This is a genomic window from Limnobacter humi, from assembly GCF_024518835.1.
In the GTDB taxonomy this organism is placed as follows: Bacteria; Pseudomonadota; Gammaproteobacteria; order Burkholderiales; family Burkholderiaceae_B; genus Limnobacter; species Limnobacter humi.
The window spans coordinates 178536-233518 of the sequence record NZ_JANIGO010000002.1 but is presented as its reverse complement, the minus strand read 5'-3'; the positions used below and the strand labels follow the sequence as shown (position 1 = coordinate 233518).

The 54983-nt window shown below is 58.9% G+C and carries 61 protein-coding genes and 4 pseudogenes (2 of these 65 cut by a window edge); 33 read left to right on the top strand and 32 right to left on the bottom strand.

The genetic code is table 11. The features are described 5' to 3' along the window. Positions 1–30, top strand: the final stretch of a protein-coding gene (locus tag NQT62_RS06145) for an NfeD family protein (RefSeq protein ID WP_256763761.1). The gene continues 393 nt to the left of window position 1, outside the view; the window shows 30 of its 423 coding nt (coding positions 394–423); its start codon lies off the left edge, out of view; it ends in the stop codon at positions 28–30. A 12-nt stretch (positions 31–42) separates the two neighbouring features. Next, positions 43–960 carry an SPFH domain-containing protein gene (locus tag NQT62_RS06140; RefSeq protein ID WP_256763760.1) on the top strand — a complete coding sequence of 306 codons (918 nt, stop codon included), beginning with the start codon at positions 43–45 and terminating at the stop codon, positions 958–960. Between the two features lie 14 nt (positions 961–974). On the opposite strand, the gene smpB is transcribed toward NQT62_RS06140, so the two are convergent. Continuing rightward, positions 975–1424 (bottom strand): SsrA-binding protein SmpB, encoded by a 450-nt coding sequence (smpB, locus tag NQT62_RS06135; RefSeq protein WP_256764417.1) that lies wholly within the window; start codon positions 1422–1424, stop codon positions 975–977. Between the two features lie 121 nt (positions 1425–1545). Between smpB and NQT62_RS06130 the strand changes: the two genes are divergently transcribed. The 15 genes from NQT62_RS06130 (at position 1546) to NQT62_RS06060 (ending at position 14424) form a co-directional block, all read left to right on the top strand. Further along, complete coding sequence (locus NQT62_RS06130) at positions 1546–1992, top strand: type II toxin-antitoxin system RatA family toxin (RefSeq protein ID WP_256763759.1); 447 nt, start codon at positions 1546–1548, stop codon at positions 1990–1992. Further along, positions 1989–2333 (top strand): RnfH family protein, encoded by a 345-nt coding sequence (locus tag NQT62_RS06125; protein ID WP_256763758.1) that lies wholly within the window; start codon positions 1989–1991, stop codon positions 2331–2333. Before NQT62_RS06130 ends, NQT62_RS06125 begins: the two co-directional genes overlap by 4 nt. Positions 2334–2359: 26 nt before the next feature. Next, a complete protein-coding gene (gene guaB, locus NQT62_RS06120; protein ID WP_256763756.1) occupies positions 2360–3820 on the top strand; it encodes an IMP dehydrogenase in 1461 nt (486 codons plus the stop codon). A gap of 23 nt (positions 3821–3843) precedes the next feature. Beyond that, entirely contained in the window at positions 3844–4839 is a 996-nt protein-coding gene (locus NQT62_RS06115; RefSeq protein WP_256763755.1) for a GAF domain-containing protein, read from the top strand. A 17-nt stretch (positions 4840–4856) separates the two neighbouring features. Continuing rightward, positions 4857–6479, top strand: coding sequence for a glutamine-hydrolyzing GMP synthase (gene guaA / locus NQT62_RS06110; protein WP_256764416.1), 1623 nt, complete (start codon positions 4857–4859; stop codon positions 6477–6479). Positions 6480–6783: 304 nt separating this feature from the next. After that, the gene (locus NQT62_RS06105; protein ID WP_000954590.1) at positions 6784–7986 is read left to right on the top strand and encodes a tyrosine-type recombinase/integrase; all 1203 of its coding nucleotides are present in this window, start codon (positions 6784–6786) and stop codon (positions 7984–7986) included. Positions 7987–8133: 147 nt separating this feature from the next. Next, a complete protein-coding gene (locus NQT62_RS06100) occupies positions 8134–8355 on the top strand; it encodes a helix-turn-helix transcriptional regulator (RefSeq protein WP_001179606.1) in 222 nt (73 codons plus the stop codon). Positions 8356–8359: 4 nt separating this feature from the next. After that, complete coding sequence (locus NQT62_RS06095; protein ID WP_001162384.1) at positions 8360–9187, top strand: helicase RepA family protein; 828 nt, start codon at positions 8360–8362, stop codon at positions 9185–9187. Then, positions 9174–10055: a replication protein C, IncQ-type gene (repC, locus tag NQT62_RS06090; protein ID WP_000743064.1), complete on the top strand. Its 882-nt coding sequence runs from the start codon at positions 9174–9176 to the stop codon at positions 10053–10055. The genes NQT62_RS06095 and repC overlap by 14 nt, the downstream gene beginning before the upstream one ends. 1032 nt (positions 10056–11087) lie before the next feature. Further along, positions 11088–11276, top strand: coding sequence for a FitA-like ribbon-helix-helix domain-containing protein (locus NQT62_RS06085; protein WP_000024442.1), 189 nt, complete (start codon positions 11088–11090; stop codon positions 11274–11276). 140 nt (positions 11277–11416) lie between these two features. Beyond that, entirely contained in the window at positions 11417–12196 is a 780-nt protein-coding gene (trbJ, locus tag NQT62_RS06080) for a P-type conjugative transfer protein TrbJ (protein ID WP_000836966.1), read from the top strand. Positions 12197–12208: 12 nt separating this feature from the next. Next, positions 12209–12445, top strand: coding sequence for an entry exclusion lipoprotein TrbK (gene trbK, locus NQT62_RS06075; RefSeq protein ID WP_000718002.1), 237 nt, complete (start codon positions 12209–12211; stop codon positions 12443–12445). Between the two features lie 10 nt (positions 12446–12455). After that, positions 12456–13883, top strand: a complete 1428-nt coding sequence (gene trbL, locus NQT62_RS06070) for a P-type conjugative transfer protein TrbL (RefSeq protein ID WP_001405816.1) — start codon at positions 12456–12458, stop codon at positions 13881–13883. A gap of 4 nt (positions 13884–13887) precedes the next feature. After that, positions 13888–14136 carry a hypothetical protein gene (locus NQT62_RS06065; RefSeq protein ID WP_000213809.1) on the top strand — a complete coding sequence of 83 codons (249 nt, stop codon included), beginning with the start codon at positions 13888–13890 and terminating at the stop codon, positions 14134–14136. A gap of 63 nt (positions 14137–14199) precedes the next feature. Further along, the gene (locus NQT62_RS06060) at positions 14200–14424 is read left to right on the top strand and encodes a type I toxin-antitoxin system ptaRNA1 family toxin (RefSeq protein ID WP_000211355.1); all 225 of its coding nucleotides are present in this window, start codon (positions 14200–14202) and stop codon (positions 14422–14424) included. A 36-nt stretch (positions 14425–14460) separates the two neighbouring features. Here the strand turns inward: NQT62_RS06060 and NQT62_RS06055 are convergent, their stop codons facing one another. The 5 genes from NQT62_RS06055 to NQT62_RS06035 all read right to left on the bottom strand — a co-directional run bounded on the left by NQT62_RS06055 (position 14461) and on the right by NQT62_RS06035 (position 17442). Continuing rightward, complete coding sequence (locus NQT62_RS06055) at positions 14461–14664, bottom strand: hypothetical protein (RefSeq protein WP_000131871.1); 204 nt, start codon at positions 14662–14664, stop codon at positions 14461–14463. A gap of 114 nt (positions 14665–14778) precedes the next feature. Continuing rightward, complete coding sequence (arsB, locus tag NQT62_RS06050; protein ID WP_001272375.1) at positions 14779–15846, bottom strand: ACR3 family arsenite efflux transporter; 1068 nt, start codon at positions 15844–15846, stop codon at positions 14779–14781. Then, positions 15843–16349 carry an arsenate reductase ArsC gene (locus NQT62_RS06045; protein WP_000140066.1) on the bottom strand — a complete coding sequence of 169 codons (507 nt, stop codon included), beginning with the start codon at positions 16347–16349 and terminating at the stop codon, positions 15843–15845. The genes arsB and NQT62_RS06045 overlap by 4 nt, the downstream gene beginning before the upstream one ends. Further along, the gene (gene arsH / locus NQT62_RS06040; RefSeq protein ID WP_001239389.1) at positions 16346–17113 is read right to left on the bottom strand and encodes an arsenical resistance protein ArsH; all 768 of its coding nucleotides are present in this window, start codon (positions 17111–17113) and stop codon (positions 16346–16348) included. Before arsH ends, NQT62_RS06045 begins: the two co-directional genes overlap by 4 nt. After that, positions 17110–17442, bottom strand: a complete 333-nt coding sequence (locus tag NQT62_RS06035) for an ArsR/SmtB family transcription factor (protein WP_000447876.1) — start codon at positions 17440–17442, stop codon at positions 17110–17112. Before NQT62_RS06035 ends, arsH begins: the two co-directional genes overlap by 4 nt. A gap of 180 nt (positions 17443–17622) precedes the next feature. Between NQT62_RS06035 and NQT62_RS06030 the strand changes: the two genes are divergently transcribed. Genes NQT62_RS06030 through NQT62_RS06015 form a run of 4 tightly spaced genes read left to right on the top strand, consistent with a single transcriptional unit; the run spans position 17623 to position 22141 of the window. Beyond that, the gene (locus NQT62_RS06030) at positions 17623–19341 is read left to right on the top strand and encodes a TnsB C-terminal domain-containing protein (protein ID WP_013741669.1); all 1719 of its coding nucleotides are present in this window, start codon (positions 17623–17625) and stop codon (positions 19339–19341) included. Positions 19342–19343: 2 nt separating this feature from the next. Then, complete coding sequence (locus tag NQT62_RS06025; RefSeq protein WP_256763748.1) at positions 19344–20252, top strand: TniB family NTP-binding protein; 909 nt, start codon at positions 19344–19346, stop codon at positions 20250–20252. After that, positions 20249–21466: a TniQ family protein gene (locus tag NQT62_RS06020; protein WP_026187900.1), complete on the top strand. Its 1218-nt coding sequence runs from the start codon at positions 20249–20251 to the stop codon at positions 21464–21466. Before NQT62_RS06025 ends, NQT62_RS06020 begins: the two co-directional genes overlap by 4 nt. A gap of 60 nt (positions 21467–21526) precedes the next feature. Beyond that, on the top strand, positions 21527–22141 hold the full coding sequence (locus NQT62_RS06015; RefSeq protein WP_018228479.1) for a recombinase family protein: 615 nt from the start codon (positions 21527–21529) through the stop codon (positions 22139–22141). A gap of 38 nt (positions 22142–22179) precedes the next feature. Here NQT62_RS06015 and NQT62_RS06010 read toward each other — a convergent pair whose 3' ends face one another. The 7 genes from NQT62_RS06010 to merT form a co-directional block, all read right to left on the bottom strand. Then, positions 22180–22344: a DUF3330 domain-containing protein gene (locus NQT62_RS06010; protein ID WP_438362243.1), complete on the bottom strand. Its 165-nt coding sequence runs from the start codon at positions 22342–22344 to the stop codon at positions 22180–22182. A 172-nt stretch (positions 22345–22516) separates the two neighbouring features. After that, positions 22517–22753 (bottom strand): broad-spectrum mercury transporter MerE, encoded by a 237-nt coding sequence (merE, locus tag NQT62_RS06005; RefSeq protein WP_018228480.1) that lies wholly within the window; start codon positions 22751–22753, stop codon positions 22517–22519. After that, the gene (gene merD, locus NQT62_RS06000; protein WP_018228481.1) at positions 22750–23115 is read right to left on the bottom strand and encodes a mercury resistance co-regulator MerD; all 366 of its coding nucleotides are present in this window, start codon (positions 23113–23115) and stop codon (positions 22750–22752) included. The genes merE and merD overlap by 4 nt, the downstream gene beginning before the upstream one ends. Before the next feature lie 17 nt (positions 23116–23132). After that, positions 23133–24818, bottom strand: coding sequence for a mercury(II) reductase (merA, locus tag NQT62_RS05995; RefSeq protein WP_018228482.1), 1686 nt, complete (start codon positions 24816–24818; stop codon positions 23133–23135). A gap of 38 nt (positions 24819–24856) precedes the next feature. After that, the gene (gene merC, locus NQT62_RS05990) at positions 24857–25282 is read right to left on the bottom strand and encodes an organomercurial transporter MerC (RefSeq protein WP_018228483.1); all 426 of its coding nucleotides are present in this window, start codon (positions 25280–25282) and stop codon (positions 24857–24859) included. 28 nt (positions 25283–25310) lie between these two features. Further along, positions 25311–25586: a mercury resistance system periplasmic binding protein MerP gene (merP, locus tag NQT62_RS05985; RefSeq protein WP_018228484.1), complete on the bottom strand. Its 276-nt coding sequence runs from the start codon at positions 25584–25586 to the stop codon at positions 25311–25313. 13 nt (positions 25587–25599) lie between these two features. Next, positions 25600–25950, bottom strand: a complete 351-nt coding sequence (gene merT, locus NQT62_RS05980; protein ID WP_005798838.1) for a mercuric ion transporter MerT — start codon at positions 25948–25950, stop codon at positions 25600–25602. A gap of 71 nt (positions 25951–26021) precedes the next feature. Here merT and merR point away from each other — a divergent pair, with 71 nt between their 5' ends. Then, a complete protein-coding gene (merR, locus tag NQT62_RS05975) occupies positions 26022–26456 on the top strand; it encodes a mercury resistance transcriptional regulator MerR (protein ID WP_005798840.1) in 435 nt (144 codons plus the stop codon). Positions 26457–26567: 111 nt separating this feature from the next. Here the strand turns inward: merR and NQT62_RS05970 are convergent. Continuing rightward, positions 26568–26972, bottom strand: a pseudogene (locus tag NQT62_RS05970) (N-acetyl-gamma-glutamyl-phosphate reductase); the annotation flags it as partial. A 114-nt stretch (positions 26973–27086) separates the two neighbouring features. On the opposite strand from NQT62_RS05970, the gene NQT62_RS05965 reads away from it, so the two are divergent. After that, complete coding sequence (locus tag NQT62_RS05965) at positions 27087–27971, top strand: LysR family transcriptional regulator (RefSeq protein WP_003465017.1); 885 nt, start codon at positions 27087–27089, stop codon at positions 27969–27971. Positions 27972–28154: 183 nt separating this feature from the next. On the opposite strand, the pseudogene NQT62_RS05960 reads toward NQT62_RS05965, so the two are convergent. From NQT62_RS05960 to NQT62_RS05950, 3 genes and pseudogenes are all read right to left on the bottom strand, one after another. Beyond that, a pseudogene (locus NQT62_RS05960) lies at positions 28155–28800 on the bottom strand (uracil-DNA glycosylase family protein). Between the two features lie 28 nt (positions 28801–28828). Then, positions 28829–29377, bottom strand: a complete 549-nt coding sequence (locus NQT62_RS05955) for a cytochrome P460 family protein (RefSeq protein WP_003465000.1) — start codon at positions 29375–29377, stop codon at positions 28829–28831. A 27-nt stretch (positions 29378–29404) separates the two neighbouring features. Next, positions 29405–29938 carry a carboxymuconolactone decarboxylase family protein gene (locus NQT62_RS05950; protein WP_032437899.1) on the bottom strand — a complete coding sequence of 178 codons (534 nt, stop codon included), beginning with the start codon at positions 29936–29938 and terminating at the stop codon, positions 29405–29407. Positions 29939–30055: 117 nt separating this feature from the next. On the opposite strand from NQT62_RS05950, the gene NQT62_RS05945 reads away from it, so the two are divergent. Further along, positions 30056–30898 (top strand): helix-turn-helix transcriptional regulator, encoded by an 843-nt coding sequence (locus NQT62_RS05945; RefSeq protein WP_003830784.1) that lies wholly within the window; start codon positions 30056–30058, stop codon positions 30896–30898. Between the two features lie 248 nt (positions 30899–31146). Here the strand turns inward: NQT62_RS05945 and NQT62_RS05940 are convergent, their stop codons facing one another. The 6 genes and pseudogenes from NQT62_RS05940 to NQT62_RS05915 all read right to left on the bottom strand — a co-directional run bounded on the left by NQT62_RS05940 (position 31147) and on the right by NQT62_RS05915 (position 36749). Then, a complete protein-coding gene (locus NQT62_RS05940) occupies positions 31147–32148 on the bottom strand; it encodes a DNA cytosine methyltransferase (RefSeq protein ID WP_011347534.1) in 1002 nt (333 codons plus the stop codon). Beyond that, positions 32141–32353: a hypothetical protein gene (locus NQT62_RS05935; protein WP_041855125.1), complete on the bottom strand. Its 213-nt coding sequence runs from the start codon at positions 32351–32353 to the stop codon at positions 32141–32143. The genes NQT62_RS05940 and NQT62_RS05935 overlap by 8 nt, the downstream gene beginning before the upstream one ends. Before the next feature lie 242 nt (positions 32354–32595). After that, positions 32596–33576: pseudogene (locus tag NQT62_RS05930) on the bottom strand (DUF4158 domain-containing protein); the annotation flags it as partial. Positions 33577–33580: 4 nt separating this feature from the next. Then, positions 33581–34165: a recombinase family protein gene (locus NQT62_RS05925; protein ID WP_070427539.1), complete on the bottom strand. Its 585-nt coding sequence runs from the start codon at positions 34163–34165 to the stop codon at positions 33581–33583. A 258-nt stretch (positions 34166–34423) separates the two neighbouring features. Continuing rightward, positions 34424–35935, bottom strand: coding sequence for an alginate export family protein (locus NQT62_RS05920; RefSeq protein ID WP_256763746.1), 1512 nt, complete (start codon positions 35933–35935; stop codon positions 34424–34426). Between the two features lie 280 nt (positions 35936–36215). Then, complete coding sequence (locus NQT62_RS05915; protein ID WP_003830783.1) at positions 36216–36749, bottom strand: carboxymuconolactone decarboxylase family protein; 534 nt, start codon at positions 36747–36749, stop codon at positions 36216–36218. A 117-nt stretch (positions 36750–36866) separates the two neighbouring features. Between NQT62_RS05915 and NQT62_RS05910 the strand changes: the two genes are divergently transcribed. The 4 genes from NQT62_RS05910 (at position 36867) to NQT62_RS05895 (ending at position 40802) form a co-directional block, all read left to right on the top strand. Continuing rightward, complete coding sequence (locus NQT62_RS05910) at positions 36867–37709, top strand: helix-turn-helix transcriptional regulator (protein WP_003830784.1); 843 nt, start codon at positions 36867–36869, stop codon at positions 37707–37709. 430 nt (positions 37710–38139) lie between these two features. Further along, complete coding sequence (locus NQT62_RS05905) at positions 38140–38877, top strand: recombinase family protein (RefSeq protein WP_001366550.1); 738 nt, start codon at positions 38140–38142, stop codon at positions 38875–38877. After that, entirely contained in the window at positions 38874–39098 is a 225-nt protein-coding gene (locus NQT62_RS05900; RefSeq protein ID WP_000743213.1) for a hypothetical protein, read from the top strand. The genes NQT62_RS05905 and NQT62_RS05900 overlap by 4 nt, the downstream gene beginning before the upstream one ends. A gap of 219 nt (positions 39099–39317) precedes the next feature. Continuing rightward, positions 39318–40802, top strand: a complete 1485-nt coding sequence (locus NQT62_RS05895; RefSeq protein WP_256763745.1) for an IS91-like element ISCR2 family transposase — start codon at positions 39318–39320, stop codon at positions 40800–40802. A 235-nt stretch (positions 40803–41037) separates the two neighbouring features. On the opposite strand, the pseudogene glmM reads toward NQT62_RS05895, so the two are convergent. Beyond that, positions 41038–41280: pseudogene (gene glmM, locus NQT62_RS05890) on the bottom strand (phosphoglucosamine mutase); the annotation flags it as partial. Between the two features lie 86 nt (positions 41281–41366). Then, positions 41367–42182 (bottom strand): sulfonamide-resistant dihydropteroate synthase Sul2, encoded by an 816-nt coding sequence (gene sul2, locus NQT62_RS05885; protein ID WP_001043260.1) that lies wholly within the window; start codon positions 42180–42182, stop codon positions 41367–41369. 316 nt (positions 42183–42498) lie between these two features. Here sul2 and NQT62_RS05880 point away from each other — a divergent pair, with 316 nt between their 5' ends. The 3 genes from NQT62_RS05880 (at position 42499) to NQT62_RS05870 (ending at position 45894) form a co-directional block, all read left to right on the top strand. Beyond that, complete coding sequence (locus NQT62_RS05880; RefSeq protein WP_256763744.1) at positions 42499–43272, top strand: nucleoside deaminase; 774 nt, start codon at positions 42499–42501, stop codon at positions 43270–43272. Then, positions 43269–44231 (top strand): LD-carboxypeptidase, encoded by a 963-nt coding sequence (locus tag NQT62_RS05875; protein WP_256763742.1) that lies wholly within the window; start codon positions 43269–43271, stop codon positions 44229–44231. The genes NQT62_RS05880 and NQT62_RS05875 overlap by 4 nt, the downstream gene beginning before the upstream one ends. Positions 44232–44295: 64 nt before the next feature. Further along, positions 44296–45894, top strand: coding sequence for an ABC-F family ATPase (locus NQT62_RS05870; RefSeq protein ID WP_256763741.1), 1599 nt, complete (start codon positions 44296–44298; stop codon positions 45892–45894). A gap of 16 nt (positions 45895–45910) precedes the next feature. Here NQT62_RS05870 and purT read toward each other — a convergent pair whose 3' ends face one another. Further along, positions 45911–47164 (bottom strand): formate-dependent phosphoribosylglycinamide formyltransferase, encoded by a 1254-nt coding sequence (gene purT, locus NQT62_RS05865; RefSeq protein WP_306173573.1) that lies wholly within the window; start codon positions 47162–47164, stop codon positions 45911–45913. A 38-nt stretch (positions 47165–47202) separates the two neighbouring features. Then, positions 47203–48279 carry an AI-2E family transporter gene (locus NQT62_RS05860; protein WP_256763740.1) on the bottom strand — a complete coding sequence of 359 codons (1077 nt, stop codon included), beginning with the start codon at positions 48277–48279 and terminating at the stop codon, positions 47203–47205. 92 nt (positions 48280–48371) lie between these two features. Here NQT62_RS05860 and NQT62_RS05855 point away from each other — a divergent pair, with 92 nt between their 5' ends. Further along, positions 48372–49085: an SIMPL domain-containing protein gene (locus tag NQT62_RS05855; protein ID WP_256763739.1), complete on the top strand. Its 714-nt coding sequence runs from the start codon at positions 48372–48374 to the stop codon at positions 49083–49085. Here the strand turns inward: NQT62_RS05855 and NQT62_RS05850 are convergent. After that, positions 49057–49500, bottom strand: coding sequence for a DUF3135 domain-containing protein (locus NQT62_RS05850; protein ID WP_256763738.1), 444 nt, complete (start codon positions 49498–49500; stop codon positions 49057–49059). The genes NQT62_RS05855 and NQT62_RS05850 overlap by 29 nt on opposite strands. Further along, entirely contained in the window at positions 49500–49724 is a 225-nt protein-coding gene (locus NQT62_RS05845; RefSeq protein ID WP_256763737.1) for a hypothetical protein, read from the bottom strand. The genes NQT62_RS05850 and NQT62_RS05845 overlap by 1 nt, the downstream gene beginning before the upstream one ends. Before the next feature lie 98 nt (positions 49725–49822). Here NQT62_RS05845 and NQT62_RS05840 point away from each other — a divergent pair, with 98 nt between their 5' ends. Further along, positions 49823–50890, top strand: a complete 1068-nt coding sequence (locus tag NQT62_RS05840) for a tetratricopeptide repeat protein (RefSeq protein WP_256763736.1) — start codon at positions 49823–49825, stop codon at positions 50888–50890. 12 nt (positions 50891–50902) lie between these two features. Here the strand turns inward: NQT62_RS05840 and NQT62_RS05835 are convergent, their stop codons facing one another. The 3 genes from NQT62_RS05835 to NQT62_RS05825 form a co-directional block, all read right to left on the bottom strand. Then, positions 50903–51121, bottom strand: coding sequence for a hypothetical protein (locus NQT62_RS05835; protein ID WP_256763735.1), 219 nt, complete (start codon positions 51119–51121; stop codon positions 50903–50905). 130 nt (positions 51122–51251) lie between these two features. After that, entirely contained in the window at positions 51252–53216 is a 1965-nt protein-coding gene (locus tag NQT62_RS05830; protein WP_256763734.1) for a S8 family peptidase, read from the bottom strand. A 94-nt stretch (positions 53217–53310) separates the two neighbouring features. Beyond that, on the bottom strand, positions 53311–54983 hold the 3' portion of the coding sequence (locus NQT62_RS05825; RefSeq protein WP_256763733.1) for a bifunctional protein-serine/threonine kinase/phosphatase. 43 nt of this gene lie beyond the right edge of the window; the window shows 1673 of its 1716 coding nt (coding positions 44–1716); its start codon lies beyond the right edge, outside the window — the gene reads right to left on this strand; its stop codon occupies positions 53311–53313.

Below are 54983 nucleotides of genomic sequence, written 5' to 3'. Positions count from 1 at the left end.
CTCAAAATCAAAAAATCCCCTCCATTCTGAAAGGAAGTACCCATGGAAGTTTCTCTGGTTATTTTGGTGTTGGCGGTGGTGTTTATCAGTCAATCCATCCGGATTGTTCCCCAGCAAAGCGCTTGGGTGGTTGAACGGCTGGGTAAATTTGATCGCAATATGCAGGCTGGATTGAATTTTCTGGTTCCTTTTGTGGAGCGCGTGGCGTACAAGCATTCCCTGAAAGAAATTCCCCTGGATGTGCCTAGCCAGGTGTGTATCACCAAGGACAATACGCAACTTCAGGTCGATGGCATTCTGTATTTCCAGGTGACCGACCCGATGCGTGCCAGTTACGGATCCAGCGACTACATCAGCGCCGTGACGCAACTGGCGCAAACCACCTTGCGCTCGGTGATCGGTAAACTGGAGCTGGACAAGACCTTCGAAGAGCGAGAAATGATCAATGCGGCCATTGTGAACGCCCTGGATGAAGCCGCTTTGAACTGGGGGGTCAAGGTTCTTCGTTATGAAATCAAGGATTTAACGCCACCCAAGGAAATTTTGCTGGCGATGCAGGCGCAGATCACGGCTGAGCGGGAGAAACGGGCATTGATCGCTGCATCTGAAGGACGCAAGCAGGAGCAGATCAATATTGCCACGGGTGAACGGGAATCTTCAATTGCTCGGTCGGAGGGTGAGCGCATTGCGGCCATTAACAAGGCCCAGGGCAATGCAGTGGCCATTACTGAAATTGCAAATGCCACAGCCGACGCGCTGCGCAAGGTTGCTTCCGCCGTGAATGAACCTGGCGGACTGCAGGCTGTGAATTTGAAAGTGGCCGAGCAGTACATCGACGCATTTTCAAAGATCGCCAAGGAAGGTAACACCCTGATTTTACCGGGCGATCTGTCCAACATGGGCAGCATGGTGGCCACTGCCATGCAGGTGATCCAACACGGGAAGACCGAGTCGCGTTGAACCCAACACGGCCATCAGGTTCTGTGCACCTTCATCAGGCGTTCCTGTTCGCGCTTCCAATCCTTGTCTTTTAGGGAATCGCGTTTGTCGTGCAGCTTTTTGCCTTTGGCCAGGGCCATGCTGCATTTGATACGGCCATTTTTGAAGTGAAAGTCCAGCGGGATCAATGAATAACCGCGCTGTTCAACTTTGCCTATGAGGCGGTTGATTTCCATCTTTTTTAGCATCAGTTTGCGCGTGCGAACCGTGTCTGGCCGAACATGGGTGGACGCACTGTTCAGTGGGGTGATGTGACTGTTGAGCAACCACAGTTCCCCATTTCGAATAATGATATGGCCTTCCTTGATTTGAACCCGACCTGCGCGAATGGCTTTAACCTCCCAACCCTCCAATACAACCCCGGCTTCGTAGGTTTCTTCCAGGAAATAGTCAAATCCGGCTTTTTTGTTCTGAACAATGCTCATAAATCCAGTGGTCATGCACCGCAATGCACCATCGGGGGGCCGAAGGCAGGGTGTGGTACAGCAAAGACGTTAAAATGGGGAGTTTAATCCTTTTCCCATCGGGAAACGCCGCGTTTTATCCATGGCCACTGTTGAAAAGTCTGTTCTCGTCCTGTTTTCGGCGCACCAAATGTTTGAACTGGTTCGTGGGGTGGACAGTTATCCCGAGTTCTTGCCGTGGTGTAGTGCCGGGCACGCGGAGCGCCAAGCGCCAGATCTGGAAAAAGCCACGGTGGAAATCAACTTCAAGGGTGTGAAGCAAACCTTCTGCACGTTAAACCGGATTGAGCTCGATCAAGCCATCCACATGACGCTTGAGGAGGGCCCATTCACGGAATTGACGGGTGAATGGCGCTTTGTTGCGTTGGCTGCTGATGCTTGTAAAGTGATGTTTCGTCTGGATTATGAATTCTCCAGCAAGGTGTTGGAACAGCTCGTGGGGCCAGTATTCCATTCGATTGCCAATAGTTTTGTTGACAGTTTCATTCGCCGGGCAGAAGCCTTGCACGGTGTGGACGATGCACCATGAGGGTCACCTGGATTGAGCTGAAGCAAGACGATGGCGGCCTGTTGAACAGACCGCCTGAAGCCCTGAATGTACCAACAGGGTGCACGGTTTCGCAGGCTTTGCGGTTCTTGGGTATGGCCTCGGAAACCATCGAGACATTGCTTGGTGCGCGCGCAGTGTCGGTGTATGGCGTTTATGCGTCCAGCGACACCGTGCTTTACCCGGACGACCGCCTTGAAATACTGGATGCGCTGCGCTTTAACCCCATGGACAGCCGACGGCGTCGAGCCGAACACAAAGCGCGGCTGGGCGAGGCCAAACCTGGCCGACGCAGCAAAAAACAGGCTGGGTTTCCTGTATAATTCGATTTTGCGCCAGGAGAAATTAGATGCGTGTTACGCAAAAAGCGCTGACGTTTGACGATGTACTGCTTGTACCCGCGTTTTCTGACGTCCTTCCCAAAGACACCTCGCTGTCCACCCAACTCACCCGCAATATTCGTCTGAACATTCCGCTTGTGTCGGCTGCCATGGACACGGTGACCGAAGCGCGCCTGGCCATCGCCATGGCCCAGGAAGGCGGTATCGGGATTGTTCATAAAAACCTCACGGCCAGCCAGCAAGCTGCCGAGGTGGCCAAAGTCAAGCGCCATGAGTCAGGCGTTCTTCGAGACCCCATCACCATTGAGCCCAGCCTCACCGTGCGGGAAGTGATCGCGATCACCCAGCACCATAAAATTTCAGGTTTGCCTGTGGTGCAAAACGGCAAGGTGGTTGGCATTGTTACCAACCGTGATCTTCGTTTTGAAACCAAGCTGGATCAGCCCGTGGCTAACATCATGACGCCGCGCGATCGACTGGTCACGGTGTCAGATGACGATAATCTCGAGACAGCCAAACAGCTGATGCACCGCCATCGCCTGGAGCGAGTACTGGTGGTTGACAACGATCATCAGCTCAAAGGTTTGATCACCGTCAAAGATATTCAAAAAGCCACAGAGCACCCCAACGCCAGCAAGGATGTGCATGGCAAATTGCGCGTGGGTGCTGCAGTGGGCGTGGGTGACGGCACCGAAGACCGTGTTGAAAAGTTGGTGGCCGCCGGCGTTGATGTGATTGTCGTGGACACAGCCCATGGCCACAGCAAGGGTGTGCTGGACCGCGTGCAATGGGTAAAGAAAAACTTCCCGCAGGTTGATGTGATTGGCGGCAACATTGCCACTGCGTCGGCTGCGCAAGCATTGATGGATCATGGGGCGGATGGTGTCAAGGTCGGCATTGGCCCAGGGTCCATTTGTACCACCCGAATCGTCGCGGGTGTCGGTGTGCCGCAAATCAGCGCCATTGCCAATGTCGCCAAAGCGTTGGATGGCACCGGCGTTCCGGTTATTGCCGATGGGGGCATCCGATATTCTGGCGACATTTCCAAAGCCTTGGCAGCAGGTGCCAGCAGTGTGATGATGGGTGGTATGTTTGCCGGCACGGAGGAAGCGCCCGGTGAGGTCATTTTGTTCCAGGGCCGCAGCTATAAAGCATACCGAGGCATGGGCTCGCTGGGTGCCATGACCCAGGGCTCGGCCGACCGCTATTTCCAGGACCCAGCCAACAATGCGGACAAACTGGTGCCAGAAGGCATTGAGGGCCGCGTGCCTTACAAAGGCTCGGTGCTGGCCATTTTGTATCAATTGGTGGGTGGCGTGCGTTCCTCCATGGGGTATGTGGGTTGCCGATCCATTGCTGAAATGCATGCTCGCGCTGAGTTTGTGGAAATTTCCTCGGCTGGCATGCGTGAGTCGCATGTGCACGATGTGCAGATCACCAAGGAAGCGCCTAATTACCACGTCGACTGACGGCTCTGGGTGGTGTTGAGAACATGAAAAGGCCCGGCATTCCTGATAACGAAGGTTCCCGAACATTGGCCCTGCAACAGCTGGGCATCATGTATACCCCATCGGAAGCCCGGTTTGACCGGATAACCCGGCTGGCCATGCGGCACTTCAATGTGCCAACGGCCTTGGTATCCATCGTGTACAAAGAACTTCAATGGTTCAAGTCGAACCAGGGGTTAAATGCCTGCACCACAGGGCGCGAGGTCTCATTTTGCGGTCACGCCATTTTGCAAGATGAACCCTTCATCGTCACCAACGCCCTCACGGATCCGCGGTTTGCGGACAACCCGTTGGTGACCAATGAACCCCGAATCCGGTTTTATGCGGGCCAAGCCATTCGTGATCCACACAATGTCGTTTTGGGTACCTTGTGCCTGATTGATTACGCGCCGCGAGAGTTTTCTGCTGCCAATGTTCAGGACCTGTGTGATTTCGCAAAGCTGGTGGAGGCCGAGCTGGCCATGGGACCCGGAAGTTCGGTGGTTCAGGCCTTGATTGAAGGATTGACCGAAGACCAACGAATTGCCTTGATCGATCCACAAATCGGTTCCTGGAACCTTCGGGGCATCGAGGCCGTGTTGAATCAGGAGTTTAAAGCGGCAGGTGAGGATGATCACCCGATCAGCTTGATCGCCATTCGGTTGTCAGACTTCGATAGCTTGTGTGCGCGGTTTGGTGCTGATCGATTGTTGGACTTCCGCAAACATGTGGCTGCCATGGTTCGTGATGAAATTCCTGCATCGGCAAGCCTGGCAGTACTGTCTCCGTCTTTGTTGTTGGCCGTCTGCCCACGGGTGCCGGAAACCGACGTTCGCAAGTTGATTGCCAAAATATCGGCCAAATGCAGAAGCCTCCCAGCTGAAAGCCTGGGTGTCAAAACCCTGATTGAATGTCGGCTGGCCGGGTTGACCGTGACAGGGGTTAGCGACCTCGCCAAGAAACCCACGTTCTGGATCGAATCTCTTCAGAAAGAAATTTAATATAATCTTCTAACATGATGAATCATCAAAAAATACTGGTATTGGATTTTGGCTCACAAGTGACTCAGCTGATTGCACGGCGAGTGCGGGAAGCCGGTGTTTTTTGTGAAATTCTGCCCTGCGATGTGGATCCTGCCCGTATTGAGGCCTATGGTGCAAACGGGATAGTATTGTCGGGCAGCCATCAATCGGCTTATGAAGAGTCCACGGACAAAGCGCCCGACTTGGTGTTCAAACTGGGTGTGCCCGTGTTGGGCATTTGCTATGGCATGCAGACGATGGCTCAACAACTGGGCGGCAAGGTTGAACCTGGCACTGTGCGTGAATTCGGTCATGCACAAATTCGGGCCCACGGTCATACCCGCCTGCTGGATGGGATTGCTGACCGCACCAATGAGCAAGGGCATGGCCTCCTGGACGTGTGGATGAGCCACGGCGACAAAGTGACCGAGATGCCGCCGGGTTTCAAATTGATGGCTTCTACGCCCTCATGCCCCATCGCCGGCATGGCCGATGAAGATCGCCGCTTTTATGCCGTACAGTTCCACCCGGAGGTGACTCACACCAAACAAGGCCAGGCCATGTTGACCCGCTTTGTTCGTGATATCTGCGGATGTTCAGGTGATTGGTCCATGCCCAGCTTTATTGATGAAGCCGTGGAAAACATCCGGGCCCAAGTGGGGTCGGATGAAGTCATCCTGGGCCTGTCCGGCGGTGTGGATTCCTCAGTGGCAGCCGCATTGATTCACAAAGCCATTGGCGACCAGCTCACCTGTGTGTTTGTAGACCATGGCTTGCTGCGTTACAAAGAAGGCGAACAGGTGATGGACACCTTCGCCAAACACCTGGGTGTGCGCGTGGTTCATGTGAATGCAACCGATGAATTCATGGGGCAGTTGACAGGCGTGAGCGACCCAGAGGCCAAGCGGAAAATTATCGGCAAGGCGTTTGTGGATGTGTTTCAGCGTGAAGCAGGCCAACGGCAAAATGCGAAGTGGCTGGCCCAAGGCACGATTTATCCCGATGTGATTGAATCGGCCGGCGCAAAAACCGGTAAGGCCACCAATATCAAAAGCCACCACAACGTGGGTGGCCTGCCAGACACCCTGAACTTGAAATTGCTCGAACCCCTTCGTGACCTGTTTAAGGATGAGGTGCGCAAGCTGGGTGTTGAGTTGGGCCTGGACCCCGAGATGGTGTACCGCCATCCGTTCCCTGGCCCTGGCCTGGGCGTGCGTATTCTCGGTGAAGTGAAGGCCGAATATGCCGACATTCTGCAACTGGCCGACGCGGTGTTTATTGAAGAGTTGCGCAACACCCGATCAACATCAGCCGATGCTGCCGCTGGCCTGTGCAAACCTGAGGAAGTGGGCAAAACCTGGTACGACCTCACCAGCCAGGCGTTTGCGGTGTTTCTGCCGGTGAAGTCTGTTGGTGTGATGGGCGATGGCCGCACCTATGAATACGTGGTGGCCATTCGCGCTGTACAAACCCAGGACTTCATGACTGCCCACTGGGCACACTTGCCGTATGCGCTGCTGGGCCGCGTGTCCAACCGCATCATCAATGAGGTGAAGGGCGTGAACCGAGTGGTCTACGACGTATCCGGCAAACCCCCCGCGACCATTGAGTGGGAATGATTCCGCGTCTGGCACAGCCAGGCACCTGATGGCATGAAATGCCGCTAAGCCCGCGTAATTGCGGGCTTTTTTTTGTTTGTGTTTGGCACGATCTGGCAACGGGAGGAAGCGCCAAGCACCGTTTGAGCATGGCATTAAAGCTGGTATTATGGTTTGGCGATGCCATGATTGATGCCGATACCATGCTGCGTTCTTTTGTGTGTTCATGGTATTAATATTCTATAAGTTACTGTTTCGTAAGAAAAAATACGATAAATTCGAGATTTTTTCAGCATGGTATCGGAGACGAAGAAGGACAAGGTACATGCTGACCGATACCAAGCTGCGCAATCTCAAGCCCAGGGACAAACTCTACAAAGTGAATGACCGGGAAGGTCTCTATGTGGCAGTGACTCCAGCCGGCTCCATCTCGTTCCGTTACAACTACTCAATCAACGGTCGGCAGGAGACCATCACCTTTGGGCGTTATGGTGTCGGTGGCATCACCCTGGCCGAAGCCCGCGAGCTGTTGGGTGACGCCAAGAAGATGGTTGCGGCGGGCAAGTCGCCGGCCAAGGAGAAAGCCCGAGACAAGGCGCGGGTGAAAGATGCAGAGACGTTCGGTGCCTGGGCGGAGAAGTGGCTGCGTGGCTACCAGATGGCCGACTCCACCCGCGATATGCGCCGCTCGGTTTATGAGCGTGAGCTGAAGCCGAAATTCAGCAATCAGAAGCTGGTGGAGATCACCCACGAAGACTTGCGGGCGCTGGCTGATGCCATTGTTGAGCGAGGCGCACCGGCCACCGCCGTTCATGTGCGTGAAATCGTGTTGCAGGTATTTCGCTGGGCCATCGAGCGTGGGCAGAAGGTCGAAAACCCGGCAGAACTGGTGCGCCCAACAAGCATCGCTCGATTCGAGCCACGTGACCGAGCGTTGACGCCAGAAGAAATTGGGCTGATGTACCAGTACATGGAGCGAGTGGGCACAAGCCCAACAAACCGTGCGGCGGCCAAGCTGTTATTGCTGACGATGGTGCGCAAGAGCGAGCTGACCAATGCGACCTGGAGCGAGATCAATTTCAGCGAAGCGTTGTGGACGATTCCAAAGGAGCGGATGAAACGCCGTAACCCGCACCTGGTATTTCTGTCCCAGCAGGCTCTGGATATTTTCATTGCCATGAAAACCTTTGCCGGTGGTTCCGACTTCGTTTTGCCATCACGGTACGACTCGGATGCGCCGATGAGCGCTGCCACACTTAACCAGGTGCTGACGCTGACTTACAAGGCGGCGCAGAAAGATGGGAAGTCACTTACCAAGTTCGGACCGCATGATTTGCGGCGCACAGCCAGCACGCTGTTGCATGAGGCCGGCTACAACACCGACTGGATCGAGAAGTGCCTGGCGCACGAGCAGAAGGGCGTGAGGGCTGTCTACAACAAGGCTGAGTACCGCGAGCAGCGGGCGGCGATGTTGCAGGATTGGGCCGATATGATTGATGAGTGGACTTCGGGAGGCAGTAAGGGTTGATGTTTTTGCTATCTTTGATAGCATTGAAGTTGATGCCGTGAATTTATAAATAAGGCCGCCATTGGCATCGGGCAGGTCAATTACCGATTAGCTGCTTCGCGCAGCTACTCGATGAATAGCAACTATTCATTTGAGAGGTATTGACCCATGCAAAATATAAAGACCCTCATCAACAGGAAGAAGCTCCTGGAGATGATCCCGCTTTCGACACGAACAATTTATAACCTGGAGCAGCGAGGGGATTTTCCACGCCGTATCGCGTTAACCAGTAGAAATGTCGCCTGGGATTTGTCAGAGGTCGAAGAGTGGATTGAGGCACGTAAATCATCGGGTGATCAAGCTGCGCGACCTGGCCCTATAGAGGGCTAGTTATATGGCTCTTGATCTTATGGCGGCTTTCACGGAATTGCCGCCACCCATTGATTATGTTCTGCCTAATATGGTTGCTGGCACTGTTGGTGCTCTTGTGTCGCCTGGTGGGGCTGGTAAATCCATGTTGGCCCTTCAATTGGCTGCACAGATTGCAGGCGGGCCTGATTTACTTGAAATAGGCGAGTTTCCCACCGGGCAAGTGGTCTATCTGCCTGCTGAAGATCCACCGGCCGCTATTCACCATCGTCTGCACGCCCTTGGGGCACACCTCAGCGCAGCGGAACGGCAAGCCGTGGCTGATGGTTTGCTCATTGAACCCTTGATCGGTAAATGCCCAAACATCATGGCTGCTAGCTGGTTCGATGCTCTCAAACGAGCCGCTGAAGGTCGTCGCTTGATGATCTTGGACACTTTGCGGCGCTTCCACATTGAGGAGGAGAACGCTAGCGGGCCGATGGCGCAGGTTGTTGGGCACATGGAGGCCATAGCCGCTGATACAGGCTGCTCCATTGTGTTTCTGCACCACGCGAGTAAAAGCGCAGCCATGATGGGGTCGGGCGATCAACAGCAGGCCAGTCGTGGATCGTCCGTACTGGTTGATAACATCCGTTGGCAATCGTACCTATCCGGCATGACGCAAGGCGAGGCCGAGATACTGGGGGTCGATGATTGTCAGCGTGGGTATTTTGTCCGCTTTGGCGTCAGCAAGGCCAACTATGGCGCACCTTTTCAAGAACTCTGGTTTAGACGGCACGACGGCGGCGTGTTGAAGCCTGCTGTACTGGAGCGGCAGTGCAAGGTGAAAAGGAGACAGCGTGAAGAAGCCTAAGCATGACCTGACCCACGTCCGACATGATCCCGCGCACTGTTTGGCACCTGGCCTGTTCCGCAGCCTCAAGCGTGGCGATCGCAAACGCTGCAAGCTGGACGTGACCTACACCTTTGGCGAGGACGAATCCATGCGTTTCGTCGGATTCGAACCTCTCGGGGCCGATGATATGCGTCTTTTGCAAGGCATCGTGGCCCTTGGCGGCCCGAACGGCATCTTGCTAACCCCGGAACCGACCAGTGAGACGGGGCGACAGCTACGGCTATTCCTTGAACCCCGTTTCGAAGCCATTGAGCAAGACGGCTTGGTGGTTCGTGAGAGCCTGACCAAACTGCTCTCAGAAACGGGCATGACGGATAGCGGCGACAACATCAAGGCGCTCAAAGCCAGCCTGCTGCGCATGTCGAACGTCACCATCCTTGTGACGAAGGGACGGCGGCAAGCCGCGTTCCACCTGATGAGTCATGCTTTTGACGAGACGGACGGCAGGCTATGGGTTGCCCTGAATCCGCGTATTGCCGAAGCGATCCTGGGGCATCGTCCATATGCCCGTATCGACATGGCGGAAGTGCGGGTGCTACAGACTGATCCGGCACGGCTGATGCACCAACGGCTATGCGGCTGGATCGACCCCGGCAAATCCGGGCGCGTGGAACTGGACACGCTTTGCGGCTATGTCTGGCCAGATGAAGCCAATGCCGAAGCTATGAAAAAACGCCGTCAGACTGCCCGGAAGGCACTGGCCGAACTTGCCGCCGTGGGTTGGGTAGTGAACGAATACGCCAAGGGAAAATGGGAGATCAAGAGGCCTGGCCCCACGGCAACTGCACCCGTTTACCGTCGTAACGTTCCCTTGTTACCGTCGTAACGCTCCCCTTCTGCCGTCGTAACGTTCCCCGTCCCAATTTGGAAAACCCAGACGGTGCGCTGCTTTGCGGGCAGTTTGGGAAATCCATCCAAGATTATCTAAAGATAATCCATCATGCGCGGTGCAGCTCGCGCCTTGAGGGCGCGTTCTGACCTTGCCAATAAAGCCCTGGCGGGCTTTATCAATCGGCCATAGGCCGATGGTTTAACGCCAAGAAGAGAAGGCGGCTTCAGTGGCCGCTGAAACGCCTTGTGAGAGGGGAAAACAACCCGGAGTCCCTTATTCCATGAGCTGAAGCAGAATCTGCGTCTAACGGTGCTGGAGGGCCGCTGTGTGCACTTGTAGTTATCTGTACTGAAACCTTGGCTCGAAACGTGAAATGGCTAAGCAGTGCCCATTCGTTCGGTAAGAATAATAAGAAGATTATTATTCTTATTATTACCAAGCAGGAATGAGCCGTGTGTGTTGGACGCCCATAACCAGTAACCTGCGTGAAGGTGTCAACATCAGGAAAGGTTGCCCCTCAAGTATCAATACGTCGCCTTAGTGGTATGACGGGAGGGGAGGCAAATTTCTTGTGTTCATTGACACTTGAGGGGCGGGTTATGCCCTTCTTTTTTGGCGTCCAACTCGCCCCATCGGGGCGAATGGTTTGTGTCGATTGTTGGCATTTTAGGTTCCGATTTAAAGCCGATTGAGCAGCGATTTTGAAGCGACTATGTCGATTGCAGGCCGATTTGGTGACGATTACGGTTATGTTGCCAAGAATCGGTGTTTGTTTGACGATAAAACGCTTTACGTTCGATATGCGCTAGATTTTCAATAGTGGGTGAAATGCGGGCAGGATGGGTGAAGTTAGCTAACCGGCAAGCCGGTTATCTATCTTCACTGTCCCTTATTCGCGCCGGGGGCACTCAACGGGAATCCTGCCCTGCGGGGCTGATCGGCTACCGCCGGTTGCAAGAGTATAGGTCTTGCTATTTTTAATATCTTTGATAGCATGGTTGTCGGGTACACCAAAAGGGTATTGATATGGCAAATGTGCTTATCAGGAATTTACCCGCCGAGGTGCACCGTGCGTTGAAAGTTCGAGCAGCGCTCAACGATAGGAGCACCGACGCGGAAATACGCGAAATACTGACGGCGGCAGTACAGCCGCTAGAGCTTGAAGAGATTGGCCGGGAAGTTGGCTTGTCCGAAAGCGATAAAAAAACAGAGTAGTTTTACGTTTGTAAGTCCGGGCCTCAGCGCCAAGGGCAATACCGATCAGCTAGTGGCGTAGCTCTTCGATGAAACGTTGCCGAGAACAAGCACAACGCTTGGTCAAGGCAATGCCTTCTTTTCATCGACGGAGTACGACCATGAAGTCCAAAATTTTAGCGGCTAAAAAAACCGCTCTAGCCGTTGCACTCGCAACCGGCTTTATCACCACTACCACCGCCCCTGTGCAAGCTGGTATCCCCGTCATCGACGGCGGCAACCTGGCCCAGAACATCATGACGGCCATCGAGTCGGTGGCGCAGACGCTCAAGCAGATTGAGCAGTACCAGACCCAGTTGCAGCAGTACGAAAATCAGCTCCAGAACACGATGGCCCCAGCCGCGTATATCTGGGATCAGGCGCAGACTACGATCAACCGGCTGATTGCCGCGCAAAACACGCTGGCCTATTACGAGAACCAGCTAGGCAGCCTGGATCGTTACCTGGCCAAGTTTCAGGACGTGGCCTATTACCGCAGCTCGCCATGCTTCAACGGCAGCGGCGGATGCACGCCGGCCGAAAAGGCAGCGATGGAAGAGAACCGCCGCCTGGCGTCAGAGTCGCAAAAGAAGGCCAACGATGCCCTGTTCCAGACCGTTGCCGACCAGCAAAAGGCTTTGAAGGATGACGCCCGTACCCTGGAGCGGCTGCAAGGCGCGGCCCAGGGTGCAACTGGCCAGCTACAGGCCATCGGCTACGCCAACCAGCTCGCCAGCCAGCAGGCCAATCAGCTCTTGCAGATTCGCACCATGTTGACCGCCCAACACAACGCGGAGGCAGCCCGGATTGCAGCAGAACTCGATGCCGAGGCGCGAGGTGATGCCAGGGCCGAGCAAATGCGTACCTGGACGTTTCGCCCGAGTCCGGCAGACAACTACTAGGGAGGCGGTGAGATGAAAAAAATCTTTTTTACTACCGCGGCTACGTTGCTGTTGTTGGCTGGATGTGAACAGGAAAGGATGCCCGAACCAAATGCGGCGACGTGTGCCCCCGATGCGTTCCAGGCAGCACTGAATGAAATGCGCAGCGAAGCGAACCGAGAGGCCTTTACCGAGGAATGCAGAGCATTCCAGAAGGCCAAGCAGATGCGTCAGTGGGAGTTCAAGCCCAGCCCTAAAGATGATTATTGAGGTGGTCGCCATGAGAAAGAAAATTGCTCTAGGTGGCTTGATGATGGTCGCCACAATGGTGCTGGCTGAACCTGCAATGGCGCAGGAGCTAAGTAGCAGCGGTGTTATGAATGATGTGCTCAAGCGTTTTCATGATGCTGCCGCAACATGGGGGCCAGCTATTGAGTCCGCTGCATCGCGTTTGTTCTGGACGCTGGTTGTGATTTCGATGGTCTGGACATTCGGCATGATGGCTTTGCGCAAGGCCGACATTGGCGAGTTCTTCGCGGAGTTCGTTCGCTTCACGATCTTCACCGGCTTTTTCTGGTGGTTGCTGACGAATGCGAACCAGGGCATGAATATCGCCGGTACGATTGTTCAGTCATTGCAAACTCTGGGCGCGCAGGCGGGGGGACTTTCCAATAGCAATCTTGGGCCCTCCAGCATCCTTGATCTTGGTTTCGAGTTATACAACCGCACAGTACAGGCCACCTCGGAGCTGGGATGGCGGCAGATGGCAACTGCTCTGGTCATGGAGCTAATGGCCCTGGCTGTTTTGTTTGTCCTGGCGTTGATTGCGGTCAACCTGTTGCTGTTGCTCGCATCAGCCTGGATTCTGTTGTATGCCGGTGTGTTCTTCCTTGGCTTTGGTGGAAGTCGTTGGACTTCCGACATGGCGATCAATTACTACAAGACCGTGCTGGGCCTGGCCGCACAGCTTATGGCAATGGTGCTTCTGGTTGCGATTGGCAAAGAGTTCATCAATCACTACTACACGCAAATCAGCGAGAACATGGCATCCCAGGAACTGGCCGTGATGTTGGTTATATCGGTCATCTTGCTTTTCTTGGTCAACAAAGTTCCGCCGATGATTTCTGGTCTTGTGTCTGGTGGTGGTATTGGCGCAGCCGGTGGAATTGGAAACTTCGGTGCGGGTGCGGCAGTTGGGGCGGCGGTGACGGCGGCCAGTATGGCAACTGGCGGCGCTGCCCTGGCAGGTAAAGCGGTTATGGGTGCCGCAGCCGGTGCAGCCGGAGGTGCAAGTGCACTCCAAGCGGCTTTTCAGAAAGCATCAGCGAGTATGGAAACCGGCGGTGACATGTCCAGCATGGGGTCAGTTGTCAGCAGTGGCGGAAACGGTGGTGGTGAAGCGGGTACTGCTGGCAGTAGCCCATTCGCCCAAGCGGCTGGCTTTGGTGACAGCGGCAGTAGCTCAAGCGGTGGCGGCTTTGCCAAGGCCGCGAAGCTGGCCACAGGCACGGCCTCCGAGTTAGCCAAGGGTGTCGGCTCTCAAGTGAAGCAGGGATTCCAGGAGCGAGTGAGCGAAACCACAGGCGGAAAACTGGCTGCTTCGATACGCGAAAGCATGGAGCCGAAAGAAGCAAGCCAATCTGGCCAGTTCGAGGGCAATAGCTTGGGCGCCGATTCTGGCCCAGATAGTAACGAAGTCAGGAGTTAGCACGATGACGACATCAACATACATGGCCGCATTGGCGGCCCTGGATGAAGCGCCAAGGGAAGAAGTCAGCCAGGTATTTATTTCGCCGCTGGGTGATCAATCGACCGAGGTCGATGCAGAGACAGAAACAGCCGCTTTTGTATCACGGCCAGACCCTATGAGAGAGAGCGAAACTAAGCCGATAAGTATTGAGGTTAATGGCGGCAGGAATGAGCGGTCAGCATTCGCGGAGGCGGCGGGGCTGTACCTGTAGGCGCACCGGGCTGGCCACAACCAGCCCGGCACTTTCAATCAACACCTACTGGAGAGGTGAATTATGACAACACAACATATTATCGAACCAGGGCAAGCAGTGCATCAAGCAGCGGCTATTCTTTCTTCTTTGGAGTACATCAACCAAGCGGAAGCGCGGAGCCTTGGGCCATTGGCCGAAGCCGTCGCTAATGCTTTTATGGTGGTGTACTACCAAGCTGAAACGGGCCGGGCGACACAGGCTGATTTTCAAGAAGCAATGAACGCCTTGCGCCAAGCGTGCAGCTAATGACGAAAGGGCGGCCACTCGAACTGGCCGCCTTTTTCAATCTTCACTGTTTGGCCATTCCCGACCCACAGACGGCGCATCCATCCATTCGCGTTCCTCCGGCGGCAGCGGGTAAGCCCCGGATGCTTCCGCGTCGGCCAGTAGTTCGGCCAGTGTGTAGCGCACCCGACCAGTGGAAACGGCGCGGGCCGGGTCGGCCTTCTCATGCAGCCTGTTCTCTAGGTTCTTTGGGTCTGTCATCGGGCGACCTCAGCAAGCATGGATACTAGGTGTTCCAGGTCAGTGATCGAATGCGCCAGGAAGCGGCCGGCGCGGCAATCTGCAATCATTTCCTCAGTTTTTTCCTACTCATGTTCAACCTCGTTCGTACCAGCTCTTCGAGCGATTCACCACGCGCACGACCAGCAGCATCACCGGCACTTCGACCAGGACGCCGACCACGGTTGCCAATGCAGCGCCGGAGTGCAGACCGAACAAGCTGATGGCGGCCGCCACGGCCAGCTCGAAGAAGTTGCTGGCACCGATCAGGGCCGAAGGACAGGCGACAGAGTGCTTTTCCCCCGCCCGCTTGTTCAGCCAGTAGGCTAACCCGGAATTGAAGAACACTTGAATCAAGATCGGCACGGCTAGCATGGCGATCACTAACGGCTGCCGGATGATGGCCTCGCCCTGGAAGGCGAACAGTAGAACCAACGTCAGCAGCAGCGCGGCCATCGACCACGGCCCGATCTTCTGCATGGCCCGTTCAAAGGCGGCCTGTCCTTGCTTGAGCAGATGCCGCCGCAAGAGCTGCGCCAGGATCACCGGCACGATGATGTAGAGCACGACCGAAATCAGCAGCGTGTCCCAAGGCACCGAGATCGAGGACATGCCCAGCAGCAGGCCGACGATGGGCGCGAAGGCCACGATCATGATGGCGTCGTTCAGAGCCACTTGCGAGAGCGTGAAAAGCGGGTCGCCGTTGGTAAGGCGGCTCCACACGAACACCATTGCCGTGCAGGGCGCGGCGGCCAGCAAGATCAAGCCCGCGATGTAGCTGTCCAGTTGATCGGCCGGCAGGAACGGAGCGAACACTTGTCGGATGAACAGCCACCCCAGCAGGGCCATCGAGAATGGCTTGACGGCCCAATTCACGAACAGCGTGACGCCGATGCCGCGCCAATGCTCTTTGACCTGGTGCAGCGCCCCGAAGTCGATCTTGACCAGCATCGGGACGATCATTACCCAAATCAGCAGGCCCACCGGCAAATTGACCTGGGCCACTTCCATGCGGCCTATGGCCTGGAACACGTCAGGAAGGCCCTGGCCGAGCGCAACACCGGCGACGATGCACAGGGCCACCCACAGCGTCAGGTAACGCTCGAAGCCGCTCATCGGGGCCTGGCGCGGCTTCGCGGCGATGGCCTGTGCGCCGGCGCTCATGCTTCCTGCTCGGTCTTGCCGATGTTCGCCAGCTCGCGCTTGATGGCCGTCTGGTCAAGCATTTTGAGAGGCAGATTCACGAACAGGCGGACGCGGTTCATCATGTGCCGGAAGGTTTGTTCGAAGGCCCGGCGCTTCTCGGCGTCAGTGCCTTCGACGGCGGCCGGGTCTTCAAATCCCCAATGCGCCGAGATCGGCTGACCAGGCCACACCGGACACATTTCGCCGGCGGCGTTGTCGCAGACGGTGATGATGAAGTCCATCTTCGGTGCGTCGGGCGTGGCGTACTCGTCCCAGCTCTTGCTGCGCAGATTCTCGGTCGGGTAATTCACCGACTCCACCTTTTCGACGGCGAAGGGATTGACCTTGCCGGTTGGGTGACTGCCGGCGCTGTAGGCGCGGAAGCGCCCTTGCCCCATCGTGTTGATGAGAGCTTCGGCCATGATGCTGCGCGCCGAATTGCCGGTGCAGAGGATGAGGACGTTATAGATTCTTTCGGTCATGATGTTTCGCTTTCTGGTAGTGGCTGGGGAGCAATGGCGATGGATGAAAGATCGGTGGCCTCGTCGATGACGTGGCCGGCCGCTTTCCGTTCGGAATAGCGGTCTGTCAGTGCTTCACGGTGCGGCCGTACCAGCGCCGTGAAGCGCACCAGTTCTTCCATCACATCGGCTATTCGGTCGTAGTACGGCGAGGGCTTCATGCGGCCCGCCGCGTCGAACTCTTGGAACGCTTTGGCGATACTCGACTGGTTCGGAATGGTGAACATTCGCATCCAGCGGCCGAGCAGACGCAAGGTGTTCACGGCGTTGAAGCTCTGCGAGCCGCCGGATACCTGCATCACGGCCAGGGTGCGGCCTTGGGTCGGCCGGATGCCGGCCATTTCAAGCGGCAGATGGTCAATCTGCGCCTTCATGACACTGGTAATCTGACCGTGGCGTTCCGGGCTGCACCAGACTTGTCCCTCTGACCACTCGGACAGGGCGCGCAGCTCCTTGACGGCCGGGTGATCGTCGCTTTGCACTTGATCGGGCAACGGCAAATCGGACGGGTCGAAGATGCGTGTTTCTGCGCCAAAGAATTGCAGCAGCCGGGCCGCTTCCTCGACGGCCAGCCGTGAGAACGAGCGGGCGCGCAGCGAGCCATACAGCAGCAGGATACGCACCGGCGGGGCGTCGGGTGCCAGCCCGAGCGCCGGGCGCTCGATGGCAAAGGATTTGTCCAAAGCGGGCAAAGAATCGGGGTCGGAAAGATGGCGAAGTCTCATGCCAACACCTTCCCGGCTTCCGTGGTGCAAGACAGGTTGCACACCTGGCCGCCGCAGCAGTTTTCCGTGAGAAAGGCCACCAGGTTAGTGGCCGTCGAAAAGTTCGCCTCGTAGATCACAAATCGGCCTTCTTGCCGCGACGTGACCATGCCGGCGTGTGCCAGCTCTTTCAGGTGGAAGGATAGCGAAGACGGCGGGATGCCGGCCGCTTCGCTGATTTTTCCGGCGGCCATGCCGGCGGGGCCGGCCTGGACGAGAAGCCGGAACACCGCGAGGCGCGATTCTTGAGCGATGGCCGCCAGGGCGGCTACAGCATTTATCGTTTCCATGTTTCAATAATAGTCGAAATATGGAGTGTGCTCAATAGCTCATTTAAGCTGTAAAAATGAGCTAGGCGCATTTAGTGTCATTTTCAGAAGACGACTGCACCAATCAACGAGACATGAAGCCTGCTGTGCATACGGCTCCTGACAGCCCGATATCAGGACTCCTCTGCACGAAACTCGTCTATGCTCAATACTCGTGTGCACCAAAGCGAGGCGAGCATGGCGACCGATACCGTACCGATTGCCGAGCGCGGCGTAGCCACCCTGTCAGAACAGGCATGGGAGCGTGCTCGCTGCCGCGCGGAGATCATTGGGCCGTTGGCGCAGTCGGAGACGGTCGGGCATGAAGCGGCCGACGCAGCAGCCCAGGCGCTGGGTCTGTCCCGGCGGCAGGTCTACGTCCTGATCCGCCGTGCCCGGCAAGGTTCGGGGCTGGTCACTGATTTGGCTCTTGGACAGTCGAGCGGTGGCAAAGGTAAAGGCCGCTTGCCGGAGTCGGTCGAACGAATCATCCGCGAGCTACTGCAAAAGCGCTTCCTGACCAAGCAGAAGCGCAGCTTGGCGGCGTTCCACCGTGAAGTTGCGCGGGTGTGCAAGCTGCAAAAGCTGCGGATGCCGGCGCGCAACACGGTCGCGTTGCGGATCGCCAGCCTTGATCCACTCAAGACCACTCGACTTCGGGAAGGCCAGGATGCGTCCCGCATCCTGCAAGGTGTTGGCGGTGTTCCTCCGCCAGTCTCCGCACCGCTGGAGCAGGTACAGATCGACCACACAGTCATCGACCTGATCGTGGTGGACGAGCGCGACCGGCAACCGATTGGCCGTCCGTACCTGACCCTCGCCATCGACGTGTTCACCCGCTGCGTGGTTGGCATGGTGGTCACGTTAGAAGCGCCATCTGCCGTCTCGGTCGGCCTGTGCCTCGCACACGCCGGTTGCGACAAGCGCCCTTGGTTGGAAAGGTTGGACGTGGAAATGGACTGGCCGATGAGCGGCAAGCCCGCGCTGCTCTACCTGGACAACGCGGCCGAATTCAAGAGCGAGGCGCTACGCCGTGGCTGCGAGCAGCATGGCATCCGGTTGGACTATCGGCCTCTCGGGCAGCCGCACTATGGCGGCATCGTGGAACGGATCATCGGCACGGCGATGCAAATGATCCACGACGAATTGCCGGGGACGACCTTCTCCAACCCTGACCAGCGCGGGGAATACGCCTCCGAGAAGATGGCCGCCCTGACACTGCGCGAGCTGGAACGCTGGCTCGCATTGGCGGTTGGCACCTATCACGGCTCCGTGCACAACGGCCTGCTCCAACCGCCGGCCGCACGCTGGGCCGAAGCTGTCGCGCGTACCGGCGTTCCAACCGTCATCACTCGCACCACGGCTTTTCTGGTCGATTTCCTGCCCGTCCTCCGCCGCACCCTGACCCGCACTGGCTTCGTCATCGACCACATCCACTACTACGCCGATGCGCTCAAGCCGTGGATAGCTCGGCGCGACCGCCTGCCTGCGTTCCTGATCCGGCGCGACCCACGCGACATCAGCCGCATTTGGGTGCTGGAGCCGGAGGGGCAGCACTATCTGGAAATTCCATACCGTACCTTGTCGCACCCGGCTGTCACCCTCTGGGAACAACGGCAGGCGCTGGCGAAATTGCGGCAGCAAGGGCGCGAACAGGTGGATGAGTCGGCGCTGTTCCGCATGATCGGGCAGATGCGCGAAATCGTGACCACTGCGCAGAAAGCCACGCGCAAGGCGCGGCGCGACGCGGATCGACGCCAGCATCTCAAGTCAACGGAACAACCTGTCAAAACCACGCCACCAGCGGACACGGATATGGCAGACCCGCAGGCGGACAACCAGCCACCTGCCAAACCGTTCGACCAGATTGAGGAGTGGTAGCCGTGGACGAATATCCCATCATCGACCTGTCCCACCTGCTGCCGGCGGCCCAGGGCTTGGCCCGTCTCCCGGCGGATGAGCGCATCCATCGCCTTCGCGCCGACCGCTGGATCGGCTATCCGCGAGCAGTCGAGGCGTTGAACCGGCTGGAAGCCCTGTATACGTGGCCAAACAAACAACGCATGCCCAACCTGCTGTTGGTCGGTCCAACCAACAACGGCAAGTCGATGATCGTCGAGAAGTTCCGCCGCGCCCACCCGGCCAGCTCCGACGCCGACCAGGAGCACATCCCGGTATTGGTCGTGCAGATGCCGTCCGAGCCGTCGGTGATCCGCTTCTACGTCGCGCTGCTCGCGGCGATGGGAGCACCATTGCGACCGCGCCCACGGCTGCCGGAAATAGAGCAACTGGCGCTGACACTGCTGCGCAAGCTCGGTGTGCGTTTGCTGGTGATCGACGAGCTGCACAACGTCCTGGCCGGCAACAGCGTCAACCGCCGGGAATTCCTCAACCTGCTGCGCTTCCTCGGCAACGAATTGCGCATCCCGCTGGTCGGTGTGGGCACGCGCGATGCCTACCTGGCCATCCGCTCGGATGACCAGTTGGAAAACCGCTTCGAGCCCATGATGCTGCCGGTGTGGGAAGCCAACGACGATTGCTGCTCACTGCTGGCCAGCTTCGCGGCTTCGCTCCCGCTGCGGCGCCCCTCGTCTATTGCCACGCTGGATATGGCCCGCTACCTGCTCACGCGCAGCGAGGGCACCATCGGCGAGCTGGCGCACCTGTTGATGGCGGCGGCCGTCGCTGCCGTGGAGAGCGGTGAGGAAGCGATCAACAACCGCACGCTCAGCATGGCCGATTACACCGGCCCCAGCGAGCGGCGGCGGCAATTCGAGCGGGAACTGATGTGAAGCCAGCGCCACGCTGGCCACTGCATCCGGCTCCCAGGGAAGGCGAAGCCCTGTCTTCGTGGCTCAACCGCGTGGCCCTTTGCTATCACATGGAAGTGTCCGAGCTGCTGGAGCACGATCTTGGTCACGGCCAGGTTGATGACCTGGACACCGCGCCACCACTGGCGCTGCTGGCGATGCTCTCCCAGCGGAGCGGTATCGAGCTGGATCGGCTGCGCTGCATGAGTTTCGCCGGCTGGGTGCCTTGGCTACTGGACAGCCTTGATGATCAGATTCCAGCCGCATTGGAAACCTATGCGTTCCAGCTCTCGGTACTGCTGCCGAGACTCCGCCGTCAGACGCGATCCATCACGAGCTGGCGTGCCTGGCTGCCCACCCAACCGATACACCGCGCCTGTCAGCTCTGCCTGAACGATCCGGAGAACCAAGCCGTACTGCTCGCGTGGAAGCTGCCCCTGATGCTGAGCTGCCCACTGCATGGCTGCTGGCTGGAATCCTATTGGGGCGTGCCAGGGCGGTTTCTCGGCTGGGAGAACGCCGACGCCGAACCGCGCACTGCCAGCGACGCGATTGCGGCGATGGACCAGCGTACCTGGCAGGCACTGACGACCGGCCATGTGGAACTGCCGCGCCGACGCATCCACGCCGGATTGTGGTTTCGGCTGCTACGCACGCTGCTCGACGAGCTGAACACCCCGCTTTCGGCGTGCGGCACCTACGCGGGGTATCTCCGCCAAGTCTGGGAAGGCTGCGGGCATCCGCTGCGTGCAGGGCAAAGTCTGTGGCGACCGTATGAAACCCTGAACCCGGCAGTACGGTTGCAGACGCTGGAGGCGGCGGCAACGGCGATCCACTTGATTGAAGTGAGGGATATAAGCCCGCCGGGCGAGCAGGCAAAGCTATTCTGGTCCGAGCCCCAAACCGGGTTCACCAGTGGACTGCCAGCGAGAGCGCCGAAGCCCGAACCTGTCGATCACTGGCAACGGGCGGTCCAGGCCATTGATGAGGCGATCATTGAAGCGCGGCACGACCCCGAGACGGCCCGCTCGCTGTTCGCGTTGGCTTCCTTTGGTCGGCGCGACCCCGCTTCCCTGGAACGGTTGCGCACCACCTTCGCGAAGGAAGGCATCCTCCCTGAATTTCTGTCACATTATGAGCCTGATGGACCCTTTGCATGTCTTAGACAGAATGACGGGTTAAGTGACAAATTTTGACGGCCCGAACTTTCCGGTGCACACTGTCACATAATCGAACGTATATGTGACAGGTACAAGATGCTGATTGGCTACATGCGAGTATCGAAGGCGGATGGCTCCCAAGCGACGGACTTGCAGCGCGATGCGCTGGTCGCGGCCGGTGTTGATCCGGCGCATCTCTATGAAGACCAAGCGTCCGGAAAACGCGAGGATCGTCCCGGTCTGGCGAGCTGTCTGAAGGCACTACGGCTAGGCGACACGTTGGTCGTTTGGAAACTGGATCGGCTCGGGCGCGACCTGCGCCATCTGATCAATACCGTCCATGACCTGACCGGACGCGGCATCGGCCTCAAGGTGCTGACCGGGCACGGCGCGGCCATCGACACCACGACCGCCGCCGGCAAGCTGGTCTTCGGTATCTTCGCCGCGCTGGCCGAGTTCGAGCGTGAGTTGATCGCCGAGCGCACTGTGGCGGGCCTGGCCTCAGCACGGGCACGCGGCCGGAAAGGCGGCCGGCCGTTCAAGATGACCGCCGCCAAGCTGCGGCTGGCGATGGCGGCAATGGGGCAGCCAGAGACCAAGGTCGGCGACCTGTGCCAGGAACTTGGCGTCACGCGACAGACCCTGTATCGGCATATTTCACCCAAGGGCGAGCTACGTCCAGATGGCGAGAAGCTACTCAGCCGAATTTGATGCCGACATGAGGCGACGTAGCGAAAGCGTGGTTTGTCTCAATTTGACGGCGGCGAACCGCAAGCGTTCGGTTCGCCGTTCGTTTCGGTCGCAGTGCTGGCCCGCGCCTGGAAACGTTGATAACACTCCAGCCCGCAGAAGTGCTCGACGTACTCCGCGCCTTCCGGTGTGAAGGCGGCATCGAGCGGGATTTCCTTCAGCACACGCAGCAACTGGTGGCGGTCGGATCATTTGCATTCATGGTGGCACCCCTCCATTGACTGACGAAGACGGCGAATGCCGCCGCCGGCATCGGCTTTGCGAACAGAAAGCCTTGCCCGCGCTCGAACGCTTGGGCCAGTTCCGCCGTAGTCCATCCATCCGGCCGGGAAGCGCTCATGATCTTTCCCTCAATGCCCGCAACGCCCGCGCCAGTGACAGAAGGAACAGGCCGGTCAAACCGAGCGCCGTGATGACCCAATACTCGACAAGGAATGCACCGGCGGTTGTGCCGGCCAGCACGGCAGCAAGGATGGGCAGGTGGCAGGGGCAAGTCAGCACGGCCAGCGTGCTCCACAGGTAGCCGGTGATCGGTTTGCGCGTCTCGGACGGCAAGTTCTCGGGGCTGTTCACGGCAGACTCTCCGCGTGCTGTGCCGGCTCGGTCGGCATGGTGGCCAACTGCACTTCCAGATCGGCCAACGCTTCGCGCCGACGCTCGACGAACTGGCGCAAAACGGCAAGCTGCGCGGCCACTTCATCGCCGTCCGCAGCATCCAGCGCCCGATATAGCCGCGCAAGTACGTCCAGGCCGATGCCCGCCTCGAAGGCGGCTCGCACGAAGCACAGTCGCTGCAAGGCGGCGTCATCGAACAGGCCGTAGCCACCCGTGGTGCAGGCGACTGGCCGCAGCAATCCACGCAGCAGGTAATCGCGCACGATATGCACACTCACCCCGGCATCAAAGGCCAACCGGGACACCGTGTAGGCGTTCATCGAACACCTCCTTTTCCTCATCCGGCACAGCACGAAAGCTGCTTCACGTCCTTGCTGAAGGTCTGCGCCGCGAGCTTCAACCCCTCGACCATCGTCAGGTAGGGGAACAACTGGTCGGCCAGTTCCTGCACCGTCATGCGGTTGCGAATGGCGAGAACAGCCGTCTGGATCAATTCGCCCGCTTCCGGGGCGACGACCTGCACGCCGATGAGCCGTCCGCTACCTTCCTCGATGACGAGCTTGATAAAGCCGCGCGTGTCGAAGTTGGCGAGCGCACGCGGCACGTTATCCAAGGTCAAGGTGCGACTGTCGGTCTCGATTCCGTCGTGATGCGCTTCCGCTTCGCTGTAGCCCACGGTTGCCACTTGCGGATCGGTGAACACCACGGCCGGCATCGCGGTCAGGTCGAGGGCCGCGTCGCCGCCTGTCATGTTGATCGCGGCACGGGTGCCCGCCGCTGCCGCCACATAGACGAATTGCGGCTGGTCGGTGCAGTCGCCGGCGGCATAAATGTGCGGCGTGCTGGTGCGCATGCCCTTGTCGATGACGATGGCCCCTTGCGCATTGACGGCGACCCCCGCCGCGTCCAGTGCCAGGCTGCGCGTGTTCGGCGTCCGCCCGGTAGCGATCAGCAGCTTGTCGGCGCGCAATTCCCCGTGCGCCGTGGTCAGCACGAATTCGCCGTCCACATGCGCGACCTGGCTGGCTTGCGTGTGTTCCAGTACCTTGATCCCTTCGGCACGGAAGGCGGCCGTCACGGCCTCGCCGATGGCCGTGTCTTCGCGGAAGAACAAGGTGCTGCGCGCCAGGATCGTGACCTGGCTGCCGAGCCGGGCAAACGCTTGCGCCAGTTCCAGCGCCACCACCGACGAGCCGATCACGGCCAGGCGTTCGGGAATGGTGTCGCTGACCAGGGCCTCGGTCGAAGTCCAGTAGGGTGACTCTTTCAAGCCCGGAATCGGCGGCACGGCTGGGCTGGCACCCGTGGCGACCAGGCAACGGTCGAAAGCCACCACGCGCTCGCCGCCATCGTTCAAACGGACGGCAAGACTCTGGTTGTCCTTGAAACGCGCTTCACCACGCAGAACGGTGATGGCCGGATTGCCATCCAGGATGCCTTCGTACTTGGCATGGCGGAGTTCATCGACGCGGGCCTGCTGCTGGGCTAGTAGTTTGCTGCGATCAATCGCAGGCATGGTCGCCGCAATGCCGCCATCAAACGGGCTTTCCCGGCGTAAATGGGCGATGTGAGCGGCGCGAATCATGATCTTGGACGGCACGCAACCGACGTTGACGCAGGTGCCGCCGATGGTGCCGCGCTCGATCAGTGTGACGTGCGCGCCTTGCTCGACAGCCTTCAGTGCTGCCGCCATCGCGGCTCCACCGCTGCCGATCACGGCGACCTGCAACGGGCGTTCGCTGCCACTGTGCTTATCGGCGGCACCCATCCATCCGCGCACCTTGTCGAGCAATCCGGCGCGGTTGTCCGTCGGCGGAGCATCGGCAAGCGTTGCCTTGTAGCCCAGTCCGGCCACGGCCGCAGCCAGCGCATCCGGTGACGTGCCCGCCTCGATGGCGAGTTGCGCTGTGCCCTTCGGATAGGACACCATCGCCGACTGCACGCCGGGTACTTTTTCCAAGGCATCCTTGACGTGCACAGCGCACGAATCGCAGGTCATCCCGGTGATCTTCAGGGTGGTCATGTATTTTTCCTTTTCTGTGGTGGCTACGGCTGTTGCCGTCAGCCACGTTGTTCTGGCAATTCACAGCTGTCCGGCCCGCAGCGGCGATGTGCTGGCGAGATGAAATCCCAGACCGACACCCCAACCATCAAGGCCAGGCCGACATAGAGCAGCCCACCGCTCTGCCAGCCATAAGCCCGCATTAAAAACACCGCTGCCAGCGCCAAGATCGGGCCTATCGTGCCGAGCGCCGTGCGTCGCCACTGTCGATGATTAAGCCAAGCGATAGCATTGGCGAGTAGCGCGATGCCGGCGAACATCGGCAGCAGGATGCCAATGAATAGCCCTTCGTACTGGCTCAAGAAGCCCAGTCCGATGGCCGCGCCCAAGCTGGCGATGGCAGGAAAACAGGCCGCGCAACCCATCGCGGAAACGACGCTGCCGAGCGCGCCGGTTTTGTCAGCGATGCGCGTGATGAGTCCCATGTGTCGCTCCCGAATTCGGTTCAACGGATCAGCGTTTGGCGCTGGACGGATAGCCCGCGTCCTCGGTCGCCTTGGTCAACTTCTGGACGTTGGTCTTGGCATCGTCGAAGGTGACGACGGCCTGGCGCTTGTCGAAACTTACGTCGGTCTTGCTCACACCCTCGACCTTGGAAAGCGCGTGCTTGACAGTGATCGGGCAAGAGGCGCAGGTCATGCCAGGCACGGACAGCGTGACGGTCTGAGTGGCGGCGAACACGGGGGCAACGAAAGCGGCGAGAGCGAGGGAGGCAAACAGCTTTTTCATGATGAACTCCTGATTAGTAGAAAAATGGCATGACGTAGGGAAAACCAAGCGCGACCAAGACCAACACGGCGACGAACCAGAAAATGAGCTTGTAGGTGGTGCGCACTTGCGGAATCGCGCACACCTCGCCCGGCTTGCAGGCTGCGGTCGGTCGGACGATGCGCCGCCAGGCAAAGAACAGTGCAACCAGCGCCGCGCCGATGAAGATCGGCCGATACGGCTCCAATACCGTCAGGTTGCCGATCCAAGCGCCGCTGAACCCCAAGGTGACCAGAACCAGCGGCCCCAGGCAGCAGGCCGAGGCGAGGATGGCAGCCAGCCCGCCGGCGAAGAGCGCCCCGCGCCCGTTTTGTGGTTCAGACATGCGCGTGTCCTTTCGAATTTAAATTGGATAGCGTAACCTTACTTCCGTAGTCATGTACGGAGTCAAGCAATATGGAAAACAATTTGGAAAATCTGACCATCGGCGTTTTCGCCAAGGCGGCCGGGGTCAACGTAGAGACCATCCGGTTCTATCAGCGCAAGGGCTTGTTGCCGGAGCCGGACAAGCCTTACGGCAGCATCCGCCGCTATGGCGAGGCGGATGTAACGCGGGTGCGGTTCGTGAAATCAGCCCAGCGGCTGGGCTTCAGTCTGGATGAAATAGCCGAACTGCTGCGGCTGGAGGATGGCACCCATTGCGAGGAAGCCAGTAGTCTGGCCGAGCACAAGCTCAAGGACGTGCGCGAAAAAATGACTGACTTGGCGCGTATGGAGTCGGTGCTTTCCGAACTTGTGTGTGCCTGCCACCTGCGGCAGGGGAATGTTTCTTGCCCGCTGATTGCTTCACTGCAAGGGAAGAAAGAACCGCGCAGTACCGACGCGGTGTAGCCAAGGGAACTACGCCTAAGCGTGCTTTATTTTCCGTTTTCTGAGGTGACGTCAACCGTCAGAAAAAACCGTGCGGCCGACTTTTGATAATTCGTGCTATCGCCTTCTGAAAATGACACCGGCCTCCAGCAATGGGCGCAGCAGCCCTATCGCCCCCGTGGGATAGCAACCGGGATTGCTGACCCGCCGTGCCGTGGCGATGCGTTGGGCCTGCTGCGAGTTCATCTCCGCGAAACCATAGGTCCAGTCTGGATGGGTGCGGTGCGCCGAACTCGCATCGATCACCCGAACGGCGGGGTTTTCGATGCTCGCTACAGCGTCGCGTGCGGCTTGGTCGGGCAAGCAGAGAATCGCGATGTCGCAGGCGTTGATGATTTCGGCGCGACGTTGCGGATCCTTGCGATGTTCGGGGCTGAGCGTGATAAGCCGCAGATCGGTCCGGTCGCGTAGACGTTGATGGATTTGCAACCCGGTGGTGCCTTGGTCGCCGTCGATGAATATAAGAGGACTTGCCATGGAATGCTCTCGGACATAGGAAATCAGGAGTTCCAATCTTCAGTGAGGGGCTAAGATAGGAAAAGTTGAATTTCTAAACGATGAAATTCAGCTTTTCTGAACAAGGAGTGACTCATGCGCGAAATCAGCCTGGACCGTCTGCGCACGTTGGTGGCCATTGCCGACCTGGGTTCGTTTGCCGAGGCGGCCCGTGTGCTGCACCTCGCGCCACCCACGGTCAGTTTGCATATTGCCGACCTGGAGTCGCGGGTTGGCGGAAAGCTGTTGTCGCGCACACGTGGGCGCATTCAGCCTTCGGCGATTGGAGAAACGCTGGTGGAGCGCGCGCGGCGCCTGTTGGCGGATGCGGAGCAGGCGCTTGAGGACGTGGAGCGTCAGGTGCAGGGCTTGGCCGGGCGTGTGCGGCTGGGTGCCTCCACAGGGGCCATCGCACAGTTGATGCCGCAAGCTTTGGAGACGTTGGGCCAACGCCATCCCGCTATCGATGTGCAGGTCGCGGTGCTCACGTCGCAGGAAACTTTGAAGAAGCTTGCCGAGGGCTCTTTGGAGATCGGTCTGGTCGCGCTGCCACAGACCCCGGTGAAGGAATTGCGGATCGAGCCATGGCGGCGGGACCCGGTCATGGCCTTCTTGCCGGCTCGCTGGGAATGCCCGGATGTTGTGACCCCCGGTTGGCTGGCCGCCCAGCCATTAATTCTGAATGACAAAACTACTCGGCTTTCGCGCTTGACCTCGGAGTGGTTCGCCAGTGATGGACGGCAGCCCACGCCGCGTATTCAACTGAACTACAACGATGCGATCAAAAGCCTAGTGGCGGCCGGTTATGGTGCGACGTTGTTGCCGCATGAAGCCTCCACGCCATTGCCCGATACCAGGATCGTCATGCGGCCATTACAGCCCTTATTGTGGCGTCAACTTGGTATTGCCCACCGTGGTGGGGACGTCGAGCGGCCTACGCAACATGTGCTGGATGTGTTGTGGGGGTTGAGTGCGGGCTAGGGCGATGTTGTCAGAGAAAGGACCGCTTTCGACCCGGTCATACGGTGATTGAGGTCCCAGGCGTCAGCTACCGCACCTGAAGCCGTCGTTCATCGCTCCAAAGCCGGTGCCTGTCTCCGTTCGCCCAGGCCAGGGTGTCGTAGTACTTGTGCAGCAGCTCGGTAATGGCGGCGGTGTCGTCGGTCATGGGGTTTCCTTGGGGTTGGCGGTGAGGACTGCCTGGACGCGTGCTTGCAGCGCGGGCAGCACGTCTTGTTGGAACCAGGGGTTGCGCACCAGCCAGCGATTGTTGCGCGGGCTAGGGTGAGGCAGGGCGAACGCTTGCGGCCAGTGCTCGCGCCAGGCTTCGACCACCCGGGTGAGCGGCGTCTTGCCAGTACCGAGGTGGTAGTCCATGGCGTAGCTGCCCAGCACGATGACCAGCGACAGGCGCTCGAAACGCTGCATGAAGGCTTCGCGCCAGGCGGGGGGCGCACTCCGGGCGTAGCGGCAGGTCACCGCTTTTGCCGGTGCCCGGATAACAGAAGCCCATGGGCAGAATGGCGATGCGGGTAGGGTCGTAGAAGGTGTCGCGGTCCACGCCCAGCCAGGCGCGCAGACGCGCGCCGCTGGCGTCGTCGAAGGGCACGCCTGAGGCATGGACCCGGGCCCCCGGTGCTTGGCCGGCGATGAGGATGGGCGCACTCGGGTGAAACTGGAAGACCGGCTGCACGCCGTGTGGCAGATGCGGTGCGCAGCGCGTGCAGGCGCGGACGTCGGTCAGAAAGGCGTCGAGTGTCGGCATGGCGCGCTTCCGGAAAGGGTGGCTCGCGCAGGACGGAGGTGCCATCCTGCGCGAAGCGTAACCCGGCAGCAAGTCAGTGCTGGGTCAGTGTCGGATAGCCCTGGATGAATACGCGGTCGGTCTTGGCCGCCGGCACATGGCAGCCCATGCAGTCGGCTTCGTAGCTGACGGCGACATTCTTGGCGGGGGCGTCGGCCTTGAACAGCGCCCAGCCCCAGCCGTCGCCCCACAAGGGGTTGCTGGCGAAACGGCCTTTGGCGTCCTTGACCATCACGAACCACACGGCCGCATCGGAACCCCAGACCACAGGGTTGCCAGTGGTCATGGCGCTGGTTTCGAGCTTGCGGATCTCTTTCACCAGCGTGGCGCCGTCCAAGAACTTGCCGGTCTTGCGGTAGTGCTCGGCCGAGGCCTTTTCGGTGTACACATCGTGCAAGCCGCGAGAGGCGGATTTTTCGTCCAACACCGCATATGAGCCCAGGTGGACGAAGTTTGTGCGGAAGTCTGTGGGGCGGCTGATGCCGCCCTGGCTGTCCACATAGGGCGAAAAGTCGCCGGCCGTGACGGCCAGTGGCAGGACGAGGGCGCTGGCGAGCAGAGCGCCGGTGAGTGCGATTTTCATCGTGTTCTCCTTATATGCCTATGGAGATCAGACGGCGACCACGGGGAAATCCACCGTGGGGTCGGCGATGTGGTTGGTGTAGTTGGTGAGCGTGTTCAGCGCGACGTTGGCGATCACTTCCAGTATCAGGCCGTCGTCGAGCCCCGCGCGGCGGTAGTTGGCCATGGCGTCGGCCGACACCACGCCGCGTTGCTCGACCAGCGCGCGGGCAAAGCCGGCGATTGCATCGTCAAGTGCGTTGGCCGCCTGGCCGGTGCGGGCCGCGGCGATGGCCTCTGCCGACAGTCCGGCACCTTTGCCGATCAGGGTGTGTGCGCTCAGGCAATACTGGCAGCGATTGGCTTGACCGGCAGCGAGCGCAACGATCTCGCGCTGGGAGGCATTCAGGCGGCCGGTGCCCAGCGTTTCGGACAAGCCGAGGTAGCCATTGAGCGCCGCCGGCGCGTGGGCCAGCGTGGCGAACAGGTTCGGCACCATGCCAAGCTTGGCTTTGACGGCCTTGAGTGTGGCAGCGGTAGCGGCGTCAGCGGTGTCGATGGTCAGGGGGGCGATTTGGGTCATGTCTATCTCCGTAGTGGGTGAGGTGCAAGAGCACGTGGGCATGATCGCCCTTTGTTTGGTACGATATGGCACGTAAAGTATCAAATACGTAACCTATCGTCTTATATGGAGAGTGGAATGGCGGATCGACTGGCCGGCTTGCTCCGGCACTACTCGCTTTCGGCGCGCGTTTTTCACAGCGGCGCCTTCTGTGGGCAGCATCATTACGCGGCGCCGCATGGCTATATCCATCTGGTGCGGCGCGGCCCGATTACGGCGCGTTCGCCCGTGCATGAAGATCTGCTGGTTACCGAGCCGAGCCTGCTGTTTTATCCGCGCGTGGCGTCGCATCGTTTTGTCGCCGCCCCCGGCGATACCGCTGAGCAGTTGTGTGCGGAGGTCGACCTGGGCGCTTCGACGGGCAATCCGTTGGCCATGGCCTTGCCGTCGATGCTGCTGATTCCGTTGGCGGACTTGCCCGGCCTCGGGCCGACGCTAGAGTTGCTGTTTGCCGAAGCCGAGCGCGACCAGTGCGGTCGGCAGGCCGCCATCGACCGCTTGTGCGAGTTGCTACTGATCCAGTTGCTGCGTTATCTGATGGATGGGCGGCTTGGCGCCACCGGACTGCTGGCGGGCCTGGCCGACCCGAAACTCGCGCGCGCCATAACCGCCATGCACGATGCGCCGCAGACCGCGTGGTCGCTCGAGGCGCTGGCGGCGAAGGCGGGCATGTCACGCGCGCGCTTCGCCGCCGCGTTCAAGGACGCGGTGGGCGTCACGCCGGGCGACTATCTGGCCGACTGGCGGATGAACGTCAGTTGCACCCTGCTCAAGCAGGGGCGGCCGGTGGCGGTGGTGGCCGACCGCGTCGGCTACGGCAGCCCGAACGCTCTGGCGCGCGCCTTCCGCGTGCGCATGGGCTGCGCCCCGCGCGACTGGCTGGCGCAGCAGCGCGGTGACGCGGCGCTCAGCGGTTCGTGAGTTTGAGTTCGATTCGCCGGTTCTTGGCGTAGGCGGCGCCGGTGTTGCGCTCGTCGAGCGGGTGAAATTCGCATCACGCCGGAACAACTGGCGGAACTCCAGGTGGCGATCCGTCAACGGCTGGTCAGTCTGTTCGTGCGGCGCGGCCGGCTGGACAAGGCTGAGTCAGTGGCGCAGGTAGCTGGATGACGCTGTCCCGCCCTGAGCCGACGCTCACAGGCGGGGATTTCCAGTGTCGTCATTGTCGGCTATTGGCCGGCAGCAGCCCGTCGTTGCCTGATGGATCCAACCCCTCCGCTGCTATAGTGCAGTCGGCTTCTGACGTTCAGTGCAGCCGTCTTCTGAAAACGACACGTGCGCAGGCAACCGGCCACGTCATCGAAACGGATTTCGGCGCGTTGCACCTTCTCGCCGTGCGGGCCATCGGCGCGGGTGCGCTTGTAGATCGTGCCGACCTGGCGGCCACCGGCTTTCTTGGCGGCTTCAACTTTCGCCAGGTTTAGCGGGTTCATCATGCCGAGCAGCTTCTTTGTTTCGGCGGCCGTGTGCCAGGTGACGCCGTGCGGCTTATCTTCCACCAGGTCGGCAAAGATCGACGTGCGGGCCGGAGGCGCCGGCAGGCGCCACCATTCCCAAGAGCTTTGCGCACGCTTCGAGAGCTTGCCGTAAGCCTCGACCAGCGCGGACGGATGCCATTCCCCTTCCGGGCCGCTGGCGACCAGGGCGCGAGGAATTGGCGAGGATTTGCGCACGCCGATGATGAACAGCCGTGGCCGCGACTGCGGCAGGAAATGAACGGCGTTAATGACCACGGCACCGAACCGATAGCCGTTGTTCGACAGGGCCGAGCTGATCGCGGCAAAGTCTTTGCCATCGTGCGAGCTAAGGGCGCCGCATACGTTTTCCAGCACCACCAGGCGCGGCGCTCGATCTTCATCCCCCAGGGCTTTGATGAGCTGCCAGAACGGCCAGAAAGTGCCGGAGCGGTCGCCTTTGAGGCCAGCACCGGCACCGGCTAGGGAAAGGTCTTGGCAAGGGAACGAGGCCCAAGCCAGGTCAGCGCCGGCCGGTAGGTCGGCCGTAGTCAGTGCGGCCACGTCGCCGACGCGCAGATGATCGGTGCCCCAATTCGCGGCGTAGCTGGCCGCCTTCTTTGGGTCGAAGTCATTGGCGAGCAGGCATTGCCAGTCGGGGCCAAGGCCAGCGCGGGCCATGCCGCCACCGGCGAAAAATTCATAAAAATTAGCCATTGGCTCCCCCTGCACCTTGCGGGTGCGATGACGAAGCGAGACGCCCCAGGCGTTCCGTCACGGCTTCGGTAATCCAAGTGTTGCGCGATACGCTGCCGGCCCGGCGCGAGCATTCGGCATCAATGGCTTTCAGCACCTCGGGAGTGAGGCGCAGATTGATACGTTCCAGCGCACTAGAGCGCGAATCTTTGCGGTCGGCTTTCATGGGCGCCATTGTGGCGCCATCGTGGCTCAAGGCCAAGGAATTTATTGTAAACGTCGCATAAGTCCTAAGTTGTGCGACAGCTTGCCGCTGTCGTTTTCAGAAGACGACCGCACCATCTGACTGGATGTAACGCCTGGTGTGCATACGGCTCCTGACAGCCCAATATCAGGAGTCGTCTGCACCAATCTCGACTATGCTCAATACTCGTGTGCACCAAAGCGAGGTTTGGGCATGACATCAGACACTCCACCGATGATGGTGCGCTTGTCGCGTTTCAACGCCGCCTCTTCCCGGCGTTCGGCGCGCCGGAACATCTGTCCGATCAGTCGTTCGAACATTACCACGGCATCGTCGGTCAGGGCCACCTGCGTTTCGATGACGGTGGCGATCAGAACAGCCCGACGACGGATCGGGTTCAGGACGGAAAGATGTTGCGCGGTAAGCCGGACGCCCTGCTGGTTGAGACGGCGCAGCCGCTCGGGATGGACCGGAGCCACGACTTCAGGGGCCAAGCCGATTGCGCGGAGTGCGGACAACCGCTCAAGAATCGCCGCGAAGGAACGGCGCCCAGGCCTGCCGGGCGGTTGGCGAATCCACGCAAGAGTGCTGATCCGGCCTTCATCGTGCTGCAGCAACAGCGAATCCAGCAGGCCGCATTGTGCCGAGGTCAGATGGACCGTCAGCAAATCGCCCACTTTCCGCTCGGCGTCGAGCAGGGCCTTGCTCACCATACGTTCCAGGGATGTGATGCCGGGCACGATTATCCGCCGTCTCCGGAATTCCTCGATCAAGATCCGCGCCAGATCGATTCCGCCGGTCATGGTGAGGGCGATCGGCAGGAGCCAGGCCTGCAGTTCAGCCTGGATCGGACGGCTCAATTGGCGAAAACCGAATACCTCGCGCAGCGTGTCGAGTTGCTCGTACCGGGTGGGGCCGCGCGTGGCATAGTCCGCAAGTAGGTCCGGCGCGATGCCGAGCTGATCCCCGACGAACCTGAGAGGAGCATCGGGGATGAATTCGCCGGGCTTCAGCAGCCGGCCGGGATAGCGCAAGGCACAGAGCTGTAGCGCAAAACCGAGACGGTTGTGGGGACGCCTTCGGCTCGTGATGGCGCGCAGATCGTCGACACCGAGCGTCCAGTACCGCACCAGGTCGGCTTCGTTTTCGGGCAAGGCGAACAATTCGGCATGTTGCGCCTCGGTCAGGACAGAACGGCGGGGCATCTAGTTAGGCCTTGGCTGGCCCCGTCCAGCCAATCCGATCGAGCGTGCCGATGAGGGTCGATCGGGGCACCTTGAAGGACCGGCACACTGACGCTTTGCTTGCACCAGCATTGAGTGCGTCCGTGATCTGCTCGATCGTCTCCGCGTCGATGCTCGGCGGTCGACCGCCGCGTCTGCCCCGGCGCTTTGCCGCCGCCAGTCCCGCCATCACCCGCTCGCGCGTAAGCGCGCGTTCATATTGAGCAAGCGCGCCGAAAAGCGAAAACAACAATTCTCCGTGGGGCGTGGTTGTGTCCATCTGCTCCGTCAGCGATTGAAAAGCCACGCCCCGGACTTTCAGGTCGGTGATAATGGTCAGCAGGTTGGCCAAGGATCGCCCAAGGCGGTCGAGCTTCCAAACGATCAGGGTGTCGCCTTCCTTCAGGTATTCCAGACACGTCTTCAGGCCGGAGCGATCATCCCGGGCGCCCGATGCCTTATCGGAATAGAGATGGCGTTCATCGACGCCGGCGGCGAGCAGAGCATCGCGCTGGAGGTCGACCGACTGGCGGTCGTCGACCGATGAGACACGCATGTACCCGATGAGCATGTACGACAAACCCCTGGATCAATGTTGTCGCACAGTAGGTCAAAGCGACAGGGTTTGTCGCGCATAATCAGCCGCGATCATGGAGCTTCAATCCGTTTGCGTCGTCCCCTGTCGGGAAACATGCGGTTTCCGACATGGCAGCATTGCGCCCCAGTTGGTCGCTCCGGACCTAATCCAACCGCTCTAACATGACGAATGGACCACCGCAGTCTATGCCAGTCAGCGGCCGGAGGCGACAGATGGCGATCGGGAAACCCCTCAGAATCTCAAGCTGGTGTAGGCGCCGAAGTAGTTCCCGTATTTGCCGCCAACGCTTTCCAGCGACTTGCTCGGCATGAAATAGCTGTTGGCCACGCCGAATTGCAGGCGCTTGGTGGCCTGCCATGATATGTCGATTTCCATGGCGGTACCGATCCGCCGAGCGGAAGCGGACGCAAACGATGCACCGGCAGGCCCGACGTAAGCGCCGTCTGCAATGCGATGGCGCCAGTAAAGTTGGGCCCCGGTCACAATCGTCACCGATCGCGCCGGCTTCAGCGTAAGCGTTGGGTTGAGGTTCATCAAATTTGAGTAGTTGAACAAACCACCGGCATTGAGCATCTGATAACGAGGCGCAGGCGCGACAAAGGTACCCAGCGTGTCATTACCGGCGTTGCCGTCGCCGCTAAATACATTGGCTCTGAGCCCCAGGCGCGGCTGAAGGGCAACCTTGGGGAAGGTATAACCACCATCCATCATCATCGCCCATGCGCTGATGTCCTTGGTTCCAAAGCGACCGGACTGGTAGGTACCTTCCACGTCGAGATCCCAGGTCGCAGTGCGCTGCCACAGCCTCGCACCCCAGCTGCTACGGTTCTCGGAGGCCCTGCCCTGAGCGTTCAATGCAGTGTCACGCTTCACCTGGAACCAGTACCCGTCGACGCCAAAGCCAGCCACCACGTGCGGAGCGCTGACGTAAACGCCGTGGAATGACTGTGTGTGGTTAGGGGCATTGTTGAATTCGCCGTCCTTAATGTTTACGGGGCGAACGGCGAACGTGTCGACAGAGATCTTGCCGGGAAGGGCATAGGTCGCGCGCAGGCCCTGATAGAGCACACGCTGATTGACACCGTCCCGCAGCGTGACAAGCTTGCCGTTGCCAAGCGGCATTTCGAACCGACCAGGACGCAACGTCAACTTTCCAGCTTTGCCGAGCGGCACCGTCACATCGAGGAACGCCTGCTCGACGTCGAAGGGCCCCCGGTTCGGCGGAGTGACCAGGCTGGAACCGTACTCACGATTGTCGCCCAGTTCCACAAAGGCCCGGACGTGCGGCCCCATGTGCAGATCGGCCAGCAGTCGCAAGCGACGCTGCACCGGGTCATTGGCGTCATTCGCAGTGCGCCCGGCATTCTGATGATCCCAGGCGGTGTAGTATGCGCGCGCCTCACCGCCGAGGGAGAGGTATATGTCATCCGAGCCGATCGGGATGTGCTTGATCCTGTCGATCAATGGCGCATCCTTGCTGACGGGCTGCGACCAGTCCTCCGTCCAGCGGATCGCCTGGGGAAGGTTCGGCGTTCCCGTCTGCCCGCCGGGGACCGCCACGGCAGCGCGGGGCTGCGATCGTGGGGGGCGAACACCGGGTTGCGCCTGGCTGCCCATCGGGCCACCTGCGGACTCGTCCTCGGTGCTGGCCGGAGGCACCGATTGCGCCAGGGCGACAGTCGACCCGGTCATGATCGCTGCTCCCAGCAGACAGCCGCACACGATCGTCTTGGAACCTTTCAACACAGCCTTCTCCCAGACGACGCCCCTGTCTGCCGCAGTCCAGCAGCCCCACAAGCGAGGTCGTTCACATCATTTTGAAGTTCTGTCAATGCCGGGGTAAAATTGTGCAAGATTCCGGTGTAAGAGTGTACCAGTTGGATTGAACAAAAAGCCTCTTGTCGAGGCGGTGCTTTCACGTCGTCTCTCCGGCCGTGACGGCCAGTGGCAGGACGAGGGCGCTGGCGAGCAGAGCGCCGGTGAGTGCGATTTTCATCGTGTTCTCCTTATATGCCTATGGAGATCAGACGGCGACCACGGGGAAATCCACCGTGGGGTCGGCGATGTGGTTGGTGTAGTTGGTGAGCGTGTTCAGCGCGACGTTGGCGATCACTTCCAGTATCAGGCCGTCGTCGAGCCCCGCGCGGCGGTAGTTGGCCATGGCGTCGGCCGACACCACGCCGCGTTGCTCGACCAGCGCGCGGGCAAAGCCGGCGATTGCATCGTCAAGTGCGTTGGCCGCCTGGCCGGTGCGGGCCGCGGCGATGGCCTCTGCCGACAGTCCGGCACCTTTGCCGATCAGGGTGTGTGCGCTCAGGCAATACTGGCAGCGATTGGCTTGAGCGGCAGCGAGCGCAACGATCTCGCGCTGGGAGGCATTCAGGCGGCCGGTGCCCAGCGTTTCGGACAAGCCGAGGTAGCCATTGAGCGCCGCCGGCGCGTGGGCCAGCGTGGCGAACAGGTTCGGCACCATGCCAAGCTTGGCTTTGACGGCCTTGAGTGTGGCAGCGGTAGCGGCGTCAGCGGTGTCGATGGTCAGGGGGGCGATTTGGGTCATGTCTATCTCCGTAGTGGGTGAGGTGCAAGAGCACGTGGGCATGATCGCCCTTTGTTTGGTACGATATGGCACGTAAAGTATCAAATACGTAACCTATCGTCTTATATGGAGAGTGGAATGGCGGATCGACTGGCCGGCTTGCTCCGGCACTACTCGCTTTCGGCGCGCGTTTTTCACAGCGGCGCCTTCTGTGGGCAGCATCATTACGCGGCGCCGCATGGCTATATCCATCTGGTGCGGCGCGGCCCGATTACGGCGCGTTCGCCCGTGCATGAAGATCTGCTGGTTACCGAGCCGAGCCTGCTGTTTTATCCGCGCGTGGCGTCGCATCGTTTTGTCGCCGCCCCCGGCGATACCGCTGAGCAGTTGTGTGCGGAGGTCGACCTGGGCGCTTCGACGGGCAATCCGTTGGCCATGGCCTTGCCGTCGATGCTGCTGATTCCGTTGGCGGACTTGCCCGGCCTCGGGCCGACGCTAGAGTTGCTGTTTGCCGAAGCCGAGCGCGACCAGTGCGGTCGGCAGGCCGCCATCGACCGCTTGTGCGAGTTGCTACTGATCCAGTTGCTGCGTTATCTGATGGATGGGCGGCTTGGCGCCACCGGACTGCTGGCGGGCCTGGCCGACCCGAAACTCGCGCGCGCCATAACCGCCATGCACGATGCGCCGCAGACCGCGTGGTCGCTCGAGGCGCTGGCGGCGAAGGCGGGCATGTCACGCGCGCGCTTCGCCGCCGCGTTCAAGGACGCGGTGGGCGTCACGCCGGGCGACTATCTGGCCGACTGGCGGATGAACGTCAGTTGCACCCTGCTCAAGCAGGGGCGGCCGGTGGCGGTGGTGGCCGACCGCGTCGGCTACGGCAGCCCGAACGCTCTGGCGCGCGCCTTCCGCGTGCGCATGGGCTGCGCCCCGCGCGACTGGCTGGCGCAGCAGCGCGGTGACGCGGCGCTCAGCGGTTCGTGAGTTTGAGTTCGATTCGCCGGTTCTTGGCGTAGGCGGCGCCGGTGTTGCGCTCGTCGAGCGGGTGAAATTCGCATCACGCCGGAACAACTGGCGGAACTCCAGGTGGCGATCCGTCAACGGCTGGTCAGTCTGTTCGTGCGGCGCGGCCGGCTGGACAAGGCTGAGTCAGTGGCGCAGGTAGCTGGATGACGCTGTCCCGCCCTGAGCCGACGCTCACAGGCGGGGATTTCCAGTGTCGTCATTGTCGGCTATTGGCCGGCAGCAGCCCGTCGTTGCCTGATGGATCCAACCCCTCCGCTGCTATAGTGCAGTCGGCTTCTGACGTTCAGTGCAGCCGTCTTCTGAAAACGACATTTAGATCGATATGTGATAAATTGGCCTGCCAGTTTAAGATGGGTGCATTTGAGTATGCCCAAAGGAGCCCGCAAGTATGCGCAGGACGAAGCCAGTAGCCGCGCCGATGGTGGCGCGGGTCTATCTGCGCGTCAGCACCGACGCGCAGGACTTGGAACGCCAAGAGGCGATCACTACGGCCGCGAAGGCCGCCGGCTACTACGTCGCCGGCATCTACCGTGAGAAGGCATCCGGCGCACGCGCCGACCGGCCTGAGCTGCTGCGCATGATCGGCGACCTACAGCCCGGCGAGGTGGTCATTGCCGAGAAGATCGACCGCATCAGCCGCCTACCTTTGCCCGAGGCCGAGCGCCTGGTGGCCTCGATACAGGCCAAAGGCGCACGCCTGGCCGTCCCTGGCGTGGTCGATCTATCCGACCTGGCGGCCGAGGCCCAGGGCGTCGCCAAGATCGTGCTGGAAGCCGTGCAGATCATGCTTTTTCGCCTGGCCTTGCAGATGGCCCGCGACGACTACGAGGACAGGCGCGAACGCCAGCGCCAAGGCATTGAGTTGGCCCGCCAGGCCGGGCGGTACAAGGGCCGCCGTGCTGATCCGAAGCGCCGCGCCCAAGTTGTCGCGCTGCGCAAGTCCGGCTACAGCATCAACAAGACCGCCGAGCTGGCCGGGTACAGTGCGGCCCAGGTGAAACGGATATGGGCCGAGGTCAGCCAGGCCGAAGCGAAGCAGCACGGCGCGTTCGTGGAGGACGCATTGACGGAAGCCGATGCCCTGGCCGCTGTCGGCCAGGATGAGCGCCAGGAGGAAAGGGCATGAAGAAGCCGAACCAAGACGACGAGCCGTTTTTCATCACCGAGGAGATTGCGGCCGAAATGATCGCCGGCGGCTATGAGTTCGAGCTGCCGCCCATTCCTTGCACCATCCGCCTACGCGACGTGCTGGAGCGCATGACCGATGCTGAGCTAGCATTGCAGCCGGGCGAGATCGCCGACCAGGAGCGTGAACGCTGCCGGCGCAAGCCGTGTTCAACCTCATGATCTGGTCATGGTATTTTTCATGGCACTGAGCCTGATAGTTCTTGCAAATTGTTGTCACTAAAGGGTTTTGTGTGCTTGTTTACAATCGAGTGGGAGTGACGGGCACTGGCTGGCAATGTCTAGCAACGGCAGGCATTTCGGCTGAGGGTAAAAGAACTTTCCGCTAAGCGATAGACTGTATGTAAACACAGTATTGCAAGGACGCGGAACACGCCTCATGTGGCGGCCAGGACGGCCAGCCGGGATCGGGATACTGGTCGTTACCAGAGCCACCGACCCGAGCAAACCCTTCTCTATCAGATCGTTGACGAGTATTACCCGGCATTCGCTGCGCTTATGGCAGAGCAGGGAAAGGAATTGCCGGGCTATGTGCAACGGGAATTTGAAGAATTTCTCCAATGCGGGCGGCTGGAGCATGGCTTTCTACGGGTTCGCTGCGAGTCTTGCCACGCCGAGCACCTGGTCGCTTTCAGCTGTAAGCGTCGCGGTTTCTGCCCGAGCTGTGGGGCGCGGCGGATGGCCGAAAGTGCCGCCTTGCTGGTTGATGAAGTACTGCCTGAACAACCCATGCGTCAGTGGGTGTTGAGCTTCCCGTTTCAGCTGCGTTTCCTGTTTGCCAGCCGGCCCGAGATCATGGGGTGGGTGCTGGGCATCGTTTACCGCGTCATTGCCACGCACCTGGTCAAGAAAGCGGGCCATACCCACCAAGTGGCCAAGACGGGCGCGGTCACCCTGATCCAGCGTTTTGGATCGGCGCTCAATCTGAATGTTCACTTCCACATGCTGTTTCTCGACGGTGTGTATGTCGAGCAATCCCACGGCTCAGCGCGTTTCCGCTGGGTCAAGGCGCCGACCAGCCCAGAGCTCACCCAGCTGACGCACACCATCGCCCACCGGGTGGGTCGCTATCTGGAACGGCAAGGCCTGCTGGAACGGGATGTCGAAAACAGCTATCTGGCCTCGGATGCGGTGGATGACGACCCGATGACACCCCTGCTGGGGCACTCGATCACTTACCGTATCGCTGTCGGTTCACAGGCGGGGCGAAAGGTGTTCACTTTGCAAACTCTGCCGACCAGTGGTGATCCGTTCGGTGACGGGATTGGCAAGGTAGCCGGGTCCAGCCTGCACGCCGGCGTGGCGGCCAGGGCCGATGAACGCAAGAAGCTCGAACGGCTGTGCCGGTACATCAGCCGCCCGGCGGTATCCGAGAAGCGGCTGTCGTTAACACGAGGCGGCAACGTGCGCTACCAGCTCAAGACGCCGTACCGGGACGGCACCACGCACGTCATTTTCGAACCATTGGATTTCATTGCAAGGCTGGCCGCCCTGGTACCGAAGCCCAGAGTCAACCTAACCCGCTTCCACGGGGTGTTCGCACCCAACAGTCGGCACCGGGCGTTGGTCACGCCGGCAAAACGGGGCAGGGGCAACAAGGTCAGGGTGGCTGATGAACCGGCAACACCAGCACAACGGCGAGCGTCGATGACATGGGCGCAACGGCTCAAGCGTGTTTTCAATATCGACATCGAGATCTGCAGCGGCTGCGGCGGCGCCATGAAAGTCATCGCCTGCATTGAAGACCCTATAGTGATCAAGCAGATCCTTGATCACCTGAAGCACAAAGCCGAAACCAGCGGGACCAGGGCGTTACCCGAAAGCCGGGCGCCACCGGCTGAGCTGCTCCTGGGTCTGTTTGACTGACGAGCCTGAAGGCCAACGATACCAATCAAAATGCTGCGTTCACAGCGCCGCGGCAGGGATCCGCCGTGCTGGTTGTCGGAAAAGGAGCCGCTAGTGGGAAAGAGGAGGGTAAATTTTCAGCGTTGCTGGCTCCCCGTCAGCCGGATTGGGTTGCATCGCAGGGGTGTCGAAAGAGTCAACTGCGGTCCAAAGCTGTTGGACTTGGGTGAAAAGGGCGTTTATTCTTCCTATACGTTGTCGGCAGCGGGCCAAAAAGGAATACGTCCATGCCCATCGAGGTGAAACCGGCTGTGAGCGCGGGTTCAAGCATATAGCCCGACAGGCGCGTATCCTTGCCGATCACGACACGATGGCGGTGGTCACCGCGACGAAAGACACGGCCAGCCGCCATGCCGACGCGCAAGGCGGTTTCCGCCGTCATCGCGCCTTCGTTGGCTTTGCCACGAATACCGTCTGTGCCGAAATATTTGCGCACCATAAGGTCGATTATCCTGTCGTCGGGTCGCCCTCAAAGGGGACATGCCTGCTGAACCGCGAATATAGAGAAATATCCCGAATGTGCAGTTAACGAATTCTTGCGGTTTCTTTCAGCGCCGCCAATACCGCCAGCCCGTCGCGCAAGGGGCGCGGCTCGTGTGTGCGGATGAAGTCAGCTCCACCTGCGGCGGCGGCAAGCTCTGCAGCGAGTGTCGCGGCCCCGACATCCCCCGGACCACGGCCTGTGAGCGCGCGCAGAAAGGATTTGCGCGAAACAGACAGAAGCACCGGCAAATCGAAGCGCAGCCGCAATTCATCGAACCGCGCCAGCACCGAGAGCGAGGTTTCGGGAGCAGCCCCCAGAAAAAACCCCATGCCGGGATCAAGGACAAGGCGGTTGCGTTTGATACCGGCACCCGTCAGCGCCGCGATGCGCGCGTCAAAGAACGCCGCAATGTGATCCATGATGTCGCCAGCGGGTGCCTCGCGCCGATCTGCCTGCCCGTCTTGCACCGAATGCATAACGACGAGTTTGGCAGATGATTTCGCCAATTGCGGATAGAACGCAGCGTCTGGAAAACCGCGAATATCATTGAGATAGGCCACACCACGCGACAAGGCATAGGCTTGCGTCGCGGGTTGATAACTGTCGAGCGAGACGGGAATGCCATCTGCCTTGAGCGCGTCCAGCACCGGCGCGATACGCGCGATTTCTGTGTCGGACGAAACAGGCGCGGCGTCGGGATTGCTGGATGCCGGACCGAGGTCGATCACATCTGCCCCCTCGGCCATCAGCTTACGCGCCTGCGCAATGGCTGCGTCTGGCGCCAGATACCGGCCTCCATCGGAGAAACTGTCCGAGGTTATGTTGACGATGCCGAAAATGATGAGCGATTTATTCATGGGGGCTTCTATAATAATAATAATCGAGCATGAGTCTCATACGGATGCTCGGGTCGAAAGGGAATCCCCAGGCGAGTAACCTGTTTGCGGTGATCCATTAGCTGCAGGAGCAGAAGAGTATACATCTGGAAGCAAAGCCAGGAAAGCGGCCTATGGAGCTGTGCGGCAGCGCTCAGTAGGCAATTTTTCAAAATATTGTTAAGCCTTTTCTGAGCATGGTATTTTTCATGGTATTACCAATTAGCAGGAAAATAAGCCATTGAATATAAAAGATAAAAATGTCTTGTTTACAATAGAGTGGGAGTAAAGTCAGTCCATGGTGTTGGGCACCCGTCCATTGAACAAATTTGTGTTGAAACAACATCAGCACAACGCAGTCGACGAGCGTTTCATGCACGAGGCCCTCGCGCAGGCGCGTCTGGCCGCCAGTGAAGGCGAGGTACCCATCGGGGCCGTGTTGGTGTGCGATAACGCGGTGCTGGGCAGGGGGCGCAACGCACCGATTCGACTGAACAACCCTTGCGCCCATGCGGAACTTCAAGCGATTCAGGAAGCGTGTCAGCACTCGGCCAATTATCGCTTGGGCTCAGCGGCCACCCTTTACGTCACCCTGCAACCCTGTTTAATGTGTCTGGGTGCCATTTTGCACGCACGCATTGGTCGTGTGGTGGTGGGCAGTCCGCAGTCCCGTTTTCATGACAATCTGGCTCAAACCTTGAGCTTATTCGATGATTCAGAGGCTTGGCATGGCTGCCGTTTTGAAACTGGCTGCATGGAAGCCGCATCCACCGATTTGCTCAGCGCGTTTTTTAAAGCGAAACGTCAGGGGCGCGAGACGACCCTGCGACAGCTTAAACAGCTGGCTGACCTGCCCAATGTGAACAAAGACACTGTGGTGCTGCTGAATCAATTGGGGTTGCACAGTGGCGGTGATTTTTTGAAGCCAGATCTGGCGCAACAAACGAGACGGCTTCGTGAATTGGTTCTAACGCTAAAAGCCCAAGGCAATCGGATTCAGGCTGCGGTCATCGATAGCTTGTGTGATTATTTGGACGGTGAGCCTGTACGATCGTGGAAGGACTATGTATGAACAAGGTGTGGGTGTTTTCTCCCAGTGGAGCCATCATCGATACCGAGGCCTACCAGCGCGGGCTTGATGCCTTGCGGGTGGTTGGCTTTGACGTCAGTGAGTCGCCCGAGGCTTGTTTGCGAGAGCAGCGCTTTGCCGGCAGTGACGAACAACGTTTGCAAGCGATTGTGGACGCAGCCAATGCGTCTGGGGCCCAACTATTGATGGCCACACGCGGTGGCTATGGTTTAACGCGTTTGTTACCCGGGTTACCATGGGCCACCCTGGCCGAGCAGCTGCGTTCGCACGGTCATGTGCTGTGCGGACACAGTGATGTAACGGCTTTGCAATTGGGTTTGATGGCACAAAGTGCCATCCCACTCCAGTTGTTGCATGGCCCCATGGTGTGCTTTGACTTTGGTGGGGCTGAGGGTATTCACCCCACCACGCTACGGCACTTCCAAACAGCTGTTCATGACGGACGTGTTGAGATTGATTGGGAATGTCAGCGGGTCAATCCCCTTGTCCAAGGTGATCAACTGGAGGTTATTGGGCCGGTGTGGGGTGGTAACCTGGCCATGTTGTGCAGCGTGTTGGGCACGCCATGGTTACCGGCCATCACGGGTGGCATTTTGGTGCTGGAGGATGTCAATGAACCTGTTTACCGAATAGAACGAATGTTGTTGCAATTGCAGCAGGCAGGCATATTGGGGCAGCAACAAGCAGTACTGGTGGGTCAATGTTCGGAGCCTGCACCGTCCCTTCATGATGGTGGGTACGCATTGCCCGATGCGATTGCTTGCGTTCAAGCAGCGCTGGATCGAGAATCCCGCAGCAACAACACAAAGCGCGTTCCCATACTGACCGACTTTCCATTTGGGCACACCACACCCAAGGCTTGCTTCTTTCAAGGCGTGGAGGGAAAGTTGACGGTGGATGCCAGCCGTGGCATTGCCTGCCGCTTGACCCAGAACTTGTGAAGGTTGCAAGGTTGGTGCGTGTATAATGCGCACTTCCTGAAAATTCCCAATCTCTCAGAGACTTATGCTCACAGCAGCGAATATCACCATTCAATTTGGTGCCAAACCCCTGTTTGAAAACATCAATGCCAAATTTGGCGAAGGCAACCGCTATGGCCTGATCGGTGCCAATGGTTGCGGCAAATCCACCTTGATGAAAATTCTGGGCGGCGACCTGGAACCTAGCCATGGCACGGTGGTGGTGGATCCCAATGTGCGCCTGGGTAAATTGAGCCAAGACCAGTTTGCATTTGAAGATTTCAGGGTACTGGATGTGGTGATGATGGGCCACAAGGAAATGTGGGCAGCCATGACCGAGCGGGATGCGCTGTATGCGAACCCAGAGGCTACAGATGAAGATTACATGCGCGCTGCTGACCTGGAGACTGTCTATGCCGAGTACGGTGGCTATGAAGCCGAGGCCAGGGCAGGGCAATTGCTGCTGGGTGCCGGCATCCCAACTGAGCAGCACACGGGTTTGATGAGCGAGATCGCTCCGGGCTGGAAGCTGCGGGTGTTGTTGGCCCAAGCGCTGTTTTCGAAGCCAGACGTGTTGCTGCTGGACGAACCCACCAACAACCTGGACATCAACACCATTGCCTGGTTGGAAGACGTGCTGAACGAATATGAAAGCACGATGATCATCATTTCCCACGACCGTCACTTTTTAAATGCGGTGTGCACCCACATGGCCGACCTGGATTACGGCACGCTGCAAATTGTGCCTGGCAATTACGACGACTACATGCTGGCCGCAGCACAGGCCCGTGAGCGAGCACAAGCCGCCAATGCGCGTGCCAAGGAACGTATTTCCGATCTGCAAGACTTTGTTCGCCGCTTTGCCGCCAACAAATCGAAAGCTCGACAGGCCACCTCGCGCCAGAAACAGATTGAAAAAATCAAGGCCGATACGGTGGTGCTCAAACCGTCTTCTCGGCAAAACCCCTTCATTCGGTTTGAGCAGACCAAGAAGATGCACCGCTTGGCGGTTGAGCTGGACACTGTCAGCCACAGCTACGGCGACAATGCCGTGATCAAACGCTTAAGCCTTATGATTGAAGCTGGCGATAAAGTCGGCATTGTGGGTGGCAACGGAACCGGTAAAACAACCTTGCTCAAGCTGCTGGCGCAAGTGATGCAACCCACGGCGGGTGAAGTGAAGTGGTCCGAAAATGCCAACCTGGGTTACATGGCGCAGGACGTGAGCGATGAATTTCAAGCTGGCCTGAACCTGACCGAGTGGATGGAGCGTTATGGCCAGGACGGCGATGACGACCAAGCCATTCGCAGCATTTTGGGCCGCTTGTTGTTTAGTCAGGACGACATCACCAAACAGGCCAAGGTGTGTTCAGGCGGGGAGAAAAACCGCTTGGTCTTTGGTCGTTTGATGCTGGGCCGCCACAACGTGCTGTTGATGGACGAACCCACCAACCACTTGGACATGGAAAGCATTGAAAGCCTGCAATATGCGCTGGAGAAGTACGAGGGCACCGTGTTTGTGGTGTCTCATGACCGGCAGTTTATTGAAGGCATCGCCACCCGCATTATTGAAATGCGGGAGGACGGAATCGTGGACTACCGGGGCACGTTTGACGAATACCGTCAAAGCCAGGGCCTGCACTAAACCGTTCAGATCTTCTTCACGAGGCCACTGGCTTTACCTTGGCTGCAGCCCGCTTGGCTTTCAGGCGGGCTTGCTCGACATCGGGGTCGCGGGCCAGGGCCACGCCCATGCGGCGCTTCAAGAATGACTCTGGCTTGCCAAACAGGCGAAGGTCCGTACCGGGCTCGGCCAAGGCATCCGCAACACCCTCGAAGGCAATGCCTTGCTTGTCCATGCCGCCGTAGATGACTGCGCTGGCACCTGGGCTTTTTAGGCTGGTGTCGGTGGGTAAACCCAAAATGGCGCGGGCATGCAGCTCAAATTCGTTTTGCCACTGGGTGATCATGGTCACCATGCCAGTGTCGTGAGGTCGGGGGCTTACTTCCGAGAACCACACCACATCGCCCTTGACAAACATTTCCACCCCAAACAGGCCCGTGCCGCCCAAAGCTGTGGTTACTTTATCGGCCATGGCTTTGGCAGCCTCCAGCGCCTTGGGGCTCATGGCCTGCGGTTGCCAGCTTTCGACATAGTCACCGCTCACTTGAATGTGCCCGACAGGCTCACAGTAGGAGGTTTCAATGGCCTTGTTCACCGGGTTGCGGCTGCGCACGGTCAGCAAGGTGATTTCATAATCGAAGTGAATCACCGACTCCACAATGACGCGGCCTGCATTCACCCGCCCGGCAGAGCCTGCATAGTCCCAAGCCGCTTGTAATTCATGGGGGCCGTCCACTTTGGATTGGCCTTTGCCCGACGACGACATCACCGGTTTGATGATGCAGGGGTAACCCACCGGCGCGGCGCCATTCAAACCGATTTCTACAGCCTTCTTTAGGGTTTCAAAATCGTCGGCAAATGCGTAGTGTGAGCAAGCCAGCGACAATTCCTCGGCAGCCAGTCGGCGAATGCCTTCCCGGTTCATGGTCAGCCAGGCCGCATTCGCAGTGGGCACCACGCGCACCACGCCTTCGGCTTCTAGTTCCTTCAGGGCAGGGGTGGCAATGGCCTCAATTTCGGGCACCACAATGTGCGGTTTTTCCTGGGCAATGAGGGCTTTGAGCTGTGCCGCATTGGTCATGTCAATCACATGAAAGCGATGAGCCACGTGGTGCCCCGGGGCATTCGGGTATCGGTCCACGGCAATCACCTCCACGCCCAGGCGCTGGAAGGCCATGATGACCTCCTTGCCCAGCTCACCACTGCCCAGCAGCATCACTTTGATTGCGTTGGCTGCCAGTGGGGTACCGATCTTTTCGGGAAACTGGATGGAGGTGGGTGAACGGCTCATGAACTTCTCACTGTAAAACTGGGTGAATGGCCACTATTTTAGGGCAGGGCAGGCGACTCTTCCTGCGGCGGGTGTGACGCTTCATCAAAAAACACCACCAACAGCACCAAGAGCACCGGACCAATGATTAGCCCCACGATGCCCATCGTAATCACGCCACCAAACACGCCGAACAACACCGCCAAAAATGGCAGGTGTGTGCCGCCTTGGATGAGCAAGGGCCGAACAAGGTAGTCAGCCACCATCACAATCAGCATGCCCGCGCTCATCAGCACAATGGCTTCAGCGCCATGGCCGCTGAGTATGAGTACCATGCCCAGAATGCCCAACAAGGCAGGTGCTGCCATGGGAATGAATGCTATCAATGCCGTTGCCGTGCCCAGAATGACCGGTGCAAACACGCCGCAATAATAAAACAGCACCGACAACACAACAGCCTCAGCGAAGCTGACAATCACCAAACCGTTCACCGCCGCGCGCAGTGCTGGCGGCATGTGCGAGACATAGGGTTTCCAGCGCGGGCCAAGCCATTCAGTGCCGATTCGGTTCATGCGAACCGTCAGGGCCGAGCCATCTCGATAAAAAAAGAACAGTACCCAAAGCGCGAAAAACAAGGTGGCGACACGACCGAAGAAATCCAGAACCAGCACAGAGGCTGTTCGCTGCACCAACCCGAGGGGTTGAGACAAGGTGTCCCTCAACAAACCAGAAATTTGCCGCGGAATGGACAGGTATTTTTTCCAAGTTACGGCCAATAAATCACCAAACACAGGGACCTGTACCAGCCACTTGGGCGTGGGAATACCTTTTTGATCTGCCGTGCGCAGAAAAGTGAGCAACTCCAGAATATCGGTCACCATGAAGGCGAACAGACCAATCATGGGTCCGACCAACAGCAAGGCCACCACCAGTGTGGTGGTGAATGCAGACAGGTTTGGGCGACCGGGTAATTTTGAACGAATGCGGCAGTGAAGGGGCCAGAATGCTGTAGCAATAATGCCAGCCCACAAAATGGCTAACAAAAAAGGCGATAGCACCACCGTTGCACCGAGGATGATGAGCACCGTGAACAAAATGCTGATGAGGGTTTTGGGTTGTTTTAGGTGCTCGGCCATGTCAGCACGTTCAAGTAAGATGCGTTAATCGGTGAAAGCACCGAATATGCAGTGAATTGTATCAACCGGTCTGTGACAAAACCTGAGAGCCCATGAAAAATAGTTTGCGTGTTGCCTTATTCCCCGCGGTTGTGTTGTTTACAACCCTGTACAACCAGTCCACCTGGGCCGACGCATGTGAGAAACAGCCAGCGGTGAATTTGAATGCTTCTGCATCAGAGGACGTCATCAACGACATGGTGCGATTGAACTGGACCATCCAAGTGCAAGGTGCCAGCGCCAACGAGGCGATGTCTGCAGTCAACAGGGCACTGCAGCAGAGCGTGGCAACGCTGTCTGCCAACAAAGACATTCAGAGGCTGCGCAACAACATCCAGACCTATCCGCAATATGGCAAGCAACAAATGATCAGCACTTGGCAAGCGGTGGGAACACTCAGTTTTGAAATGAATGTACAGGCCCTGAACAGCAAAGGCGCGCTCAAGGTGGCAGACGGCTTGGTGTTGAGTAATCTGGACTACTTCCCGAGTGAGATGCAAACACTGGCCAGCAGGGCACGCTTGCTTGATGAGGCCATGAAGCAGTTTCAATCCAAGGCCGACCACGTGGCCAAGGGCTTCGGAAAGTCAGCCTACAGCCTGGGTGAAATTTCCGTGAACGATGAGGGTGGCGCACGCCCCATGCCGTTGATGGCCAGGGCCTACGCAGCAGCCGACAGCATGTCCAAATCAGTTGAGGTGACCACCGCACCGGGCAGCAGCCAGGTCAGCGTATCGATCAATGGGCGGGTTTGCCTGAAGCCTTGAATGGAATGATGCGCGCTGCGGGCGGTTGCTGCAGTGCCGCTTGGTCCGCAGACATGCGAGGGCTTGCCGGCCGCGAATGGGTCGGGTTGTCGACACCAACAAGGCGCAGGCTATTCGGCCGGGCACTGTTGTCAAATTCAGTGGCCGCGGACAACTGTTCAAACTCTTCCAATTTTTCGCGAAGTTTGCCAAACGATTCCCACATCAGTTTATTGGCCTCCAAAGCGGACTGAAGGGGGCTTTTGGCCCGCAGTGCGCTCATCCGAATGCGAAACAGGGTTTGCTCCAATGCCGGCCGATTGTCCTCGGGCGCCTGTTCAACAAACCGGGCCAGTACGGCTTCTTTCCGGGCGTTAAATGCATCGGGGTCGACCTGGTACAAATCAGCCCATTCCTTGAAATCGAAGTCAGCCATCACAACTCCCGGCTGAGTTGCCTCAGCGATGTGGTTTTGCCCTCGTCTTCGGTGCCCATCAAAAACGCGTGTACGGCTTTTTGAAGCGCCCTCAATCGTTTCGTTTTTAGGTTAAGCTCCTGTTTAAGAGCTTCGTTCTCTTCGATGAGTCTGTCAACCAGTGTCAAAGTTTCAAACTTCGACCCCAGTTTTTCTACAGATGCTGCGTTGTTGTCTAAACTCATGGTCGTTGAACTGTGTCCCTTTTTCACTTGTACTGCGCTCGCGTCCATTTGGTTTTAGTGCCGTGCCTCCAGCCATTCCAAAAACAAATTATTTGCTGATGTTGACTCCATTGATTCTTCGCCGTTCCCGAACCATCGCGGTGTGCACGCTATTGGCTGTCTGTTTTATCCACAACGCCCAGGCCCAAACACCCGTTGGCGAGGTTAGCCGCTGTGAGCAAAGCCTGACCCAACAGCCGGTGCCTGTTACCATTGAAACTTGCCGAGAGGAGCTGGCTGCTCCGGTGAGCACCCTGAAGCGGGTTAATGTGCTGGAAAACCTGGGCAAAGCGTATTTGTCTCAAAACGAGCCGGATTTGGCGATGTCCACCTGGCGGGAAGCCGCCCAGTACATTGCGCTGGACCGAAAAAATCCGTCGGGCTCTGAGCAATGGGCCCGGCTGCAGGTATTGGTTGCCCAAACCCTGGTTCAAGTGGACAAAAGCAAGGACGCCGAAGCCATGTTCATGAACACGGCCGAAAGGATTGACCGTGAAATTGGCCGTTTCACCATGCCCGCAGGCATTGTTCAAGATGCATTGGGCAGTTTTTACGCCCTTCAAAACCAAGCTGCCAAGGCTGAAGAGGCCTTTCGAAAAGCACGCATCATTCATGAAATCCGCCTGGGCAAGATGCACCCCAAAACCATTGAAACGCGCATGAACTATGCGGTTGGATTGCTGGACATGGGCCAGGAACCCGAAGCCAAAGCGGAGTTTCAAGTGTTGGCCGATGTGATTGCGAATCATCCGGACTTCCAAAACCAGCCCATCAAAGCAGAGGTTTTGACCTTTCTGGGCACTTTGCAAATGCGTGAGGACGATTTGGTGAGCGCTGCCAAGAACTACCAGACCGCCTTTGAAGTTCGGCAGGCAGCCTTCGGGCCGGACGATGTCCGGACCAGTCAATCTCTGAACAATTTGGGTGTGGTGTTGTACCGTGCTGGCGACCTACAACGGGCTGAAAAGGCGTTGAGCCGGGCTTACATCATCCGCAAAGACGCGTTGGGAGACACCGATGCCCTGACTTTAAGTACCCAGAAAAACCTGCAAGCGGTGATTGCAGCGCAAAATGCTGCCAAGGGGCCAACCATTATTCAGCAATCAACACCCCCCAAAAAACCCTAAGACTAAACCGAGTTACGCTTTGGGTGCCGATAATGATTTGCGCCGCTTGCGCAAATCACGCACCTCATACACCGCAACCAGTGACAATGCAGCCAGGGCACAGCCGATGGCACCGAGAACGCTGGGGCTTGCTACTTCGTAGTTGATGTAGTCAACCAATCCATTGACCAATAAACCAGCACCAACAATGATCAGCGTGAGTACGCCAGGGTACGATGTCAGTGATTTCATGAGAACCTCCACAACTGCAAATTACTAACCAGCGGGTTAGCAAATGAACTGTATCAGTACTCAATGGTATTTTTTTGAGTTTGCTCTCTAACGTTGTTTCTTTGTCAATTCAAACAGTTAGGGCATTTTGTCAGGGGGTTTTCCCCAATCCTGACTGACGAAGCCGTCGCATCAACAGGCCCATGGCACACAAGCCGCCCAGGGACAGTGCACCGCCGCCGCCCCCGCCGCTGGTGCCACCGGAGCCACCCGACTCTCCCACAGAACCGCCCGTTCCACTGCCGGTTCCACTGACTGCTGGGGAATCCAGACCCGCTGCACCGTTAAGGAGTGGCGAGAGCAGACTGGCCAACAAGGTCGGCGATGTTGCACCTGAATCAGCCACCGTAACAGAGAGCGTGGAGGATCGTCCGCCGGGTGCGCTGGCTGTCAGATCAAAGCCCAGAACGCCGACGGGGGCCGTGATGTCTGTGCTCAGCCCGCTGCTGCTCAGGGTTGGCGACGCAGTGGAGCCACTTGCGCGCACAACATTGGCGATGGTGTAGGCGACACTGTTGACTTCCTGGCCAGTGGCATTGGTCGAGCCGCTGGACAGAAATGTTCGTGTGCCGCCCGGGGGAATCACGCTACCGGTGTTGGAGAACAAATTCGTTAATCCACCTGCAGCGACGGTGTTGATCAGCGCGGAGACATCCAACATACCGGCGCCACACGCGGTGCCGTTGCAGTTACAAGCGGAGCCGTTGTTGGCTGCGCTGCATGTTGCAACACCCGCTGCGGTAATGAATGGGCGGGCAGTGGCCTTCAGTGCTGACTCTACTGTTGCAACTGAGGCTGATGGGTTGAGCGACCAGTACATTGCAGCTGCGCCGGCCACCATGGGCGCTGCAAAACTGGTTCCGATTTTGGAATTGTATGTGTTGGTCAGCGGGCCGTAGACCCCCGTGTTGGAGGCGCTCCAGATGGGATAGGCAGCGTCGCCACCCGGTGCTGCCATCTGAACCACGGAGCCAAAATTGCTGTAATTGGCTTTCAGTCCCTCCTGATCCAATGCCGCAACGGCAAAGGCACCCGGGCAATTGGCCGGTGAGTCGACTGCGCTTCCGTCATTGCCTGCCGCAACCACCACCAATGCACCCGCATTTCGCGCTGCAGTCACCGCTGCACCTTCAATACTGGACACACAAGCGCCTTGCGATCCCAAGCTCAGGTTGATGACCTTGGCAGGAAACGGGTTGGTCGGAGCGCCGGCAACAGGCAGGCCTGCTGCCCACCGAATGCCATCGGCCAGGTCACTGGAGAAACCACCGCATTTGCCCAATACGCGAACAGGAACAATCGATGCGCTCCAGTTCACGGAAAACACACCTTCGCTGGCGATTGGGTTTCCGGCTAGCAGGCCCGCCACAAAAGTGCCGTGCCAGGATGAGTTGCTCAAGCCGGAGCAGGCGGGGTCTGCGGCCAGGTCGGTGAGCGATACGCCATCACCAGGATCGGTCGGATCGTTGTCACGACTGTTGGCACCAGTGCCTTGGTTGTCAGCACCAATCAGCGGATCGGCAATCATGTCGTAACCTGGAAGCAGGTGGCCTTGCAACATGGGGTGATCAGGCAATACGCCGGTATCCAGCACTGCAATAATGCTTGGGCTGCTTCCATGAAAACGAGTCCAGAGCGCTGCCGAGTTGATGGACGCTGGCTGGGCGCTCAGGTCCTGGTGGTACCAGGATCTCGACCGTCGACTGAAATCCAATCCGTTGAGCAATCCGACCAATGGGGATTGGGCTGTAAGGTGAACACGGCGATCTTCGGCAACAGCGACCACGTCTGGATCGGATTGAATACGATTCAACAGACTGGGCAGGTCGTCATCGGAAACGCGGGCAACGACACCGTTGTTTGCAAATGGCCGAACCATGCGCATCGTGCGCTTGTGTGCTTTGGCCAAAACATCCAATCGGGATTGCAACTGGCCTTGCTGATCTTGCAGGCTCATGGCCTGAGCCTGATTGGCACCTTGCTTGAACTGGATAACCAGTCGGTGTTCTCCAGCCACTGCAATTGCGCTGCCTGCAAACAGGAGGGCACCTGCCAAGCATTTCCCCCAACTACCCCAATGACTGCGCATGCTGACCTCTAAAAAACCGATGGCGTATCGGCATAATACTGACAGACGCCGTGGAATGGATTCAGCGCTTGAGTAAAATCAGCAAGGCAATATTGCTCAGCAGCAGCACAAAGCCAATCCATTGCCAAACTCGCACGGGATTTCGTCGAATCAACGGTTGTTTTGGTGCCATACGTACAAACACAGTGTCAGCACGTTGCAGTGCAATCAACAATTCCTCGGCCGTTTCAAAACGCTCCGCCGGCTCAACACTGCATGCCTTTAATATCAGTTGCTCTAACCAAACCGGAATGTCGGGCCGCCAGCGGGTGGGGGGCGTAGCGTGCCCAAAACGGGGGCTTTGGAACGGCTCAATTTCCCCATACGGGTATTTTCGGGTGAGCAGATGATAAAGGGTCACGCCCACGGCATAAAAGTCGGATGCCGTCGACCCACTGTGACCAGTGTCCCTTTGAAACCACTCGGGCGCCATGAAGGAGGGCGTTCCTACACGCTCCAACTGGTGTGGCTGATCACTTTCCCCCAAAGCCAGGGAAACACCAAGGTCCAACAGGCGCAACACGCCGTCGGTGCCCAAATGCAGGTTGGCGGGTTTGATGTCACGGTGGATGATGTCCATGCGGTGCAAAGCCGCCAATCCACGGCAGAGCTGAATGCCAAGCCCAATGGCCTCCTGGACCGTAAAGTGTTGCCCACGGTCCAGGCGTTGTTGAAGACTGGCGCCAGGATGCCAGGCCATGAGGAAATACAGGCAACTGCGTTGCTCGGCGGGCAACACGTCAGGCAAATGTTTGCTGATCAACCGTTTGCCTCGCCATTCTTCCAGAATGAGCACCCTGGACAACACCGGTAAGTCACCGTGATCCGGTTGCAAGGTTTTCAACACCATGGTTCGTGTGTTGGCCACATCCCGCACTTTGTACAACAGCGTCTCTCTGGACTCGTGCAACAACTCTTCAACAACAAGTCCGTCCAGCATCTGTCCAGGTTTCAAGCGCCCAGGCGGCAGCAACAGCGCTTGCTCCTGCAGCGCGTCAACCAGACTCTGCTCGGGAAGTGCCACGATGTCGATTACCACGCAGGATGCATTGTCCTGCCCCCCATTGGCCAAGGCCATCGACACCAGCGCAGAGCTGGCAGTCTGTGGGTCTTCATGGCTTAGCAGAACCTCCTGAAGTAGGGGGGAAGGCAAGGGCCCCCACACCCCATCGGTGAGCAGTAAAAAACGGTCACCAGCCATCAGGGTGCCTTGCTCAACATCAATCAACAATCGGGCGTCCAGTCCAATGGCCCGGGACAACACACCCTTGAGTTCGGGATGATCCCACGTATGGTCATGGGACAGTTGCGTCAACTGACCGTCGCGCAATCGGTAAGCCCGACTGTCCCCAATGTGGGCCAGTAGATAACGCTCACCCCGAAACACCAAGGCAGACAAGGTGGTTGCCATGCCGCTGACTGCCGCATTTCTGGCACCTTCAGCCAACACCCAACGGTTCAGTGCGTTGAGCACGGTCTCCACGGATTTCGCAGTGCTCCAGGTCTCTGGTGTGGCGTAATAGTCGCTGAGCAGTCCACGCACGGTATACTCAGCAGCCTCCCGACCGCCCCGGTGTCCACCCAAGCCGTCAGCCACTGCAGCAATGACGCCTTTGGTCACCAAATCACGACCTGTGGGTGTGGCCACACCGCAGAAATCCTCATTGCGGTCACGAGGCCCTGTGCGTGTGGCGT

Excerpts from the sequence above, each read along its gene's own strand:
- NQT62_RS05850 (WP_256763738.1), bottom strand. The coding sequence starts at position 49,500 with ATGGCTGACTTCGATTTCAAGGAATGGGCTGATTTGTACCAGGTCGAC.
- NQT62_RS05935 (WP_041855125.1), bottom strand. The coding sequence starts at position 32,353 with ATGAAAGCCGACCGCAAAGATTCGCGCTCTAGTGCGCTGGAACGTATC.
- trbL (WP_001405816.1), top strand. The coding sequence starts at position 12,456 with ATGAGAAAGAAAATTGCTCTAGGTGGCTTGATGATGGTCGCCACAATG.
- NQT62_RS05905 (WP_001366550.1), top strand. The coding sequence starts at position 38,140 with ATGCGCAGGACGAAGCCAGTAGCCGCGCCGATGGTGGCGCGGGTCTAT.
- NQT62_RS06035 (WP_000447876.1), bottom strand. The coding sequence starts at position 17,442 with ATGGAAACGATAAATGCTGTAGCCGCCCTGGCGGCCATCGCTCAAGAA.
- NQT62_RS06095 (WP_001162384.1), top strand. The coding sequence starts at position 8,360 with ATGGCTCTTGATCTTATGGCGGCTTTCACGGAATTGCCGCCACCCATT.
- NQT62_RS05945 (WP_003830784.1), top strand. The coding sequence starts at position 30,056 with ATGGCGGATCGACTGGCCGGCTTGCTCCGGCACTACTCGCTTTCGGCG.
- arsH (WP_001239389.1), bottom strand. The coding sequence starts at position 17,113 with ATGAGACTTCGCCATCTTTCCGACCCCGATTCTTTGCCCGCTTTGGAC.
- NQT62_RS05845 (WP_256763737.1), bottom strand. The coding sequence starts at position 49,724 with ATGAGTTTAGACAACAACGCAGCATCTGTAGAAAAACTGGGGTCGAAG.
- NQT62_RS06015 (WP_018228479.1), top strand. The coding sequence starts at position 21,527 with ATGCTGATTGGCTACATGCGAGTATCGAAGGCGGATGGCTCCCAAGCG.
- NQT62_RS06060 (WP_000211355.1), top strand. The coding sequence starts at position 14,200 with ATGACAACACAACATATTATCGAACCAGGGCAAGCAGTGCATCAAGCA.
- NQT62_RS05860 (WP_256763740.1), bottom strand. The coding sequence starts at position 48,279 with ATGGCCGAGCACCTAAAACAACCCAAAACCCTCATCAGCATTTTGTTC.
- smpB (WP_256764417.1), bottom strand. The coding sequence starts at position 1,424 with ATGAGCATTGTTCAGAACAAAAAAGCCGGATTTGACTATTTCCTGGAA.
- merT (WP_005798838.1), bottom strand. The coding sequence starts at position 25,950 with ATGTCTGAACCACAAAACGGGCGCGGGGCGCTCTTCGCCGGCGGGCTG.
- merA (WP_018228482.1), bottom strand. The coding sequence starts at position 24,818 with ATGACCACCCTGAAGATCACCGGGATGACCTGCGATTCGTGCGCTGTG.
- NQT62_RS06100 (WP_001179606.1), top strand. The coding sequence starts at position 8,134 with ATGCAAAATATAAAGACCCTCATCAACAGGAAGAAGCTCCTGGAGATG.
- NQT62_RS06105 (WP_000954590.1), top strand. The coding sequence starts at position 6,784 with ATGCTGACCGATACCAAGCTGCGCAATCTCAAGCCCAGGGACAAACTC.
- NQT62_RS05965 (WP_003465017.1), top strand. The coding sequence starts at position 27,087 with ATGCGCGAAATCAGCCTGGACCGTCTGCGCACGTTGGTGGCCATTGCC.
- NQT62_RS06045 (WP_000140066.1), bottom strand. The coding sequence starts at position 16,349 with ATGACCGAAAGAATCTATAACGTCCTCATCCTCTGCACCGGCAATTCG.
- sul2 (WP_001043260.1), bottom strand. The coding sequence starts at position 42,182 with ATGAATAAATCGCTCATCATTTTCGGCATCGTCAACATAACCTCGGAC.
- NQT62_RS05955 (WP_003465000.1), bottom strand. The coding sequence starts at position 29,377 with ATGAAAATCGCACTCACCGGCGCTCTGCTCGCCAGCGCCCTCGTCCTG.
- NQT62_RS06125 (WP_256763758.1), top strand. The coding sequence starts at position 1,989 with ATGAGGGTCACCTGGATTGAGCTGAAGCAAGACGATGGCGGCCTGTTG.
- trbK (WP_000718002.1), top strand. The coding sequence starts at position 12,209 with ATGAAAAAAATCTTTTTTACTACCGCGGCTACGTTGCTGTTGTTGGCT.
- merP (WP_018228484.1), bottom strand. The coding sequence starts at position 25,586 with ATGAAAAAGCTGTTTGCCTCCCTCGCTCTCGCCGCTTTCGTTGCCCCC.
- NQT62_RS06115 (WP_256763755.1), top strand. The coding sequence starts at position 3,844 with ATGAAAAGGCCCGGCATTCCTGATAACGAAGGTTCCCGAACATTGGCC.
- NQT62_RS06085 (WP_000024442.1), top strand. The coding sequence starts at position 11,088 with ATGGCAAATGTGCTTATCAGGAATTTACCCGCCGAGGTGCACCGTGCG.
- NQT62_RS05835 (WP_256763735.1), bottom strand. The coding sequence starts at position 51,121 with ATGAAATCACTGACATCGTACCCTGGCGTACTCACGCTGATCATTGTT.
- NQT62_RS05950 (WP_032437899.1), bottom strand. The coding sequence starts at position 29,938 with ATGACCCAAATCGCCCCCCTGACCATCGACACCGCTGACGCCGCTACC.
- NQT62_RS05855 (WP_256763739.1), top strand. The coding sequence starts at position 48,372 with ATGAAAAATAGTTTGCGTGTTGCCTTATTCCCCGCGGTTGTGTTGTTT.
- NQT62_RS05925 (WP_070427539.1), bottom strand. The coding sequence starts at position 34,165 with ATGCTCATCGGGTACATGCGTGTCTCATCGGTCGACGACCGCCAGTCG.
- NQT62_RS06030 (WP_013741669.1), top strand. The coding sequence starts at position 17,623 with ATGCTCAATACTCGTGTGCACCAAAGCGAGGCGAGCATGGCGACCGAT.
- NQT62_RS05880 (WP_256763744.1), top strand. The coding sequence starts at position 42,499 with ATGGTGTTGGGCACCCGTCCATTGAACAAATTTGTGTTGAAACAACAT.
- merR (WP_005798840.1), top strand. The coding sequence starts at position 26,022 with ATGGAAAACAATTTGGAAAATCTGACCATCGGCGTTTTCGCCAAGGCG.
- purT (WP_306173573.1), bottom strand. The coding sequence starts at position 47,164 with ATGAGCCGTTCACCCACCTCCATCCAGTTTCCCGAAAAGATCGGTACC.
- NQT62_RS05940 (WP_011347534.1), bottom strand. The coding sequence starts at position 32,148 with ATGGCTAATTTTTATGAATTTTTCGCCGGTGGCGGCATGGCCCGCGCT.
- guaA (WP_256764416.1), top strand. The coding sequence starts at position 4,857 with ATGAATCATCAAAAAATACTGGTATTGGATTTTGGCTCACAAGTGACT.
- NQT62_RS05875 (WP_256763742.1), top strand. The coding sequence starts at position 43,269 with ATGAACAAGGTGTGGGTGTTTTCTCCCAGTGGAGCCATCATCGATACC.
- trbJ (WP_000836966.1), top strand. The coding sequence starts at position 11,417 with ATGAAGTCCAAAATTTTAGCGGCTAAAAAAACCGCTCTAGCCGTTGCA.
- NQT62_RS05870 (WP_256763741.1), top strand. The coding sequence starts at position 44,296 with ATGCTCACAGCAGCGAATATCACCATTCAATTTGGTGCCAAACCCCTG.
- NQT62_RS05840 (WP_256763736.1), top strand. The coding sequence starts at position 49,823 with ATGTTGACTCCATTGATTCTTCGCCGTTCCCGAACCATCGCGGTGTGC.
- arsB (WP_001272375.1), bottom strand. The coding sequence starts at position 15,846 with ATGAGCGCCGGCGCACAGGCCATCGCCGCGAAGCCGCGCCAGGCCCCG.
- NQT62_RS06065 (WP_000213809.1), top strand. The coding sequence starts at position 13,888 with ATGACGACATCAACATACATGGCCGCATTGGCGGCCCTGGATGAAGCG.
- NQT62_RS06130 (WP_256763759.1), top strand. The coding sequence starts at position 1,546 with ATGGCCACTGTTGAAAAGTCTGTTCTCGTCCTGTTTTCGGCGCACCAA.
- NQT62_RS05900 (WP_000743213.1), top strand. The coding sequence starts at position 38,874 with ATGAAGAAGCCGAACCAAGACGACGAGCCGTTTTTCATCACCGAGGAG.
- NQT62_RS05910 (WP_003830784.1), top strand. The coding sequence starts at position 36,867 with ATGGCGGATCGACTGGCCGGCTTGCTCCGGCACTACTCGCTTTCGGCG.
- merC (WP_018228483.1), bottom strand. The coding sequence starts at position 25,282 with ATGGGACTCATCACGCGCATCGCTGACAAAACCGGCGCGCTCGGCAGC.
- NQT62_RS06055 (WP_000131871.1), bottom strand. The coding sequence starts at position 14,664 with ATGACAGACCCAAAGAACCTAGAGAACAGGCTGCATGAGAAGGCCGAC.
- NQT62_RS06140 (WP_256763760.1), top strand. The coding sequence starts at position 43 with ATGGAAGTTTCTCTGGTTATTTTGGTGTTGGCGGTGGTGTTTATCAGT.
- merD (WP_018228481.1), bottom strand. The coding sequence starts at position 23,115 with ATGAACGCCTACACGGTGTCCCGGTTGGCCTTTGATGCCGGGGTGAGT.
- NQT62_RS05915 (WP_003830783.1), bottom strand. The coding sequence starts at position 36,749 with ATGACCCAAATCGCCCCCCTGACCATCGACACCGCTGACGCCGCTACC.
- guaB (WP_256763756.1), top strand. The coding sequence starts at position 2,360 with ATGCGTGTTACGCAAAAAGCGCTGACGTTTGACGATGTACTGCTTGTA.